This is a genomic window from Solirubrobacter deserti, from assembly GCF_027587175.1.
Lineage (GTDB): Bacteria > Actinomycetota > Thermoleophilia > Solirubrobacterales > Solirubrobacteraceae > Solirubrobacter > Solirubrobacter deserti.
In genome coordinates this window covers 53,824-107,963 of sequence record NZ_JAPCID010000007.1, presented here as the reverse complement: position 1 = coordinate 107,963, position 54,140 = coordinate 53,824, and the positions used below count along the sequence as shown (strand labels likewise).

60 protein-coding genes (2 of these 60 only partly in view) are annotated in these 54,140 nt (G+C 71.1%); 38 read left to right on the top strand and 22 right to left on the bottom strand.

Going from position 1 to position 54,140, the window contains the following annotated elements; all coding sequences use genetic code 11:
- The 3 genes in view from OJ962_RS05970 to tal are tightly spaced (each overlapping or abutting the next) and all read right to left on the bottom strand, a layout consistent with a single transcriptional unit that may run on beyond the window.
- Nucleotides 1-19 carry the 5' end (the start) of a J domain-containing protein gene (locus OJ962_RS05970; RefSeq protein ID WP_202956199.1) on the bottom strand. It extends 383 nt beyond the left edge of the window, so only the first 19 of its 402 coding nucleotides appear in the window; it begins with the start codon at nt 17-19; its stop codon lies beyond the left edge, outside the window.
- Nucleotides 19-441 carry a cupin domain-containing protein gene (locus OJ962_RS05965; RefSeq protein WP_202956198.1) on the bottom strand — a complete coding sequence of 141 codons (423 nt, stop codon included), beginning with the start codon at nt 439-441 and terminating at the stop codon, nt 19-21. The genes OJ962_RS05970 and OJ962_RS05965 overlap by 1 nt, the downstream gene beginning before the upstream one ends.
- A complete protein-coding gene (gene tal / locus OJ962_RS05960; RefSeq protein ID WP_202956197.1) occupies nt 438-1,538 on the bottom strand; it encodes a transaldolase in 1,101 nt (366 codons plus the stop codon). The genes OJ962_RS05965 and tal overlap by 4 nt, the downstream gene beginning before the upstream one ends.
- 22 nt (nt 1,539-1,560) lie before the next feature.
- Here tal and OJ962_RS05955 point away from each other — a divergent pair, with 22 nt between their 5' ends.
- The 3 genes from OJ962_RS05955 to OJ962_RS05945 are packed head-to-tail and all read left to right on the top strand — an operon-like array spanning nt 1,561 to nt 4,359.
- On the top strand, nt 1,561-3,006 hold the full coding sequence (locus tag OJ962_RS05955; RefSeq protein ID WP_202956196.1) for a sulfatase family protein: 1,446 nt from the start codon (nt 1,561-1,563) through the stop codon (nt 3,004-3,006).
- A 10-nt stretch (nt 3,007-3,016) separates the two neighbouring features.
- On the top strand, nt 3,017-3,964 hold the full coding sequence (locus tag OJ962_RS05950; protein WP_202956195.1) for an NADPH:quinone oxidoreductase family protein: 948 nt from the start codon (nt 3,017-3,019) through the stop codon (nt 3,962-3,964).
- Complete coding sequence (locus OJ962_RS05945) at nt 3,961-4,359, top strand: CBS domain-containing protein (RefSeq protein ID WP_202956194.1); 399 nt, start codon at nt 3,961-3,963, stop codon at nt 4,357-4,359. The genes OJ962_RS05950 and OJ962_RS05945 overlap by 4 nt, the downstream gene beginning before the upstream one ends.
- Here the strand turns inward: OJ962_RS05945 and OJ962_RS05940 are convergent.
- From OJ962_RS05940 to OJ962_RS05930, 3 genes are read right to left on the bottom strand one after another with little or no spacing between them, the layout of a single operon-like run.
- A complete protein-coding gene (locus tag OJ962_RS05940; RefSeq protein ID WP_202956193.1) occupies nt 4,347-5,297 on the bottom strand; it encodes a DUF892 family protein in 951 nt (316 codons plus the stop codon). The two genes, OJ962_RS05945 and OJ962_RS05940, sit on opposite strands and share 13 nt — an antisense overlap.
- A gap of 1 nt (nt 5,298) precedes the next feature.
- Nucleotides 5,299-5,472, bottom strand: a complete 174-nt coding sequence (locus OJ962_RS05935) for a hypothetical protein (protein ID WP_202956192.1) — start codon at nt 5,470-5,472, stop codon at nt 5,299-5,301.
- The gene (locus OJ962_RS05930) at nt 5,469-6,509 is read right to left on the bottom strand and encodes an AbrB family transcriptional regulator (protein WP_270006234.1); all 1,041 of its coding nucleotides are present in this window, start codon (nt 6,507-6,509) and stop codon (nt 5,469-5,471) included. Before OJ962_RS05930 ends, OJ962_RS05935 begins: the two co-directional genes overlap by 4 nt.
- 25 nt (nt 6,510-6,534) lie before the next feature.
- Here OJ962_RS05930 and OJ962_RS05925 point away from each other — a divergent pair, with 25 nt between their 5' ends.
- Nucleotides 6,535-8,127, top strand: a complete 1,593-nt coding sequence (locus OJ962_RS05925) for a thiamine pyrophosphate-binding protein (protein ID WP_202956190.1) — start codon at nt 6,535-6,537, stop codon at nt 8,125-8,127.
- Nucleotides 8,117-8,869 (top strand): cyclase family protein, encoded by a 753-nt coding sequence (locus tag OJ962_RS05920; protein WP_202956189.1) that lies wholly within the window; start codon nt 8,117-8,119, stop codon nt 8,867-8,869. The genes OJ962_RS05925 and OJ962_RS05920 overlap by 11 nt, the downstream gene beginning before the upstream one ends.
- Here the strand turns inward: OJ962_RS05920 and OJ962_RS05915 are convergent.
- The 3 genes from OJ962_RS05915 to OJ962_RS05905 are packed head-to-tail and all read right to left on the bottom strand — an operon-like array spanning nt 8,866 to nt 11,236.
- Nucleotides 8,866-9,597, bottom strand: a complete 732-nt coding sequence (locus OJ962_RS05915; RefSeq protein ID WP_270006245.1) for a tyrosine-protein phosphatase — start codon at nt 9,595-9,597, stop codon at nt 8,866-8,868. The two genes, OJ962_RS05920 and OJ962_RS05915, sit on opposite strands and share 4 nt — an antisense overlap.
- Nucleotides 9,581-10,813, bottom strand: coding sequence for a serine--tRNA ligase (gene serS / locus OJ962_RS05910; protein ID WP_202956188.1), 1,233 nt, complete (start codon nt 10,811-10,813; stop codon nt 9,581-9,583). The genes OJ962_RS05915 and serS overlap by 17 nt, the downstream gene beginning before the upstream one ends.
- Nucleotides 10,814-10,822: 9 nt before the next feature.
- Nucleotides 10,823-11,236, bottom strand: a complete 414-nt coding sequence (locus tag OJ962_RS05905) for a c-type cytochrome (RefSeq protein ID WP_202956187.1) — start codon at nt 11,234-11,236, stop codon at nt 10,823-10,825.
- Between the two features lie 51 nt (nt 11,237-11,287).
- Here OJ962_RS05905 and OJ962_RS05900 point away from each other — a divergent pair, with 51 nt between their 5' ends.
- The 18 genes from OJ962_RS05900 (at nt 11,288) to OJ962_RS05815 (ending at nt 28,988) form a co-directional block, all read left to right on the top strand.
- A complete protein-coding gene (locus tag OJ962_RS05900) occupies nt 11,288-11,635 on the top strand; it encodes a cupredoxin domain-containing protein (protein ID WP_202956186.1) in 348 nt (115 codons plus the stop codon).
- Nucleotides 11,632-12,102: a flavin reductase family protein gene (locus OJ962_RS05895; RefSeq protein ID WP_202956185.1), complete on the top strand. Its 471-nt coding sequence runs from the start codon at nt 11,632-11,634 to the stop codon at nt 12,100-12,102. The genes OJ962_RS05900 and OJ962_RS05895 overlap by 4 nt, the downstream gene beginning before the upstream one ends.
- Nucleotides 12,099-12,539 carry a hypothetical protein gene (locus OJ962_RS05890; RefSeq protein WP_202956184.1) on the top strand — a complete coding sequence of 147 codons (441 nt, stop codon included), beginning with the start codon at nt 12,099-12,101 and terminating at the stop codon, nt 12,537-12,539. Before OJ962_RS05895 ends, OJ962_RS05890 begins: the two co-directional genes overlap by 4 nt.
- Nucleotides 12,540-12,731: 192 nt before the next feature.
- Complete coding sequence (locus OJ962_RS05885; protein ID WP_202956183.1) at nt 12,732-13,094, top strand: NADH-quinone oxidoreductase subunit A; 363 nt, start codon at nt 12,732-12,734, stop codon at nt 13,092-13,094.
- Nucleotides 13,085-13,768, top strand: a complete 684-nt coding sequence (locus OJ962_RS05880; RefSeq protein WP_255526079.1) for an NADH-quinone oxidoreductase subunit B — start codon at nt 13,085-13,087, stop codon at nt 13,766-13,768. Before OJ962_RS05885 ends, OJ962_RS05880 begins: the two co-directional genes overlap by 10 nt.
- Nucleotides 13,761-14,270 (top strand): NADH-quinone oxidoreductase subunit C, encoded by a 510-nt coding sequence (locus tag OJ962_RS05875; RefSeq protein WP_202956182.1) that lies wholly within the window; start codon nt 13,761-13,763, stop codon nt 14,268-14,270. Before OJ962_RS05880 ends, OJ962_RS05875 begins: the two co-directional genes overlap by 8 nt.
- The gene (nuoD, locus tag OJ962_RS05870; protein WP_270006233.1) at nt 14,270-15,544 is read left to right on the top strand and encodes an NADH dehydrogenase (quinone) subunit D; all 1,275 of its coding nucleotides are present in this window, start codon (nt 14,270-14,272) and stop codon (nt 15,542-15,544) included. The genes OJ962_RS05875 and nuoD overlap by 1 nt, the downstream gene beginning before the upstream one ends.
- Nucleotides 15,544-16,173 (top strand): NADH-quinone oxidoreductase subunit NuoE family protein, encoded by a 630-nt coding sequence (locus OJ962_RS05865; RefSeq protein ID WP_202956181.1) that lies wholly within the window; start codon nt 15,544-15,546, stop codon nt 16,171-16,173. Before nuoD ends, OJ962_RS05865 begins: the two co-directional genes overlap by 1 nt.
- Nucleotides 16,174-17,526 (top strand): NADH-quinone oxidoreductase subunit NuoF, encoded by a 1,353-nt coding sequence (nuoF, locus tag OJ962_RS05860; protein ID WP_202956180.1) that lies wholly within the window; start codon nt 16,174-16,176, stop codon nt 17,524-17,526.
- Complete coding sequence (gene nuoG / locus OJ962_RS05855) at nt 17,527-20,124, top strand: NADH-quinone oxidoreductase subunit NuoG (RefSeq protein WP_202956179.1); 2,598 nt, start codon at nt 17,527-17,529, stop codon at nt 20,122-20,124.
- The gene (nuoH, locus tag OJ962_RS05850) at nt 20,121-21,152 is read left to right on the top strand and encodes an NADH-quinone oxidoreductase subunit NuoH (RefSeq protein ID WP_202956178.1); all 1,032 of its coding nucleotides are present in this window, start codon (nt 20,121-20,123) and stop codon (nt 21,150-21,152) included. Before nuoG ends, nuoH begins: the two co-directional genes overlap by 4 nt.
- Nucleotides 21,152-21,682, top strand: coding sequence for an NADH-quinone oxidoreductase subunit NuoI (nuoI, locus tag OJ962_RS05845; protein WP_202956177.1), 531 nt, complete (start codon nt 21,152-21,154; stop codon nt 21,680-21,682). The genes nuoH and nuoI overlap by 1 nt, the downstream gene beginning before the upstream one ends.
- Nucleotides 21,683-21,739: 57 nt before the next feature.
- On the top strand, nt 21,740-22,360 hold the full coding sequence (locus OJ962_RS05840; RefSeq protein WP_202956176.1) for an NADH-quinone oxidoreductase subunit J family protein: 621 nt from the start codon (nt 21,740-21,742) through the stop codon (nt 22,358-22,360).
- Entirely contained in the window at nt 22,360-22,659 is a 300-nt protein-coding gene (gene nuoK, locus OJ962_RS05835; RefSeq protein ID WP_121249705.1) for an NADH-quinone oxidoreductase subunit NuoK, read from the top strand. The genes OJ962_RS05840 and nuoK overlap by 1 nt, the downstream gene beginning before the upstream one ends.
- Nucleotides 22,656-24,665, top strand: a complete 2,010-nt coding sequence (gene nuoL, locus OJ962_RS05830; RefSeq protein WP_202956175.1) for an NADH-quinone oxidoreductase subunit L — start codon at nt 22,656-22,658, stop codon at nt 24,663-24,665. Before nuoK ends, nuoL begins: the two co-directional genes overlap by 4 nt.
- The gene (locus tag OJ962_RS05825) at nt 24,662-26,128 is read left to right on the top strand and encodes a complex I subunit 4 family protein (RefSeq protein ID WP_238932042.1); all 1,467 of its coding nucleotides are present in this window, start codon (nt 24,662-24,664) and stop codon (nt 26,126-26,128) included. The genes nuoL and OJ962_RS05825 overlap by 4 nt, the downstream gene beginning before the upstream one ends.
- A complete protein-coding gene (locus OJ962_RS05820) occupies nt 26,125-27,747 on the top strand; it encodes an NADH-quinone oxidoreductase subunit N (RefSeq protein ID WP_202956174.1) in 1,623 nt (540 codons plus the stop codon). Before OJ962_RS05825 ends, OJ962_RS05820 begins: the two co-directional genes overlap by 4 nt.
- 89 nt (nt 27,748-27,836) lie before the next feature.
- On the top strand, nt 27,837-28,988 hold the full coding sequence (locus tag OJ962_RS05815; RefSeq protein WP_202956173.1) for a hypothetical protein: 1,152 nt from the start codon (nt 27,837-27,839) through the stop codon (nt 28,986-28,988).
- On the opposite strand, the gene OJ962_RS05810 is transcribed toward OJ962_RS05815, so the two are convergent.
- Nucleotides 28,970-29,374: a VOC family protein gene (locus OJ962_RS05810; protein WP_202956172.1), complete on the bottom strand. Its 405-nt coding sequence runs from the start codon at nt 29,372-29,374 to the stop codon at nt 28,970-28,972. The genes OJ962_RS05815 and OJ962_RS05810 overlap by 19 nt on opposite strands.
- Nucleotides 29,375-29,413: 39 nt before the next feature.
- On the opposite strand from OJ962_RS05810, the gene OJ962_RS05805 reads away from it, so the two are divergent.
- The 3 genes from OJ962_RS05805 to OJ962_RS05795 are packed head-to-tail and all read left to right on the top strand — an operon-like array spanning nt 29,414 to nt 31,835.
- Nucleotides 29,414-30,991 carry an FAD-dependent thymidylate synthase gene (locus OJ962_RS05805; RefSeq protein ID WP_202956171.1) on the top strand — a complete coding sequence of 526 codons (1,578 nt, stop codon included), beginning with the start codon at nt 29,414-29,416 and terminating at the stop codon, nt 30,989-30,991.
- Nucleotides 30,988-31,359: a nuclear transport factor 2 family protein gene (locus OJ962_RS05800; protein ID WP_202956170.1), complete on the top strand. Its 372-nt coding sequence runs from the start codon at nt 30,988-30,990 to the stop codon at nt 31,357-31,359. The genes OJ962_RS05805 and OJ962_RS05800 overlap by 4 nt, the downstream gene beginning before the upstream one ends.
- A complete protein-coding gene (locus OJ962_RS05795; protein ID WP_202956169.1) occupies nt 31,317-31,835 on the top strand; it encodes a thermonuclease family protein in 519 nt (172 codons plus the stop codon). Before OJ962_RS05800 ends, OJ962_RS05795 begins: the two co-directional genes overlap by 43 nt.
- Nucleotides 31,836-31,892: 57 nt before the next feature.
- Here OJ962_RS05795 and OJ962_RS05790 read toward each other — a convergent pair whose 3' ends face one another.
- From OJ962_RS05790 to OJ962_RS05770, 5 genes are all read right to left on the bottom strand, one after another.
- Nucleotides 31,893-34,370, bottom strand: a complete 2,478-nt coding sequence (locus OJ962_RS05790; RefSeq protein WP_202956168.1) for a transglutaminase-like domain-containing protein — start codon at nt 34,368-34,370, stop codon at nt 31,893-31,895.
- 3 nt (nt 34,371-34,373) lie between these two features.
- Nucleotides 34,374-35,939, bottom strand: a complete 1,566-nt coding sequence (locus OJ962_RS05785) for an acyl-CoA synthetase (protein ID WP_202956167.1) — start codon at nt 35,937-35,939, stop codon at nt 34,374-34,376.
- 69 nt (nt 35,940-36,008) lie between these two features.
- Nucleotides 36,009-36,548 (bottom strand): hypothetical protein, encoded by a 540-nt coding sequence (locus tag OJ962_RS05780; RefSeq protein ID WP_270006232.1) that lies wholly within the window; start codon nt 36,546-36,548, stop codon nt 36,009-36,011.
- 90 nt (nt 36,549-36,638) lie between these two features.
- Entirely contained in the window at nt 36,639-37,511 is an 873-nt protein-coding gene (locus OJ962_RS05775; RefSeq protein ID WP_270006231.1) for a hypothetical protein, read from the bottom strand.
- Between the two features lie 16 nt (nt 37,512-37,527).
- Nucleotides 37,528-38,046 (bottom strand): hypothetical protein, encoded by a 519-nt coding sequence (locus tag OJ962_RS05770; RefSeq protein WP_202956164.1) that lies wholly within the window; start codon nt 38,044-38,046, stop codon nt 37,528-37,530.
- A 104-nt stretch (nt 38,047-38,150) separates the two neighbouring features.
- On the opposite strand from OJ962_RS05770, the gene OJ962_RS05765 reads away from it, so the two are divergent.
- Genes OJ962_RS05765 through OJ962_RS05750 form a run of 4 tightly spaced genes read left to right on the top strand, consistent with a single transcriptional unit; the run spans nt 38,151 to nt 42,042 of the window.
- The gene (locus tag OJ962_RS05765) at nt 38,151-39,329 is read left to right on the top strand and encodes a histidine kinase (protein WP_202956163.1); all 1,179 of its coding nucleotides are present in this window, start codon (nt 38,151-38,153) and stop codon (nt 39,327-39,329) included.
- A gap of 43 nt (nt 39,330-39,372) precedes the next feature.
- Complete coding sequence (locus OJ962_RS05760; protein WP_202956162.1) at nt 39,373-40,071, top strand: LytR/AlgR family response regulator transcription factor; 699 nt, start codon at nt 39,373-39,375, stop codon at nt 40,069-40,071.
- Between the two features lie 37 nt (nt 40,072-40,108).
- Nucleotides 40,109-40,414: a hypothetical protein gene (locus tag OJ962_RS05755; protein ID WP_202956161.1), complete on the top strand. Its 306-nt coding sequence runs from the start codon at nt 40,109-40,111 to the stop codon at nt 40,412-40,414.
- Nucleotides 40,411-42,042 (top strand): sodium/solute symporter, encoded by a 1,632-nt coding sequence (locus OJ962_RS05750; protein ID WP_202956160.1) that lies wholly within the window; start codon nt 40,411-40,413, stop codon nt 42,040-42,042. The genes OJ962_RS05755 and OJ962_RS05750 overlap by 4 nt, the downstream gene beginning before the upstream one ends.
- An 11-nt stretch (nt 42,043-42,053) precedes the next feature.
- Here the strand turns inward: OJ962_RS05750 and OJ962_RS05745 are convergent, their stop codons facing one another.
- The 6 genes from OJ962_RS05745 to OJ962_RS05720 form a co-directional block, all read right to left on the bottom strand.
- Nucleotides 42,054-43,613, bottom strand: coding sequence for a solute symporter family protein (locus tag OJ962_RS05745; protein WP_238932078.1), 1,560 nt, complete (start codon nt 43,611-43,613; stop codon nt 42,054-42,056).
- A gap of 41 nt (nt 43,614-43,654) precedes the next feature.
- Nucleotides 43,655-44,005, bottom strand: coding sequence for a DUF485 domain-containing protein (locus tag OJ962_RS05740; RefSeq protein WP_202956158.1), 351 nt, complete (start codon nt 44,003-44,005; stop codon nt 43,655-43,657).
- 129 nt (nt 44,006-44,134) lie between these two features.
- The gene (locus OJ962_RS05735) at nt 44,135-44,629 is read right to left on the bottom strand and encodes a hypothetical protein (protein ID WP_202956157.1); all 495 of its coding nucleotides are present in this window, start codon (nt 44,627-44,629) and stop codon (nt 44,135-44,137) included.
- 88 nt (nt 44,630-44,717) lie between these two features.
- Nucleotides 44,718-46,679 (bottom strand): acetate--CoA ligase, encoded by a 1,962-nt coding sequence (gene acs / locus OJ962_RS05730; protein WP_202956156.1) that lies wholly within the window; start codon nt 46,677-46,679, stop codon nt 44,718-44,720.
- Between the two features lie 23 nt (nt 46,680-46,702).
- Nucleotides 46,703-47,593, bottom strand: a complete 891-nt coding sequence (locus OJ962_RS05725) for a hypothetical protein (RefSeq protein ID WP_202956155.1) — start codon at nt 47,591-47,593, stop codon at nt 46,703-46,705.
- 13 nt (nt 47,594-47,606) lie between these two features.
- Complete coding sequence (locus tag OJ962_RS05720) at nt 47,607-47,792, bottom strand: hypothetical protein (RefSeq protein WP_202956154.1); 186 nt, start codon at nt 47,790-47,792, stop codon at nt 47,607-47,609.
- Nucleotides 47,793-47,819: 27 nt separating this feature from the next.
- On the opposite strand from OJ962_RS05720, the gene OJ962_RS05715 reads away from it, so the two are divergent.
- Nucleotides 47,820-48,257: a CBS domain-containing protein gene (locus OJ962_RS05715; RefSeq protein WP_202956153.1), complete on the top strand. Its 438-nt coding sequence runs from the start codon at nt 47,820-47,822 to the stop codon at nt 48,255-48,257.
- On the opposite strand, the gene OJ962_RS05710 is transcribed toward OJ962_RS05715, so the two are convergent.
- Complete coding sequence (locus tag OJ962_RS05710; RefSeq protein ID WP_202956152.1) at nt 48,208-48,930, bottom strand: glutamine amidotransferase-related protein; 723 nt, start codon at nt 48,928-48,930, stop codon at nt 48,208-48,210. The genes OJ962_RS05715 and OJ962_RS05710 overlap by 50 nt on opposite strands.
- 70 nt (nt 48,931-49,000) lie before the next feature.
- Between OJ962_RS05710 and OJ962_RS05705 the strand changes: the two genes are divergently transcribed.
- The 7 genes from OJ962_RS05705 to OJ962_RS05675 all read left to right on the top strand — a co-directional run.
- Nucleotides 49,001-49,945 carry a LysR family transcriptional regulator gene (locus tag OJ962_RS05705; protein ID WP_202956151.1) on the top strand — a complete coding sequence of 315 codons (945 nt, stop codon included), beginning with the start codon at nt 49,001-49,003 and terminating at the stop codon, nt 49,943-49,945.
- A gap of 66 nt (nt 49,946-50,011) precedes the next feature.
- Nucleotides 50,012-51,085 carry a lysylphosphatidylglycerol synthase transmembrane domain-containing protein gene (locus OJ962_RS05700; protein ID WP_202956150.1) on the top strand — a complete coding sequence of 358 codons (1,074 nt, stop codon included), beginning with the start codon at nt 50,012-50,014 and terminating at the stop codon, nt 51,083-51,085.
- 3 nt (nt 51,086-51,088) lie between these two features.
- On the top strand, nt 51,089-51,352 hold the full coding sequence (locus OJ962_RS05695) for a hypothetical protein (RefSeq protein WP_202956149.1): 264 nt from the start codon (nt 51,089-51,091) through the stop codon (nt 51,350-51,352).
- Nucleotides 51,353-51,476: 124 nt separating this feature from the next.
- Nucleotides 51,477-51,728 carry a hypothetical protein gene (locus OJ962_RS05690; protein ID WP_202956148.1) on the top strand — a complete coding sequence of 84 codons (252 nt, stop codon included), beginning with the start codon at nt 51,477-51,479 and terminating at the stop codon, nt 51,726-51,728.
- Nucleotides 51,725-52,648, top strand: coding sequence for an SGNH hydrolase domain-containing protein (locus tag OJ962_RS05685; RefSeq protein ID WP_202956147.1), 924 nt, complete (start codon nt 51,725-51,727; stop codon nt 52,646-52,648). The genes OJ962_RS05690 and OJ962_RS05685 overlap by 4 nt, the downstream gene beginning before the upstream one ends.
- Nucleotides 52,649-52,652: 4 nt before the next feature.
- Nucleotides 52,653-53,486 carry an SGNH hydrolase domain-containing protein gene (locus OJ962_RS05680; RefSeq protein ID WP_202956146.1) on the top strand — a complete coding sequence of 278 codons (834 nt, stop codon included), beginning with the start codon at nt 52,653-52,655 and terminating at the stop codon, nt 53,484-53,486.
- On the top strand, nt 53,464-54,140 hold the 5' portion of the coding sequence (locus tag OJ962_RS05675) for a hypothetical protein (protein WP_202956145.1). Its footprint extends 466 nt past the window's final position; 677 of the gene's 1,143 nt are visible here — the first part of the coding sequence; the start codon lies at nt 53,464-53,466; its stop codon lies beyond the right edge, outside the window. Before OJ962_RS05680 ends, OJ962_RS05675 begins: the two co-directional genes overlap by 23 nt.

Below are 54,140 nucleotides of genomic sequence, written 5' to 3'. Positions count from 1 at the left end.
GCGCCTCGTAGGGGTCCACTACCCCCTTTTCTGCGCGGCCTCCGGCGATGCCTCCCAGAAGTCGTCGATCTTCGTCGCGTCGCCGCGCCCGAGCTGCTTGGAGATCGCCCACAGCTCGACCGGCTCGTCGCCCTCGTTGCGGTGCGAGCGCGCGGTCTTCGGCGCGACGCGTACCACCGAGGGCGCGGACACGCGATGCACATCGTCACCCGCACGGAACGTCAAGGTCCCGCGCGCGACGATGTACAGCTCCTCGATCTCCTGGTGGAAGTGCCCCGTGCCCTGCTCGAAGTCCGAGTGCGGCGGGACGCGGATCAGCGTCACGGCCACCTGCTCGGCGTCCAGCGCGTCCGTCAACGGCCGGAACTCGCCCGGGACGTCGGTGCCGGCGTACACGTCCTGCGCGTCGTCGGCACCGACGATCGAGTAGCCGTCGCTCACGCGGCGATCTCCGCCCGCTTGGCCTCGATCCGGGCCAGCAGGTTCTCCATCGGGGTCACGAACGCGTCGATGCCGTCGCGCAGGAGCTTGTCGGTGACGTCCTCGAGGTCGATGCCCGCGTCGGCCAGCGCGGCGAGGTCCGCGCTCGGGTCCTCGGCACCGGTCGCGCCCGCCACGCCACCTTCGGCGCGCGCGGCCTCGAGCGTCGCCATCGGCATCGTGTTCACCGTGTTGGGAGCGACGAGGCCCCACACGTACAGCGTCGCCGGATAGGCGGGGTTCTTCACGCCGGTGGAGGCCCACAGCGGGCGCTGGACCGGCGCGCCGGCCTCGCGCAGCGCCGCGAAGCGCTCGCCCTCGAAGATGCGCTGGTAGGCGGCGTACGCCGCCCGCGCGTTGGCCAGCCCGGCGCGGCCCTGCAGCTCGGAGTTGCCGGCCGCCTCGAGGCGCTTGTCGACCTCGGTGTCCACGCGCGAGACGAAGAACGACGCGACGGAGTGGCGGTCCAGCGCAAGCCCTTCCGCCTGGCGCCGCTCGAGGCCCTTGATGTAGGCCTCCATGACCGCCTCGTAGGCCTCCACCGCGAACAGCAGCGTCACGTTGACGTTCAGGCCGTCGTAGATCGCCTGCTCGATCGCCGGGATCCCCGCCTCGGTGGCCGGGATCTTGATCATCAGGTTCGGGCGGTCGACCGCCTGCCAGTACTCCCGGGCCTGCGTGATCGTGCGCTCGGTGTCGTGCGCGAGGTCGGGGTCGACCTCCCAGGACACGTAGCCGTCGAAGCCGTCGGTGCGGTCATAGACGGGCCGCAGGACGTCACAGGCCGCCTGCACATCCTGCAACGCCAGCGCCCGGTAGGTCTCGCCGGCGCTCTTGCCCTCCGTGACCAGACGCTGGATGTCCTCGTCGTAGTCGGCGTGGCCGATCGACTTCTCGAAGATCGCGGGGTTGGAGGTCACGCCCTGCAGCGAGTCCTGCTCGACCATCCGCGCCAGCTCGCCGGTCTCGATCAGCCCGCGCGAGAGCTGGTCGAGCCAGATCGACGTGCCCGCCGCCGTCAGGGCGGCGAGACGCTCGTTCACTGCGGTTGCGCTCATGCCCCCTACGATGCCACGCCGGATGCTCGCCCGTCTTGTGCTCGCGCTCGCGCTCCTGGCGCTCGCCGTCCCGGCCCCCGCGCATGCGCAGCGCCCGAACATCGTCTTCGTCCTCGCCGACGACCTTTCCATGGACCTGGTCCAGTACATGCCGCGCGTGCAGGCGATGATGGCCGAGGGCGCGAGCTTCGAGCGCTTCGTCGCCACCAACTCGCTGTGCTGCCCGTCCCGGGCCTCGATCCTCACCGGCCGCTACTCGCACAGCACCGGCATCTTCCGCAACCAGCCGCCCGACGGCGGCTTCGAGGTCTTCACCCGCATGGAGGAGCGCAGCACGTTCGCGACCTCCCTGCAGGACGCGGGCTACCGCACGGCGATGATGGGCAAGTACCTCAACGGCTACCGGCCCGGCTCGCGGTTCGTCCCGCCGGGCTGGACGGAGTGGGTCGTCGCGGGTGAGGCGTACGAGAGCTTCAACTACAACCTGCTCGTCAAGGGCCTGGGCCCGCTGCCGCCGCAGACCGTCCGGCACGGCCGCCGGGCGAGCGACTACCTGACGGACGTGATCGCCCGCCGCGGCCGGCAGTTCATCGCCGAGTCGGTGCGCTCCGGCCGCCCGTTCCTGCTCAAGCTCGCGCCCTACATGCCGCACGCGCCGTTCACCCCGGCGCCGCGCGACCGCGACCGCTTCCCGGGCGTGAAGGCCCCACGCGGCCCGCTGTTCGACGCCGCGCCGCTGCCGGGCGCGCCGGACTGGCTGCCGCGCGACCCGCTCACCCCGGACGAGATCGCCCGCATCGACCGCGACTACCGCAAGCGCGTGCAGTCCGTGCAGGCGATCGACCGCATGCTCGGCGACCTGCGCGCGCAGCTGGTCGAGCTCGGGGTGGACGAGAACACGTACGTCGTCTTCGCCTCCGACAACGGCTTCCACATGGGCGAGCGGCGGCTGACGGCGGGCAAGCAGGGACCGTGGGACCACGACATCCGCGTGCCGCTGGTGGTCGTCGGGCCCGGCGTGACCGGTGGGCGGGTGATCGACAAGCTCGCCGCCAACGTCGACCTGCGGCCCACGTTCGAGGACCTCGCGGGCGTGCGCTCGCCCGCGCACGTCGAGGGCCGAAGCCTCGCGCCGCTGCTGCTGCAGGAGCCCGTGCTGAGCTGGCGGGACGCGACGCTGGTCGAGCACCACGGCCCGCCGCACGACGCGTCCGATCCCGACGCGCAGGACCGCCTCGCGGGCAAGCCGCCGAGCTACGCGGCGTTGCGCTTCGACGCGGCGCTGTACGTGCAGTACGACAACCCCAAGCGGGCGCCCGAGTACTACGAGCACGGGACCGATCCCCACGAGCAGCACAACCTGTGGCCGACGCTCCCCGAGGAGCAGCGTGAGCGCCTGGCGCGGCGGCTGGCGCAGCTGCGCGACTGCGGCGGGCCCGACTGCCGCATCCTGGATCAGGGTCCGTAGTCTCCGCTCCATGCGGGCGATCCAGATCGTCGAGCTCGGCGGCCCCGAGTCGCTGCAGCTCGCGGACATCGACGAGCCGGCGGGCGACGGCGTCGTGATCGACGTCCGCGCGTGCGGCGTCTCCTTCCCGGAGGTGCTGCAGTCGCGCGGGCAGTACCAGCTCAAGCCGGACCTGCCGTTCGTGCCGGGGAGCGAGGTCGCGGGCGTCGTACGCGCGGACGCGCACGGCTTCGCGGCGGGCGAGCGGGTGGCGGCGCTCAGCTGGCTCGGCGGGTTCGCGGAGACGGTCGTCGCGCAGCCGCAGATGACGTTCCGGCTGCCGGACGCGCTGAACTTCGCGCAGGGCGCCGGGCTGATCCTCAACTACCACACGGCGCACTTCTCGCTCGTGGACCGCGGGCGGCTGCGCGCGGGCGAGACGGTGCTCGTGCACGGCGCGGCAGGCGGCGTCGGGACGGCGTCGATCCAGGTGGCGAAGGGGTTGGGCGCCCGCGTGCTGGCCGTGGTGTCCAGCGACGCGAAGGCGGAGGTCGCGCGCACGGCCGGAGCGGACGAGGTGCTGCGCTCGGACGGTGCGTGGAAGGACGAGGCGAAGGCGCTCGGCGGCGTCGACCTCGTGCTCGACCCGGTCGGCGGCGACCGCTTCACCGACAGCCTGCGCACGCTGAACCCGGACGGGCGGCTGATCGTCGTCGGCTTCACGGGCGGCGCGATCCCCGAGGTGAAGGTCAACCGGCTGCTGCTGAACAACATCAGCGTCGTCGGCGCGGGCTGGGGCGCCTACATCTCCCAGCGCCCGGAGACGCTCGCGGAGACGGCGCGTGCGCTCGACGCGCTGATCGAGTCCGGCCACGTGCGCCCGCTCATCGGCGCCCGCTTCCCGCTTGCGGAGGCGAGCCGGGCGCTGCAGCTCATCGACGGCCGCGGCGCGACCGGTAAGGTGGTGCTGGAGCCATGAGCTCAACCGTCCACATCCCGTTCGAGGACGCCGGCCCGGCGGTGAAGGACGTGATGATGCTCGAGCCGCGGTCCGTCGGCCCGGACACGCCGATCGCGCAGATCCGCGAGACGTTCGACAGCCCGTCGGTGAAGTTGATGCTCGTCACCGACGGGGAGCGCTTCCTGGGCACCGTCACGCGCGACGATCTGCCCGCGGACGACGACGGCCCGATCGGCCCGCACGTGCGCGCCGACACGCCGTCGCTGAAGCCCGACGACCCGGTGGACAAGGCCCTCGAGCTCTTCAACGAGCGCGAGATGAGCCGCATCCCCGTCGTCACCGACGGGGACCGGCTCGAAGGCCTCGTGTGCCTGAACAAGAGCCACGAGGCCTTCTGCATCTACCCCCGCTGAAGTGACGCGTTCAGGGCGTCGTCGAACGTCCCGAAGATGAACTCAGCGGCGGCGCGCTCCTGCGGGAGGATCGTGTCCGCGACCATGGCGGTGTCGCCGTCCCCGGCCAGCCGGGCGGTGCGCGTGAGGTGCTCGTAGGCCCCGATCTCGAGGTGCTCGACGGCGTAGGCGAACATCGCGAGCTTGACCGGCGTGTCCGGGTTCGCGGCCCAGAACCCGCCCCAGTTGATGCCGCCGAGCTTGAGCGCGGCGTCCTTGAGCCGGCTCGGCGAGCTGTCGAGCTCACCCAGGCGGCGCTCGAGGAGCTCGCTGTGGCCCTGCGTCTCGGCGTGGTGGTTCTCCAGGACCGCCGCCAGCGACGTCCCCGCCGCGAGCTTCGGGCCGCGGTCGAGCAGGGCGTTGGACTGCGCCTCCAGCGCGTGCGCGTCGGCGAGGTAGTCGGTGATGTGCTCGCCGGCCTCACGGTCGCGCAGCGAGGCCGCGACGGTCCTGTCCCAGGACTCGCCGATGCGGATCGCCATCGCCTCCTCCTCGGCGCGGATCGTCCGCGCCACGGCCGCCGTCTCCTCGTCACCGGCGCGCTGCGCGACCCGCTCGAGCAGGTCGTAGGCGGCGAGCTCCATGTGCTCGTAGGAGTAGGCGTGGGTGGCGAGCTTGCCCGGCGTGTCGGGATTGAGCTGCGCGAACAGCACGAAGCCCTTGCCGCTGACGCGGCCGAGCAGGTCCTCCAGCTGGGACGGCGACGCGTCGTACGCGGCGAGGCGCTCGCGGATCAGCTCCTCGTGGCGCTCGGTCTCGGTGCAGTGCACTTCGAAGGCCGCGGCCACGTCGCGGTCGCCCGCGAGCTCCGGCGCCTTGCGCATCTGCGCCAGCGCCTGCACCTCCATGGCGTGGCAATCGGTGAGGTACTTGATGAGCTGCTCTTCGATCGGGCGCATGTCAATCGGCCTGCGGCGGCTCGTTCTCGGGCAACCCGGGCAGCGGCGCGTCGTCCTCGTCCATGTCGGCGGGCGGGCCCATCGGCTGGTCGTTCGTCTCGGGCGAGCCGTCCTCGGCGGGCGGCGGATCGTCGGGGATGTCGGGGTCCTCAGGCGTGATCGGGGTCTCGCTCATGCAGCGGGCCTACCCCGGCGGGCGAGCCGGCGCACAGCGAGCGGTGCGAGGACGACCGACACGATCACGCGCAGGCTCTGCACGGCGATGATGAACGTGATGTTCCCGCCCGAGCTGAACGCGACGGCGAGCACGGCGTAGATGCCGCCGGGGGTGGTGGCGAGGAAGGCGTCGCGCAGGCTGATGCCGGTCAGCAGGTGCAGGACGACGGCCAGCCCGAAGCAGGCGATCAGCAGCACGAAGACGCCGACGAGCACCGGCCCGAGCAGCCGCCCCATCTGGCGCACCGTGTCCGTCGTGAACCGCAGGCCGACCTGGAGGCCGATCAACGCGAACGCGAGCTCGCGCACGACGGGCGGGACGACGAAGTCCACGCCCGCGAGCGTCAGCGCGCCCGCGACGACCATCGGTCCCATCAGCGTGCCGGCGGGCACGCCGAGCCGCCGCGCGGCGAGCGCCGCCGTGGGCGCGACCGCGGCGGTGACGAGCCAGTCGGTGGGGCTCGCGAGGATGGCCTCGCTCGGTCCTCCGCCGCCGTCGCCACCACCCCACGCGGCCGCCAGCAAGGGTGTCAGCAGGACGGTGACGAGCACGCGCAGGTACTGCATGAACGCGACCAGCCGGTCGTCGGCGCCGAGCTCGTCGGACATGCCGACGATCCCGGAGGCGCCGCCCGCGATCATGCCGAGCTGAGCGGTCGGGCGGTCGAGCTCGGTCCGGCGCTCGAGCACGAGCCCGACGAGCATGCTGGCCACGAGCGTGCCCGCGCTCACGAGCGCCACCGGCAGCCACTCGCCGCCCACGGCCTGCAGCGCGTCCGGCTCCAGGTAGGCGCCCAGCGTGACGCCGAGCAACGCCTGCGCGGAGACGAAGCTGCCGCGCGGGAAGGTCACCTTCCCGGGCCGCGCGAGCGCGACGGCGAGCCCGACGAGCAGCGCGGCGAACAGCGTGGCCGAGCTGAGCCCGGCGAGGTCGAGCGCGAACGCGACCACCGCCGTGAGGGCGCCGAGCACGAGCAACGACGCCGCCATTCGCATCGCGTCAAACGCTAGCGTTCCGCCGATGCTCGTCTCCGAGGCCGTCGGCCGCACTGTTCACGCCCTCGGCGGCGAGGTCGTCTTCGGGCTGATGGGGAGCGGCAACCTCGCGGTGACGAACGCGATCGTGGCCGCCGGCGGGCGGTTCTTCTCCTCGCGCCACGAGACCGGTGCGGTGTGCATGGCGGACGGATACGCGCGGGTGAGCGGGCGCCTCGGGGTCGCGTCCGTGCACCAGGGGCCGGGCCTGACGAACGCGATCACCGGGCTCGCCGAGGCCGCGAAGAGCCGCACACCGGTGCTGCTCCTCGCCGCGGACACGCCGTCCGCCCAGCTGCGGTCGAACTTCCGGATCGACCAGGACGCGCTGGTCGCCTCCGTGGGCGCCGTGCCCGAGCGCGTGCACACGCCGCAGACCGCGGTCGCCGACACCGCCCGCGCCGTGCGCCGTGCCGTCCGGGAGCGCCGCACCGTCGTCCTCAACCTCCCGCTGGACGTGCAGGCGGCCGAGATCGACCTCGTGCCGCCGCCGCCCGCGCCGGAGCTCGCGTCGGTCGCACCCACCGACCTCGCCGCCGTCATCGAGGCGCTCAACGGAGCCCAGCGGCCCGCGATCATCGCCGGCCGCGGCGCGGTGCTCTCCGGCGCCGGGCCGGCGCTGCGCGCACTCGGCGAGCGGCTCGGCGCCGTGCTGGCCACGTCCGCGGTCGCCAACGGCCTGTTCACCGGCGACCCGCTCGACCTCGGCATCTCCGGCGGGTTCTCGACCCCGCTCGCGCAGCGCGAGCTGGCGGCCGCCGACGTCGTGATCGCGTTCGGCGCCGCGCTGAACGTGTGGACGACGCGGCACGGCAAGCTCGTCAACGGCACGGTGATCCAGGTCGATCGCGACGTGGAGGCGATCGGCGCGCACCGCCCGGTGGACCTCGGCGTCGTCGGCGACGCCCGCGCCGTCGCCGAAGCGCTGCTCCCCCACGTGACCGGACGCGGTCGCGAGCCGCTCCCCGAAGCGCGCCGCTGGCGGGACGAGCCCTACGAGGAGAGCCGCGACGCGCTGGACCCGCGGACGCTCACCATCGCGCTCGACGAGATCCTGCCGGCCGAGCGCACCGTGGTCGTGGACAGCGGCGCGTTCATGGGCTACCCCGCGATGTACCTGGGCGTCCCGGACGCGCACGGGTTCGTGTTCCCGCAGGCCTTCCAGTGCGTCGGCCTGGCGCTGGGCAACGCGATCGGCGCGGCCGTCGCGCGGCCGGACCGCATGACGGTGTGCGCCGTCGGCGACGGCGGGTTGCAGATGTCGCTGCCCGAGCTCGACACGCTCGGCCGGCTGGGCCTCGACATGGTCGTGATCGTCTACAACGACGACGCCTACGGCGCCGAGGTGCACCACTTCCGCCCGCTGGGCGTCCCGGTCGAGCTCGCCCAGTTCCCGCCGGTGGACTTCGCCGCGCTCGCCGAGGCGAGCATGTGCCAGGGCCTGACCGTACGCACCGAGGACGACCTCGAAGGCGTCAAGGCTTGGCTGCACGACCGCGACCGCCCGCTCGTCGTGGACGCCAAAGTCGATCCCAACATCTGTGCCGAATGGCTTGAGGAGGCATTTCGTGGCCACTGAAGAACTCGCCGCCGCGCTGGCGAGCGGCGCGACCCGCGTCGTCGATCTCACGCAGCCGTTGAGCGAGAGCACGCCCGTGCTGCAGCTCCCGCCGCCGTTCGCGAACACGCCCGGGCTGAGCCGCGAGACGATCAGCGAGTACGACGACGCCGGCCCCGCGTGGGCGTGGAAGACGCTCACCGTCGGCGAGCACGTCGGCACGCACTTCGACGCGCCGATCCACTGGGTCACGGGTCGCGACCTCGAGGACGTCGCGAGCGCACCTCCCGAGAAGCTCGTCGCGCCCTGCGCGGTGATCGACAAGTCCGCCGAGGCGAGCAGCGACCCCAACTACCTGCTCACGGTCGAGGACATCCAGGCGTGGGAGAACGAGCATGGCGCGCTGCCCGACGGCGGCTGGCTGTTCCTGCGCACGGGCTGGGATGCCCGCGCGCACGACCAGGCCGCGTTCCTCAACGGCGGCGAGACGCCCGGCCCGGACGTCGACGCCGCGCGCTACCTCGCCGAGCGGGCGCCGATCGTCGGCTTCGGCTGCGAGACCGTCGGCACCGACGCGGGCCTCGCCCACTCCTTCGACCCGGCGTTTCCCGTCCACCACCTGCTGCTCGGCGCCGGCAAGTACGGGCTCACCCAGCTCGCGAACCTGGCCGAGCTGCCGCCGCAGGGGGCGATCGCGGTGATCGCGCCCCTCAAGCTCGTCGGCGGCACCGGGTCGCCGACCCGCGTCTTCGCCCTCGCCTAACCCAGCAGCCGTGCGCGCAGCGGAGCGGGGTCGAAGCCCTGCTCCGCGAGCCAGCCCGCCGCGCCGCCGTGGTGCTCGTCGAGCGCGGCGAGGACCGACTCCATCACGTCGGCGCGCGGGGCGCGGGACGCGTCGGTGTAGGGCTCGAGGTCGGCGCGGTAGGTCTCGGAGGCGCGCAGGCGGGCCATGATCGGCGTGATGCGCTCAGCGGTGGCGACGTAGTCGGCGACGATCGCGTCCCGCTCGACGCCGACGGCGGACAGGGCGAGCGCGACGATCATGCCCGTGCGGTCCTTGCCCGCCGCGCAGTGCACCAGCACGGCGCCCGGCCCTTCGGCGATGTCGTTCAGCGCGGCGAGCACGGAGTCCGGCCGGTGGTCGAGGTAGCGCAGGTAGTAGTTCACGAACGGCAGCTCGTCGTCGGCGCCGAACACCACCTTGCCGCGCTCGGGCTGGTCGAAGTAGAGGTCGCGGTGCCGGATCTCCACGCGGCCGTCGGCCACGAGCGGGCCCGGGCCCTCGCGGTCGATCTCGTACGCCGTGCGCAGGTCGACGACGACGCCGACGCCGAGCTCGTCGACGAGCCGGACGATGTCCGCGGCGCTCAGGCCCTGCAGGTTGTCGCTGCGGATGAGCACGCCCGAGGCGGTGACGCCGCCGCCCTCGACGGGCAGCCCGCCGACGTCGCGGACGTTCGCCGCGCCCTCGAGGTCAACCCAGGCGCGCAGGGGCGCCCCAATCCTGCAGCACCTGCGGGATCTCGACCCCGCCGTCCTCGGTCTGGTGGTTCTCCATCAGCGCGATCAGCGCGCGGCTGACGGCCACCGCGGTCCCGTTGAGCGTGTGCACGTGGGCGGGCTTGCCGCCGCCGGGCCGGTAACGGATGTCCAGCCGGCGCGCCTGGAAGTCGGTCGTGTTCGAGGTCGAGGTCACCTCGCGGAACTTCTGCTGCGACGGCAGCCAGGCCTCGATGTCGTACTTCTTGGCGGCCGAGCTCCCGAGGTCGTCGACGGCGATGTTGACGACGCGGTACGGGATCTGCAGGCCCTGCCAGATCTCCTCCTCGATCGCGAGCAGGCGGTCGTGCTCCGCGGCGGAGTCCTGCGGCTCCACGAACGAGAACATCTCGACCTTGTCGAACTGGTGCACGCGGAAGATGCCGCGCGTGTCCTTGCCGGCGGCGCCCGCCTCGCGCCGGAAGCAGGGCGAGAAGCCCGCGTAGCGGCGCGGGACCTCGTCCATGATCTGGCCCGCGTGCAGCGACGCGAGCGCCACTTCCGACGTGCCCGACAGGTACAGCGGATCGTCGGCCAGGCGGTAGATCTGCTGCTCGGTGTCCGGCAGGAAGCCCGTGCCGAACAGCGCGTCCTCCTTGACCAGCACCGGCGGGATCACGGGCTCGAAGCCGTGCCCGCGCAGCTTCTCCAGCGTCCAGCGCACGAGCGCCAGCTCGAGGAACACGAGGTCGCCCTTCAGGTACGCGAACCGCGAGCCGGACGTCTTGGAGCCCGCCTCCATGTCGATCATGGCGCCGGCCAGCTCGAGGTGGTCCTTGCCGGACTCGGCGCGCTCGCCCCATTCGCGCAGTGCGGTGTCCTCGTCGGCCGCGGACGGGTCGGTGAGGTTCGGGAGCGAGGTGGCGAGCTGGTTGAGCTCCTCCTCGAGCCGGTCCTTCTCGGGCTCGAGCTCCTTCACCCTGGCGCTGACGGCCTGCATGGCCGCGATCGCCTCGGACGCGTCGGCGCCGGTGCGCTTGGCGTCGCCGATCGCCTTCGCGCCGGCGTTGCGCTCGGCCTGCGCGGCCTCCAGCTCCGGCCGGATGGCGTTCAGGCGCTCCCGGGCGGCCAAGGCGGCGCGCAGGCGGTCGTCGGAACCGTCCTTGCGGCGGGCGAGCGCGGCAATCGCCGGCTCGGGATCACGGCTGATCGCCCGCAGGTCCAGCATCGCCAGGTTCTACTCGGTGGCGGGGCAGTCCTGGCCGGAGCCGCCGCCGACGACCTCCGGCTTGGAATACTTCTCGAGGAACTCGGCGACCATCCGCGCATCCTCGCCGGTGATGATGTTCTGCGGCATCGGGCCGGACGAGAAGCCGCCGTTGCGGATTGCGTACAAGGCGCAGTTCACCGACACGTGGCGCTGGTCGAAGTTCGGCCCGTCCTTGTACTCACGGGTCCGGATGTTCGTCGTGGAGCCCTGCGTCCCCGCCACGCTGAGGGTGTGGCAGCCCGAGCAGTTCTCCTTGAAGATGTCCGCGGCCGCCGACTGATCGGAGGGAACGCTGATCCCCTCCTGGCCGCAAGCGGAGACACCGCCGGCGGTCGCGGCGAGAACGGTGGCGAGCAGCAGGGCGCGGCGGAACCTCTTCATCGGGTGCGACAGCATAGGGGAGAGATGCGTCTGCGGACTCTTACCCCACTCGTGCTCGTCGCGATCGCGCTCACCCTCGCCGGCTGCGGCGACGGCGGCGAGCCCGTCCGCGAGCGCGGCACGAGCTTCACCGTCGCGGTCGACGACTACCTGGTCCGCCCGCAGCAGCTGCGCGTCCCGAAAGGGAAGCGTCTCACCATGACCGTCATCAACCGCGGCCGCCTGGGACATTCGCTGCGAATCCGCGGCGCGAGCAGAAACATCCTCGCGTTCGACTTCACCCGGCCGGGCGCGTCGGAGACCCGCACCTTCAAGCCGGGGCCAGGCACCTACACGATCTACTGCGTGCTGGCCAACCACGAGGAGCTCGGCTTGAACGGGTCGCTGAAGGTCGGATGAAGGTCGTCGAGCCCCAGCGCTTCCGCGACGTGATGGGCCACTTCGCCACGGGCGTCACCGTGGTGACGGCGACCGGCCCCGACGGCCCGGTCGGCATGACGGCCAACGCCGTCTGCTCGCTCTCGCTGGACCCGCTGCTCGCGCTCGTGTGCTTCGACAACGGCGCGCGGACGCTGCGCGTGGTGCGCGAGCAGCGCCGTTTCGGCATCAACGTGCTGGCCGCCGGCCAGCAGGAGCTCGCCCGCCTGTTCGCCTCCAAGGTCGAGGAGTCCGAGAAGTTCGCGGGCGTGCAACACACCGTGCACGAGGGCATCCCGGTCATCGAGGGGACGCTCGCCTGGGTCGGATGCACGCTCGAGCAGCTGATTCCGGGCGGCGACCACACGATCGGGCTCGGCGCCGTGATCGCCGCCGAGAAGGCCGCCGAGCGCGACCCGCTGATCTGGTACCGGGGCGAGTACCGATGAGGGACATCCACGTCTGGGTCGGTGGCGCCACGGTGGGCGCGAACGCGATCGCGTGCGTGATCGGCGCGATCGCCTGGGCGTTCTGGGCCAACCCGAAGGCGTTCTGGTGGACGCTGCGCGCAGGCCAGGCGCTCGTGATCGTCTCCGCCGTGATCGGCTCCGTGCTCCTGCTCGAGGGCCGCGACCTCCCGCGGTTGCACCTCGTCTACGCGCTCACCCCGGTCGCCGTGAGCTTCCTCGCCGAGCAGCTGCGGATCGTGACCACCCCGACGTTCCTCGAGCAACGCGGGCTGGAAAGCGGCAAAGACGTGGCGAAGCTCCCGCAGATCGAGCAGCAGGCGCTCGTCAGCGCGATCCTCCGGCGCGAGCTGGCGATCATGGCCACGTCAGCCGGCGTCGTGGCCACGCTGGTGGCACGAGCGCAGCTCTGGTTCTGAGCCGGCCGGCGCCAGATTCGCCGTCGTATAGCTGACCGCTCAACGGGTTTGAGCGCGCTGACCCCCGCGACCCACCACGCACGCCACGGCCACACCCGTTAGATTTGGCTCTATTCCGACCATTCCGGTAGGTCTTTAGGTGCGCTTTGTAACTAAGTAACACCGGCGCACAAGGTGCTACAAATCCAAGACGTGATCCGCGCGTACCTGCCGGCGATCGTCTTCGTGGTCCTTGGCATCGGCCTGGGCGCTGTCTTCGCGTCGCTGAACAGCGTGCTCGGCCCCAAGCCGAAGCACGCGCGCCGGGCCACTGCCGAGCCCTATGAGAGCGGGCTGCCCTCCGAGGTCAAGAAGACGATGCGCTTCGGCATCTCCTTCTACCTCGTCGCGATGCTCTTCATCCTGTTCGACATCGAGACGATCTTCCTGTTCCCGGTGGCGATGCAGCTGAAGGCCTTCGGGACGTTCGCCCTGATCGAGATCTCGGTCTTCATCGTCCTGCTGTTCGTCGCCTTCATCTACGTGTGGCGCAGAGGTGCTCTGGAATGGAAATAGTTCGCCAGCAGCTGGGTAGCGGCGACAAGGGCGAGTTCCGCTCGCGCCAGCTCTCTGCCCGCCGCATGCTCAACAACGAGCTCGAAGGCCAGGAGCTCCAGGACTACGTCGAGGAGCGGCTGCTCACGACGACGCTCGAGAAGGCCGGCAACTGGGCCCGCGGCAACGCGTTCATGCCCGCCACGTTCGGCCTCGCGTGCTGCGCGATCGAGATGATGGCCATGGTCAGCCCGCGCTACGACGTCGCGCGCTTCGGCTTCGAGGCCTTCCGCGCCTCCCCGCGCCAGGCCGACCTGATGATCATCTCGGGCCGGGTCTCGATCAAGATGGCGCCGGTCGTGCGCCGTGTGTACGACCAGATGCTCGAGCCCAAGTGGGCGATCGCGATGGGCGCGTGCAGCTCGTCGACGGGCGTCTTCAACAACTACGCGATCGTGCCGGCCGACAAGTTCCTGCCGGTGGACCTCCACATCCCGGGCTGCCCGCCCCGGCCGGAGTCGCTGATGTACGGGATCCTCAAGCTCCGCAACATGATCCTGGCCAAGCCCGACCAGGGCTGGCGCACCCGCTACGGCGGCAAGGGCACCGAGGAGTTCGACCCGGAGGAGATCGCGGTCGACCCCAACGCGGTCAACGTCGCGGGCGCCCTCGGCAGGACGGGCACCAGTGCCTGACGCCACCGGCCTGGAGCTGATCGCCCAGGAACTGCGCGAGCGCGACGCGGACTCGGTGCTGGACACCAACCACTTCCGCGACAAGGCCGCGATCACCGTCACCGCGGGCTCGATCCGCGAGACGCTGGAGTGGCTGCGCACGAAGGGCTTCAACTTCCTCGCGTCCGTGCACGGCGTGGACTACTTCCCCGAGGAGCCGCGGCTCGGCGTCCACTACGAGATGCTGGACATGCACGAGGTGGACCGCCTCACCGTCAAGGTGCGCGTCCCGCTCGACGAGCCGCACGTCCCCTCCGTCACCGACGCGTGGCCGACCGCGAACCATCAGGAGCGCGAGGTCTACGACATGTTCGGCGTGATCTTCGACGACCATCCGGACCTGCGCCGCATCCTGATGCCCGAGGACTACGAGGGCTTCCCCCAGCGCCGCGACTTCCCGATGGGCGGCGAGGCGATCCTCTTCACCCACAACGAGCCGCGTCTTCCCGGGTGGTGGCAGTAGTGAGCGACGTCACGCAGCAGCGCTCCGGCGCACAGTCCGCGATCCCCGGTGCGACCTACCGGGAGATGGAGCAGTCCTACGACGTCTCCTACGTCGAGCATCCCGAGCACGAGGAGCTGCTGACCCTCAACTTCGGGCCGCACCACCCCGCCACGCACGGCGTGCTGCGCCTGATCTCGACGCTCGAGGGCGAGATCGTCCGGGACATCAAGCCGGTCATCGGCTACGTCCACACGGGCATCGAGAAGAACTGCGAGGACAAGGCGTACTGGAAGGTCATCCCGCTCGTCGAGCGGATGGACTACCTGTCGTACTACTTCAACGCGATGGCCTACTGCGGCGCCGTGGAGACGCTGCTGGACATCGACGTCCCGCCGCGCGCGCAGTACCTGCGCGTCGCGCACCTCGAGCTCAACCGGATCGCGTCCCACCTGCTGTGGCTCGCCACCGGCGGCCTGGACCTCGGCGCGATGTCCGTCTTCTTCTACGGCTGGCGCGACCGCGACACCATCCTCGACCTGTTCGAGATGTCGTCGGGCCAGCGCATGCACCCGCGCTACTTCCAGGTCGGCGGCGTCGCCGAGGACATCCCGCCCGGCTGGGTCCGCAACGTCAAGAAGTTCACGTCGATCTTCCCGAAGCGCCTGGACCAGTACGCCGAGCTGATCGACAACAACCAGCTGCTGCTCTCGCGCCTGCGCGGCACCAACATCGTCGACAAGGACACGCTGCTGCAGTACGGCGTGACGGGTCCGCTGCTGCGCGCCGCCGGCAACCCGTGGGACCTGCGCAAGGCGCACCCCTACTCGAGCTACGACCACTTCGACTTCAAGATCCCGATCGGCACGGTCGGCGACAACTACGACCGCTACCGCATCCGCATGGCCGAGATGCGCGAGTCGGTCCGGATCATCGACCAGGCCGTCGACGGGCTCCCCGAGGGCGACTACATCACCAGCGACCGCAAGTACGCGCTGCCGCCGCGGCACGAGCTGGCGACGTCGATGGAGGCCCTGATCCACCACTTCAAGCTGGTGACCGAGGGCTTCCGCGTCCCGCCGGGCGAGGCCTACTACCCGATCGAGTCCCCGCGCGGCGAGCTCGGCTGCTTCGTGCGCTCCGACGGCTCCTCCAAGCCGGCACGCGTGCACATGCGCGACCCCTCGTTCGTGAACCTGCAGGCGTTCAAGCCGATGGTCGAAGGCACCTACGTCGCCGACCTGATCGCCTGCCTGGCGATGCTGGACCCGATCCTCGGAGGCATCGATCGCTGATGGCCATCGATCCGAGCAAGATCAAGCGCTACTCGCACGGCTCGCGCGTCCCGGGCTGGGACGAGGCCGCGGACCTGAGCAAGGACCCGTCGGTCGTCCCCGATCCCGCGACCACGTACGTCCCGGACCACGTGCGCGAGGCGATCGAGACGCTCATGGCCAAGTACCCGGACGTGCGCAGCGCCGCCATCCCGGCGATGTTCATCGTCCAGCGCGAGCACGGCTGGCTGTCGCCCACGGCGATGGAGCAGGCCGCGTGCGTGCTGCGCCTGACGCCCGCCTACATGGTCAGCGTCGCGTCCTTCTACGACATGTTCGAGCTCACCCCCAAGGGCAAGCACGACGTGTACGTCTGCACCAACATCTCGTGCTCGCTGCTGGGCGCCGACGGCGTCTACGCGCGGATGAAGGACGAGATGGAGGGCGACCCGGACTTCAACGTGCGCGCGTTCGAGTGCCTGGGCGCGTGCGACATCGCGCCGATGGCGTCCGTCGACGGGGTCTACGTGGGCCCGCTGACCGAGGACGACTGCGCGCAGATCAAGGCAGACATCAAGGAAGGCCGCGAAGTCCTTCCGGACAAGCAGTTGGCCAAGCGCAAGGCCGCCTCCAAGCACTGGAACCGATAAATGCCCGCGAACATCGACACGATCCTCTTCAAGGACATCGACGAGCCCGGCCTCAACACCCGTGAGGTCTACGAGCGCCGCGGTGGCTACGAGATGCTGCGCAAGGCCCTGAAGATGGAGCCCAGCGCCGTCCTGGACGAGATGCTCGCGTCGGGCGTGCGTGGCCGCGGCGGCGCCGGCTTCGCGATGGGCCGCAAGATGTCCTTCATCCCCAAGGGGACGATGGACAAGTACCTCGTCTGCAACGCCGACGAGTCCGAGCCCGGGACCTTCAAGGACCGCGAGCTGATGCAGAAGAACCCGCATCTGCTCATCGAGGGCATCATCATCGGCGCTTACTGCATCGGCGCCTCGAAGTCCTTCATCTTCATCCGCGGCGAGTACGACTACGTCGCGGACATCCTCGACGCGGCGGTGGCCGAGGCCCGCGCGGCCGGCTACCTGGGCGAGAACATCCTGGGCTCCGATCACACGATCGACCTGGTCGTGCACCGCGGCGCCGGCGCCTACATCTGCGGCGAGGAGACCGCGCTGCTCGACTCGCTCGAGGGCAAGCGCGGCAACCCGCGCCTGAAGCCCCCGTTCCCGGCCGTCCAGGGCCTCTACCAGGGCCCGACGCTGATCAACAACGTCGAGACGCTGATGAACGTCCCGGTGATCCTGAACATGGGCGGCGCCGAGTACGCGAAGATCGGCACCGAGACCTCCACGGGCACGAAGATGATCTCGATCTCCGGGCAGATCAAGTACCCGGGCAACTACGAGATCGAGCTCGGGATGAAGACCCGGGACATCCTCTTCGACCTCGGCGGCGGCCCGCTCGAGGGCCGCACGTTCAAGGCGTGGTTCCCGGGCGGCTCGTCCTCCCCGGTGATGCCGCTCACCGAGGAAGTGCTCGAGATGCCGTACGACTTCGACTCGATCGCCAAGGCCGGCTCGATGCTCGGCTCGGGCGCGATCATCGTCTTCGACGACTCCACCTCGATCGTTGACGTCTGTTACAAGACGGCGCACTTCTACCGCCACGAGTCCTGCGGCAAGTGCTCGCCCTGCCGCGAGGGCTGCAACTGGACGGAGAAGATGCTCGTCCGGATCAAGAACGGCGACGCGACCCCGATGGACCTCGACATCATCGAGTCCGTCTGCAACCAGATCATGGGCAACTGCCTGTGCGTGCTCGGCGACGCCATGGCGATGCCGGTCTCGTCGATGATCAAGCACTTCCGGCCGGAGTTCGAGGCCTACATCGAGGCCAAGCGCGAGGAGGCGGGCTTCGGCGTCGCCATCCCGCAGACCAACCGCGGCGCGCACGCCGGCCCCGGCCCGCTCCTGCAACCCGCCCAGGCGGCATAGATGCCTCGCCCCGTAGTCAAAGAGATCACCTTCACCCTCGACGGGCGCGAGATCACCGCGCCCGAGGGGATGATCCTGGTGGACGCCGCCGGCAAGTACGGCGACACCGAGATCCCCGTCTTCTGTTACGAGCCCAAGCTCGGCCAGCCCGTCGGCGCGTGCCGCATGTGCCTGGTCGAGATCGAGGGCATCCCGAAGCTCCAGACGGGCTGCTCCACCCCGATCCGTGACGGCATGGTCGTCCACACGCAGACGCAGCGCGTGCACGACGCGCAGCGCGCGGTGGTCGAGTTCCTGCTGATCAACCACCCGCTCGACTGCCCCGTCTGCGACAAGGGCGGCGAGTGCCCCCTGCAGGACATCACCTACGGGTGGGGTCCCGGGACGTCCCGCTTCATCGAGCCCAAGCGCCACTTCAAGAAGCCGCTCGAGCTCAGCCCGCTGATCGCGATCGACCGCGAGCGCTGCATCCTCTGCTACCGCTGCGTGCGCTACTCGCAGGAGGTCGCCGAGGACTACCAGCTCGTGCTCCAGCAGCGCGGCGCCGCGTCCTACGTCTCGACGTTCGACGGGCACCCGTACGTCGCGCCGTTCTCCGGCAACATCATCGAGCTGTGCCCGGTGGGCGCGCTCACGTCACGGGCCTACCGCTTCCGCGCGCGCCCGTGGGACATCGAGGGCGCCGGCACCGTGTGCGCGGGCTGCACCGCCCAGTGCAACGTCGAGCTGACCGTCCGCGACGAGCGCGTGTTGCGCGTGCTCAGCCGCGACCACTCCGAGGTCGACGACGGCTGGCTGTGCGACAAGGGCCGCTTCAGCTACCAGGCCGTGCACGCCGAGGAGCGCATCACGCAGCCGCTCGTGCGCGAGGGCGCCGAGCTGCATCCCGCTTCGTGGGAGAAGGCGATCGAGGCCGCCGCGGCCGCGCTCAAGAAGGCGGGCGACCGTGCCGCCGCGCTCGCGGGCGGCACGACGACCAACGAAGAGGCGTTCCTGCTCTCCGGCCTGCTGCGCGACAAGCTCGGCTCCAGCCATCTGGCCACCGGAGTCGGCGGCGAGCAGCCGCTGGACGTCGTGCGCGCGCTCGCCGACCCGAAGCTGCAGGCGACCGTGCCGGACCTCGAGTTCGCGCACACCGTCCTGCTCGTCGACTGCGATCCGATCGACGAGGCGCCCGTGTGGGACCTGCGCATCCGCAAGGGAGTGCGCCGCCACGGCACCAAGCTCGTCGTCGCGTCCGCGCGGCCGACCGCGCTCGATCAGAACGCCGCCGCCACGCTGCGCTTCGCGCCGGGTGGCGCCGAGGGCTTCCTCGTCGCGCTCGACGCGGCCCTCAGCGGCGACGCCGGCAACCTCGGCGGCGCGGCCTCCGCGGCCGGCACGAACGCGACCGCGATCCAGGAGTTCGCCGACGCGCTGCGCGCCGGCGGCGAGGAGGTCGTGATCGTGTACGGCGACCGCGCGCTCCGTGGCTCCGCCGGCCGGGCGCTGCTGAACATCGCCTCCCGCCTGAACCTCGCGAACGTCGCCAACGCGGGCCTGCTCGAGCTGCCCTCGACGCCGAACGGCCGCGGCCTGCGCGAGGTCGGCTTCGCCGCCGGTCACGGCCCGGGCTTCTCCACGATCTCCGCACCCGGCCACGGCGCCGAGGCGATCGCCTCCGGCCTCGCTTCCGGCGACCTGCACACGGTCTGGCTGCACCACGTCGACCCGCTGCGCAACTACCCGAACCGCCCCGCGTGGGAGAAGGCCCTGGGCACGGCCCAGACCGTGATCGCGGTCGAGTCCCAGCTGACGGACACGGTGCGCGAGTACGCGGACGTCGTCTTCCCAGCCGAGGCCTACCCCGAGAAGGAAGGCACGATCACGCATCCGGACGGGCGCGTGCAGCGCCTGCGCCAGGCGATCGGCCACCCGCGCGCCGCGAGCGACGTGCCCGGCTCGGGCGTGCGCGCCCTGTGGCAGGTCATCTCGGACGTCGCGCGTGAGCTGGGCCACAGCGCCGGCACCGCGATCGCGGGCGCCGTCGTGTCCAAGCGCGTGTTCGAAGCCGTGCCGTTCTACAACGGCATGACGCTCGACGGCATCGGCGGCCGCGGCCTGCGCTGGCAGGAGCACGCGACGTTCGAGGTCGAGCAGTCGGACCCGTTCGTGCTGGCGGTCCCCGCGTCCCTGCCGGCCAAGGGCGAGAGCGAGCTGCGGCTCGGCACCTTCCGCCCGCTGTGGGCGCACAAGGACGTCGACCTGTCGCCCGCGCTGCAGTTCATCCGCGCCAAGCAGGTCGTCGAGCTGTCCAAGGCCGACGCCGACGCGCGCGGCATCGGCGAGGGCGACCGCGTCGAGATCGGCAACGGGACCCGCATCCCGGGCACCGCGCGCATCCGCGCCGCGATCCCGGCCGGCAGCGTGTTCGTCGCCGAGGGCATCGCCGAGCACAACGCGAACGTGCTCACGCACGGCATCGTCGAGGTGCACCGCGTCGGCCCGGGCTCGACGGACGCGACGTCGATCCCGATCCAGTCGACCCCCGCTGTCGAGGGCCGGGCCGAGATGCCGCCCTCCGCCGGCCTGCCGATTCCGCCCCGGGAAGTCACATGAGCGCGCCTCTCTACGCCGAGATCGGCTACTTCGAGCCGTGGTGGATGCAGATCGCCAAGGCACTGGCGATCTTCCTCGTCGTCTTCAACATGGTGCCGATGGCGCTGCTGGCCGACCGCAAGCTGCTCGGCCGCTTCCAGCACCGCTACGGCCCGACGCGCGTCGGCCCGTTCGGCCTGCTGCAGGCCGTGGCGGACATCGGCAAGCTGCTGTTCAAGCAGCAGTTCGTCCCGCGCGACTCGCGCAAGTGGCTGTTCATCGCGGCGCCGATCATCTCGATGGTCACCGCGGCGGCGACGCTCGCGATCATCCCGTTCTCGGACACCGTCGACATCTTCGGCGTCAAGACCGGCCTCTACGGGGTCGACCCGTCGATCGGCATCCTCTTCGCCTTCGCCTTCGGCGGCATCGCCTTCTACGGCCTGATGCTCGGCGGCTGGTCGTCGAACTCGAAGTACTCGTTCCTCGGCTCGATGCGCGCCGCCGCCCAGCTGATCTCCTACGAGATCGCCCAGGGCCTCTCGATCATCGGCGTGATCATGATGGTCGGCTCGCTGTCACTGGTGGACATCGTCACGTGGCAGGAGCAGAACGTCTGGCTGTTCATCCCGCAGTTCGTCGGCTGGCTCGTGTTCCTGGTCGCCGGCTTCGCCGAGACCAACCGCCCGCCGTTCGATCTCGCCGAGGGTGAGGCCGAGCTCGTCGGCGGTTACTTCACCGAGTACAGCGGCGGCCGCTTCGCGGCGTTCTTCGCCGCCGAGTACCTGAACATGGTCGTCGTCTCGCTGCTGTTCACGACGATCTTCTTCGGCGGCTGGGACGTGCCGTTCTGGGATCAGCCCAATTGGATCGAGCCGATCGTCGTGCTCGCGAAGATGTGGGTCTTCATCTTCTTCTTCATCTGGGTGCGCGCGACGCTCCCCCGCCTGCGCTACGACCAGCTGATGTCGTTCGGCTGGAAGATCCTGCTGCCGCTCGCGACGCTCAATGCCCTTGTCACTGCAGTTCTCGTGGTGGTGCTCGACTGATGCCCTATGACCCCGGCGACGACGTCGTCGTCATCCATCAGCCCCGTGAGGGCGCGGCCAGCGGGACCTTCCGCGCATTCGCCGCGACCCTGAAGGGCTTGAAGATGACCTTCTCCCGCGCGGTGGAAGGTACGACGACGATCGGCTATCCCGAGGAGAAGACGCCGGTGTACCCGCGCTTCCGCGGCCGGCACAAGCTCCACCGTTTCGAGGACACGGGCCTCGAGAAGTGCGTCGGCTGCTCGCTGTGCGCGGCGGCCTGCCCCGCGGACTGCATCCGCGTCGTGGCGGCCGAGAACACGCCGGAGAACCGCGTCAGCGCCGGTGAGCGCTACGCCGCCGTCTACGAGATCAACCTCTCGCGCTGCATCTTCTGCGGCTACTGCGAGATCGCGTGCCCGTTCGACGCGATCACGCTCGGCCACGACTACGAGATGGCGGACTACAACCGGTCCGACCTGATCTTCACCAAGGAGATGCTGCTCGCCGAGCCGCTCGAGCGCACTCCCTTGCGGACACCAGATGAGTAAGGCGATGCAGCCCCTCCACCCCACCCCGATCATCCGACCTTACGCGGCGGGCTAAGCGTGGCTGAGTTCTTCTTCTTCCTCGCTGCCATCGGCGCCGTGGGCGGCGCCGCGGGCACGGTGATGCTGCGCGACGCCTTCTACAGCGTGCTCGCGCTCGTCACCCACCTGATCTTCCTGGCGATGCTGTTCCTGCTGCTGCGCGCGGAGTTCGTCGCGGCCGCGCAGGTGATCGTCTACGCGGGCGCCGTGATGGTGCTCTACGTCTTCGTCGTCGGCTACGTCGGCGGCTTGGAGGCCGGTCTTGCCGGCCGCTCGGGTCCGGCCCTGCGGGTCATCTCCGTGCTGTTCGCCGCCGCGCTGTTCGTCGAGCTGACGATCGCGCTGGTCGGCACGGGCCTGGAGGCCATCAACACCGAGGGCGCGGGCTATCGCGCGCCGTTCGGTGAGCCCTCCGAGGTCGGCCGCCTGTTCCTGACCGACTACCTGGTGGCCTTCGAGGTCGCGTCGCTGCTGCTGCTGGTCGCGGCCGTCGGCGCCGTGATCCTCGCGCGCCGGCGCTCCGGGCTCGGCGACGCGAACGAGATCTCCGTCACCGACTTCCTCAAGCGCGACGAGCTGACCAAGGGCCAGGGCGAGACGGGCGAGATGATCGAAGCCGGCGGGCCCCGGGGCATCTGATGGATCTGATCTGGTACCTGATCGTCTCGGCGCTGATCTTCTGCATCGGCGCCGGAGGCGTCCTCACCCGCCGCAACCCGCTCGTGGTCCTGCTGTGCCTGGAGCTGATGCTGAACGCCGCGAACCTGGCGCTGGTCGCCTTCGCGCGCGCGCACGGGGACATGGGCGGGCAGATCTTCGCGCTGATGGTCATGGTCGTCGCGGCCTGCGAGGTCGCCGTCGGCCTCGGCCTGGTCGTCGCGATCTACCGGCGCCGCCTGCCGATCGACGTGGATGAGCTGCGGGAGCTTCAAGGATGAGCGTGACAACCCTCGGATGGCTCGTCCTCCTGACGCCCCTCGCGGGCTCGGTGCTGATCGGCCTCACCTTCAAGGCGCTGCCCCAGCGCGTGCACGGCGCACTCGGGACCGCGGCCATCGGCCTCGCCTTCGTCTTCGCCGTGCTGATGTTCTTCGGCCTGCAGGACCGCGGTGAGGAGGAGCGCCAGCTCGTCTCCGTCGCCTGGGACTACGCGAACACGGTGGGCGTGGACGCCCAGCTCGCGATCCTGATCGACCCGCTGTCGGTCCTGATGTGCCTGGTGGTGACGGGCGTCTCGACGCTGATCCACCTCTACTCGTTCTCGTACATGGGCGGCGACCGCGGCTACACGCGCTTCTTCGCCTACCTGAACTTCTTCGTGTTCAGCATGCTGTTGCTGGTCCTGGCGGCGAACTTCTTCCTGCTGATCGTGGGTTGGGCGTTCGTCGGCGCGGCCTCGTACATGCTGATCTCGTTCTGGTACCGGCGCACGACCGCGACGGCCGCCGGCATCAAGGCGTTCGTGATCAACGTGGCCGGCGACGTCGGCCTCGTGCTCGGCGCCTACTTCATCTTCCAGGGCACCAACTCGCTGGACTTCCTGACGAGCTTCGAGCGCGTCGGCGAGGCGTTCACCGAGAACCAGACCGAGCTCGTCGCGGGCTGCATCCTGCTGCTGGTCGGCGCGTTCGCCAAGTCCGCGCAGGTGCCGTTCCACACCTGGCTCCCGGACGCCATGGAGGGCCCGACGCCGGTCTCCTCCCTGATCCACGCGGCGACCATGGTCACCGCGGGCGTCTACCTGATCGCCCGCCTGCACCCGCTGTTCGAGCACGCGCCGGACGCCGCGATGGTCGGCTCGATCATCGGCTGCGCGACGCTGCTGATCGCGGCCACGATCGGCCTGGTCGTGACCGACCTCAAGCGCGTCATCGCCTACTCGACGATGTCGCAGATCGGCTACATGATCATGGCCGTGTCCTCCGCGGTCTACGCGGCGGGCATGTTCCACCTGATGACGCACGCCTTCTTCAAGGCGCTGCTCTTCATGGCGGCCGGCTCGGTGATCTCCGCGATGGGCGGCAACCAGGACCTGGACCGCATGAGCGGCTTCCGCAAGGTGATGCCGTTCACGTTCGCGTGCATGGTCATCGGCGGCCTCGCGCTGTCGGGCATCCCGCCGTTCTCGGGCTTCTTCTCCAAGGACGAGATCCTGGCCTACATGATCGACCGCGGCGGGGTCTACCTCGTGATGGCGATCCTCGGCTACGTCGGCGCGCTGATGACGGCCTTCTACACGTTCCGGATGATCTTCCGCGCGTTCTTCGGGAAGATGTCGCCGGAGGCCGAGGAGCTCTCGCACGGCCACCTCTACCACGCGCCCGAGCCGACCAACCCGGCCAACGGCGAGGTCGAGGACACCGAGGTCGGCTTCCCCGGCCCGGAGCACCACATCGCCGAGCGCGCGGGCGGCATGAAGATCGCCATGGGCGGCCTGGCCGTGCTCGCGATCGTCGGCGGCTTCGTGCAGATCCCGGGCGTGACGTCCGCGCTCCACGACTTCCTGCACCCGACGTTCCATGACTCGGAGCTGTTCGAGGAGATCCACCCGTCGCACACGGCCGAGTGGATCGGGCTGGCGATCGGCGCGCTGATCGGCGCCGCCGGCATCTTCGCCGCCTGGACCATCTACGGCAAGGGCGGCAACGCGGCGAGCTTCCAGGCCCGCTTGAAGCCGGTCCACACGTTCTTCGTCAACAAGTGGTTCTTCGACGAGGCCATCGACTTCCTGATCGTCCGCCCCGCCGCCTGGATGGGCCGGTTCGCGAACTCGACGTTCGAGCGGCTGTTCGTCAACGGAGCGCTGGTCGGCGGCTCGTCGGGCGCGATCCGCGCGCTGTCGGCCGCGGTGCGCAGCATCCAGTCCGGTTACCTGCGCTACTACGCCGCGCTGCTGCTGATCGGGTTCAGCGGCCTGGGCGCCTACTTCCTGATCTCCGCATGACCATCCACCTGAGCATCCTCGTCTTCTTCCCCGCGCTGATGGGGCTCGTGTCGGCGTTCTCGCCGCGGAGCCTCGCGCCGAAGATCCTGCTGGTCGGGACGCTGATCCCGCTGGCGTACACGATCTACATGATCACGGACTTCGACGCCGGCGCCGGGCTGCAGTACGTCACCGACGACGCCTGGATCACCGAGCTGGGCATCCGCTACAAGCTCGGCATCGACGGCCTGAACCTGTGGCTGATCGCGCTGACCTGCGTCGTCGCGTTCGCCTCCGCCGTCTGGCTGTCGGTCCGGACGCCCGAGCGCGCCGGGCTCTTCTGCTTCCACTTCGCGCTCGGCCAGACGGCCGTGCTCGGCGCGTTCGTGGCGCAGGACCTCGCGCTCTTCGTCCTGTTCTTCGACCTGATGCTGGTGCCTTTCTACTTCATCGTCGGCCAGTGGGGTTCGGGCGACCGTGCCGCGGCGGCGCTGAAGATGGTCATCTACACGCTCGTCGGCTCGCTGCTGATGCTCGCCGCGGCGGTCGCCACGGCGGTGCTGTCGAACCCGGGCGGCGAGCTGTCGTTCGTGCTCACCGACCTGCAGGCCAACCTGCTGTCGGAGTCCCAGCAGAAGTGGCTGTTCGTGGCCTTCGCGCTCGCGTTCCTGATCAAGATGCCGGCGTTCCCGTTCCAGGGCTGGATGCCGGACGCGTACCGCTCGATGCCGCTGCCGGCGCTGGCGTTCTTCTCCGGCGTGGTGTCCAAGGTCGCGGCCTACGGCTTCCTGAAGCTCGTGCTGCCGCTGTTCCCGGCGGCGACCAACGACTGGAACGTGATCCTGCTGATCCTGGCCGTGATCTCGATCCTGTACGGCTCGATCCAGGCCTTCACGCAGACCAACGCGCGCCTGATCCTCGGCTACTCGTCGATCGCCCAGCTCGGGTTCATCACGCTCGGCATCTTCGCCATCGACGCGTCCGGCCAGGGCGCTCAGGGCGCGCTGCTGCAGTCGATCAACCACGGGCTGGTGGTCGCGCCGCTGTTCTTCGTCGTGGCGCTGCTCGCCGAGCGCGCCGAGGGCTCGGAGGACATCCGCGACTACGGCGGGATCGCGTTCCGTGCACCGGTCTTGGCGGCGTTGTTCCTGATCGTGGCGCTGGCGACGCTCGCGATGCCGGGGTCCGCGAACTTCGCGGGCGAGTTCCTGATCCTGCTCGGCGCCTTCTCGTCGGTGCAGGCGCTCGCCTTCCTGGCCTCGATCGGCGTGATCCTGGCCTCGGTCTACGCGCTGCGCATGTACATCCGCTCGATGCACAACCGGGTCGGCCCGAAGGTGACCTCGTTCGAGATGACGCTGCGCGACGGCCTGGTGCTCGTGCCGCTGGTGCTCGCGATCATCGCCTTCGCGCTGTACCCGCAGCTCGCGCTGGACGCGGGTGAGGCGACGGTTCGTTCGACGGTGGAAGCGGTGTTGCGATGACCGGCTTGCTGGCCCAGGCGACCACGAAGGGTCCGCCGATCAACTGGGAGGCGCTGTCTCCCTTCATCGCGCTCGTCGCGGGCGGCTGCATCGTGCTCCTGGTGGGGCTCGCGCGCAGCGCGTTCATCCGCCGCCAGGTCGTTCCGGTGTTGACCCTGCTGACGCTCGGCGCCACCGCCGGCCTCGGCGTCTGGCAGTGGGACATCAACGAGGGGATCGTCGCCAACGCGATGGTCGTCGACAATTTGACGCTCGCGCTGACCATGATCTTCGTCGCGGGCGGGATCGCGGCCGTGTTCCTGAGCTGGCGCTCGATCGCCTCCGCCGAGGCGGGCGAGGGCGAGTACTACGCGCTGATGCTGATGTCGATCCTCGGCATGCTCGTGCTGGTGGCGGCGAACGACCTGGTCGTGCTGTTCATCGGCTTCGAGCTGCTGTCGATCCCGCTGTACGTGCTGTGCGCGACGCACATGCGGCGCGAGCAGTCGCTCGAGTCGGGCCTGAAGTACCTGATCATCGGCTCGGTCGGCTCCGCGACGCTGCTGTACGGCCTGGCGATGCTCTACGGCGCCGCCGGCGGCACCAACTACGGCGACATCGCCGCGGTCGCGGCCGAGATGGCCGACGACACGCTGTTCATGGTCGGCATCGGCCTGGTGCTCGCGGGCCTGGCGTTCAAGGCCTCGGTCGCGCCGTTCCACCAGTGGACGCCGGACGTCTACGAGGGCGCGCCGACCCCGGTCACCGGCTTCATGGCCGTCGCCACCAAGGCCGCGGCCTTCGGCGTGATCATCCGCCTGTTCGTCGGGCCGCTGATCGACGCGACGACCACGTGGGCTCCCGCGTTTGCGACCTTGGCCGTGATCACGATCATCGTCGGCAACGTCGGCGCGCTCGGCCAGTCGTCGCTGAAGCGCATGCTGGCCTACTCGTCGGTCGCGCAGGCGGGCTACATGATCGCGGGCGTCGTGGTCACGACCCAGCTCGGCATCGCCGCCACCGTCTTCTACCTGGCGATCTACGTCGTCATGAACCTCGCCGCGTTCGCGGTCATCACCGCGCGCGAGCGGGAGACCGGGCTCGGCGACGACATCTCCTCGCTGTACGGGTTGGGCCGCGACCGCCCCTTCCTGGCGTGGCCGATGACGATCGCCATGCTCGCGCTCGCGGGCTTCCCGGTGACGGCGGGCTTCTTCGGCAAGATCTACCTGATCAACGCGGCCGTCAACAACGGCTACGGCTGGCTCGGCGTCGTGATCGTGGTCGGCTCGGCGATCTCGCTGGCGTACTACCTGCGCGTGGTCGCCGCCGTGTGGATGCGCGAGGCACCCGCGGCCTCCACGTCGCTCTCCGCCGTGCCGATCATGGCCGGCGGGTCGCCCGAGGGGGACGAGGCCGCGTACGCCGCGGGCCGCGAGCCCGGTGCCGACGTCGGCCGTGTCGTGTCCGAGGACTTCGGCGAGCCCTCGATCATCACGAGCGGGCCGCGGATCTCCCAGCCCGAGGTCATCTTCGTCGCGGTCTTCTGCGCGCTCGTCACGATCGCGTTCGGCGTCTACCCCGAGCCGCTGATGGACGTCGCCCGCGACGCGGGCGAGGCGCTCCAGTCGCTGCGGTGAGTTCGCGCCGAAACACCCTCGCTTCGTGAAATCTTCGCCCCCGGCTGATCCCCGGGGGCGAACTTCTTCCGGGGCCGCCTCTATCGGTCGTGCGCTCCACCGCCGGCCAGGCCACCATCGAGTACGTCGCCGCGATCGCCCTCATCGCGGCGCTGCTCGTCGTCGCCGCGCCGGCGGTGGGCGCGCCGTCCGTCGCCGCGGCCGTCGTCGCGCAGATGGAGCGCGCGCTCTGCATCGCGGGGCTGGACATCTGCGACGCGCGGATGGCCCGCGACGCGGGGCTCGCCCCGTGCCCGCTCAAGACGGACGTCACGGGGCACGAGGCGACGGGGACCGCGTTCAGCATCGAGCTCGGGCACCGGCTCACGCTGACCGTCACGCCGAACTCCGACGGCACGGTGACCGTGGTGCGGTCCGCCAGCGGCACCGCCGGAGGCTCCGGCGGCGTGGGGTACGACGTCGCGGTGGGCCCTGTCGCGTTCCAGCTCGGCGGCAACGCCGGCTTGACCGCCCGCGTCCAGGCCGCGCGGGCGTGGGTGTTCCCGGACCAGGCGGCCGCGGACGAGTTCCTCCGCCACGCCGTGGTCAACGGCTTCCGGTGGGAGCGCTTTCCTCCCGCGTGGAACTCGATCGAGGGCGGCGAGGAGGTCAGCGCCGCGCTCGGCCTCGCGTTCGGCGGCAAGGAACAGGCCGACCTGATCGGCGTCGCCGCGTCGGGCCAGGCCGCGCTCGGAGCGCGGATCGCGCCTGGCCGGGTGGTCACGGTCTACGGCCGCGTGGCCACCGACGGCCCGGAGCTGCAGCTGCCGCTCACCCCGTCCACGGGGTTGGGCAAGCACGAGTGGCTCGCCGAGGTGACGTTCGGGCCGGACGGCCCGCGCGAGCTCGCGTTCCGGCACGCCGCGGCGTCCGAGCTGGACAGCCGCGTCACGGAGACCGTGTCGCGGCTCGACCTGCGCGACCCGGCGAACCGGGCGGTCGCCGCTCCGCTGCTGGCCATGAAGTGGCCGTGGCGCGATCGCGCGGCGCTCGCGGCGGCGGCCGAGCGGATCTCCACGCACGGCACGATCGAACGCACCGTCTCTTCGGTCGAGGACGACACGCGCGGCATCTCCGGGTCGGTCAAGGGCGGCTGGAAGTTCGGCGGCAGCGTCAAGCGCATCAAGGTCCACCGCTCGTTGGTCTCGGCCTCCGCGCGGGCGGGCGGGTTCGAGCGACAGCGCTACGACTGCGTCAAGTGATGCGCGACGTCCCAGGTCCACAGCTCGACGACGTTGCCGTCGGGGTCGTCGACGTAGGCCGCCCTCGAATGCGGCCGCGTACCGAACTCGTGCTCGAGGACGTCGAGGCCCTGTTGGCGCAGGTGCGCTACGGCGTCCTCGTAGTCGTCGGCTGCGATGTGCATGGCGAAGTGGACATGGATGCCGCCGCGGCCCTTCGCCAGGCCGACCTGCGGGCGCCAGAGGCCGATCCGGGTGCGGTCGCCGGCCATCACCCAGATCGCCTCGCGGTCCGGCCAGCGGTCCACCACCGGCAGGCCGAGGATGCCGTTGTAGAAGGCCTCGGCGGCCTCGAGATCGACCACCTCGAGCACGAGCTCGCTAACACCGGTAACTGGGATGCCCATCGGTCCGATTCTGCCGTGTTGCCCGCTAGTGTCGAAGCCGTGGAGTCCTTCACCGCTGACGAACGCGCGCGCCTCGCCCCGTACTTCTCGAACGTCGACGGGCCGGTGTTCGCGCTCGTCGATCTGCCGGAGACCGTGAAGGCGGCCATGTTCGCCCGCTACTCGCGCTATCCGGGGACGCTGCGGCGGCTGTTCCTGGACGAGTTCGCGGACACGTTGCCGGCGGGCCGCGGTGGCGGCGAGGACGTCGAGGGCGCGCGGGCGGCGGAGCTGTTCGAGCGGATCTTCGTCGGCTACGGGGACGACTCGGTCGCGCAGCTGGGCGGGGCGCACCTGGCGGTCGAGTGGTGCTCGAACGTGCTCACCAAGGTGCTGCAACGGCCGCGGATCGCGGGCTACCTGGAGCAGTCCACGCGCTACATCGCCTACGACGCGCCGATGCCCGGCGGCGGCTACCGCTACTACCGCGAAGCGTCGCTGGGGGCGGAGTACGCGGCGTCGATGGACTTCCTGTTCGACGCCTACGCCGAGGCGCTGCCGCGCGTGAGCGCGTGGGTGGACGAGTCCTACCCGACGTCGTCCGGGGAGTCCGAGGCCGCGCGCCGGCGGGCCGTGAAGGCCAAGGCGCTCGATCTGCTGCGCGGGCTGCTGCCCGCGGCGTCACTGTCGCACATGGGCATCTATGCCAGCGGCCAGATGTACGAGCAGCTGATCCTGCACCTGCTCGCGCATCCGTTGCCGGAGGCGCGGCTGTGCGGGCAGCGGATGCTGGAGGCCGTCAAGTCGGTCATCCCGAGCTTCGTCTCGCGCGTGGAGCGCGAGGGCCGCGGGGACGTGTGGGTCGACTACCTCAGTGGCCGGCGCACCGCCGAGCGCACGTGGGTGCAGCGGCTCGGTCTGGACCGTGACGAGGCGGCCGAGGAGCGCTCGTCCGTGCGGCTCGTGCACGTGGACGGCACCGAGGACCAGCTGCTCGCCGCGCTGCTGTTCGAGGCCGCCGGCGTCCCGGAGGAGCGCACGCTCGCCGCCGTCGCGGACCTGGACAGCGAGGCGCGCGCGGCGATGCTCAGCGACCTCGTCGGCGAGCGCGCGAACCGCCGTCACCGCCCGGGCCGCGGGTTCGAGGCGCTACGCTACCGCTTCGAGATCGTCTCCGACTACGGCGCGTTCCGCGACCTCCAGCGCCACCGCATGCTCACCGTGCAGTGGCAGGGCCTCACGCCGGACCTCGGCGCCGAGGTGCCCGAGGAGGTCGTCGCCGCCGGGTGCGGAGACCTGTACGAGCGCGCGCTGGACCGCTCCCGCGCCGAGTACGCGCGCCTGCACGAGGCCGGCCTCACGGACGCGGCGCCGTACGCGCTCTGCCTCGGCTACCGCATCCGCTACGTGCTGGACCTCAATGCCCGCGAGGCGATGCACCTGTGCGAGCTGCGCAGCGCCCGCGAGGGCCACTCGAGCTACCGCGCCGTCGCCCAGGCGATGCACACCGCGATCGCCGACGTCCACCCCGCCGTGGCCGCCACGATGAAGCACGTCGACCATTCGACCGAGCCCCGCCTCGAGCGCATCCTGGCGGAGATCCGCGGCGAGTCCCGCCGCGCGCAGCTCACGGCGTGAGCGCGGCCGAAGAGGTCCTGGCCGCCGCGGCGCGGCGGTCCGAGGCGCTCGTGGCGCGCGACCCGGTCGTCCTGCGCGAGCTGCACCACCCCGATCTGCGCTGGACGACGCACCGCGGCGACGTGCGCGACCGCACCGCGTACATCGCCGGCAACACGGAGGGCGACCTCGTGTGGCGGGCGCAGCACCTGCTCGAGGTCGAGGTGCTCGTGCACGGCGACACCGCGGTGCTCGTCGGCGTCGTCCACGACGAGTTCGAGCGCGCGGGCGAGCCGGGCACGCTGGACATGCCGCTCACGCTGACCTGGGTGCGCGAGGAGGGGACGTGGCGCGTGCTCGCGGCGCACGCTGGGCCGCCGCGGTCCTAGCGCTGGCCGGCGCGGGCTGCGCCGACGTCTCCGTCACCACCGAGCCCGACCGCACCGAGCGCCGGGGCCGTGTGACGCGCGTCGTCGACGGAGACACGGTCAAGCTCGGCGGCGAGACGGTCCGGCTGCTCGGCATCGACACGCCCGAGAGCCGCCGGCCGCAGACGCCCGTCGAGTGCGGCTCCAAGAAGGCGGCCACGGCCCTTCGCCGGCTCGTGGAGGGCCGCACGGTCACGCTCGTGCGCGACCCGACCCAGGACGCCACCGACCGGTTCGGCCGTACGCTCGCCTATGTGAGCGTCGCCGGGAAGGACGCCGGCGAGGCGATGGTCGCGTCCGGCTGGGCGAAGCCGTACGTGTACGGGGACGTCGAGTTCGCGCGGGCGGGTCGATACCGCTCGGCGGCGGCCGACGCGCGGGCGCGGGGCGCGGGCGTGTACGGCGCGTGCAACGGCGACTTCCACCGCGCCGCCTAGTCGCCGAGCGGTCGGTTGGTCAACCTCTGGTTGACCAATTGAGCACTCGATGCCGGTTCAGGCGCGCACGGAGGCGTCGACCTCCAGGGTGCGCGACCGCGGCGAGGACCAGCCGCGCTCGACGCGCGGCGGCATCGCCCACAGCGCGCGCAGCCGGCCGCCGAAGCCCAGGCCCTGCGCCAGAGCGCGCCGCAGCGCGCGGCGCCCCGACCGCGAGGGCCGTTCCGGAACCGGCGCGTAGCGCCCCGAAGCGAGCGCCCGCAGGTATGAAGCCACCTCCGGCGAGGACGATCCCAGCCGGCGCTCGAGCTCGCGCAACGTGGTACCCGTGGACACGGGCCGGCCGACGCGGCGCAACGCGTCCTCGACCTCGGCGATCGCGCGGTCCATCGGGGTCGCCCCGCGCGGGCGGCGGATGAACAGGACCACGGCCAGCACGAGGGCGATCGCCGCGATCACGAGGCCGACCCACAGCAGCCAGCGCCAGCTGCCGCCCTCGTCGTCCGCGGCGGTGGTGTCGCCCGTGCCCGTCTGGAGGTCCGGGCGCACCGCCTGCGGGTTCGTCCCGTCGGCGCCCGGGGCGGTGCTGTTGCCACCGCTGTCGGGCGTCGCCTGCGCCGCGGCCGGCGGGGCCGTGATCGAGCCGGCGACGCGCGAGCGGGCGGGCGTCGCGGCCGGCGTCGGATCGACCGTCACCCAGCCGATCTCGTCGAACCAGACCTCGACCCACGCGTGGGCGTCGGTGTCGCGGACGATCCACGCCTGCTTGGACTCCGAGTAGCCGCCCGGCGAGAAGCCCGTCGCGACGCGCGCGGCGATCCCGCCCATGCGCAACATCAGCGCCATCGCGCCCGCGTAGTGCTGGCAGTAGCCGAGGAACGACTCGTTGATGAAGTAGTCCAGCGGCTCCTTCCCCGGCGGCGTGGTCGGCGGGCGCTCCTCGTAGCGGAACTCGGGCTGGTGCAGGTAGGCGTCGACGGCGCGGATGAAGTCCAGCGACGTGTCGGACTCGGACTTGAGCCGCTGCACGAGCTGCCACGTGCGCTCGTACCTCGAGCGCTCCATGACCTCGTCGATCGAGCGCTCGATCCGTCCCCCGCGCCGCGGGTAGGTCGCGTAGGAGGGCTCCATCGAGCCGAACGGCGCGAAGTACACGCGCGCCTCGCCGATCCTGCCGCCGAACGCGCCTTCCTGCACGATCTCCTGCCCGGTCTGCAACGGCACCGTGATGGTGCGCGAGCCGTCCTGGCGCTCGGCCCGGCCGGTCGTCGCCTCCTCGAGCCGGTCCCCGACCGGGTTGGGCACGTACACGCGTGCGCGGTAGGAGTCGTTGCGGCGCAACCCGTTCGGCGCGTCCCAGGTGCCGGGCGAGAAGCCAGGCCGAACCAGGTCAGAGTTGTCGCTGACCTCCGTGATCGTGCCCGCGCCGATCACGTCCGTCGTCTGCACGCGCTTGACCGACACCTCGATCTCGCTCGACCACGCCGGGCGGTCATCCCACTCCTCGGGCACGTCGGCTTCCCACGGCTCGTCGAAGAACGCGGTGTCCTGCACGTCCTCGCGCACCTGCCAGGCGTCGCCGTTGAAGGTGTCCAGGTTGCGGGCCTTCCAGTACAGCGGGTCACCGGAGACGATCCGCATCACCTCAGTGCCTTCGCGCGGCCACGTGATCGGCCCGTAGCTCTGGGCCCACGAGAAGCGCACGGGATCGGCGGGCCCGAGGCTCTCGGCGAAGGCGCGGTAGTCGAACCACGGCTGGCCGCGGTCGGCCGTCGCGGCCACCGGCAGCGCGCCCACGAGTGCGAGCAGGAGCAGCCCCGCCACGCCCAGGCCCGGCCGCAGCGGCAGCCGCTCCAGCCACAAGAAGCACACGGCGAGGGCGGCGATGATCAGCCCCAGCAGCACCGGGCGGGTGCCGCCGATCGAGATGATCGGCGACGCGACCACGACGATCATCACGGCCAGCGCGACGAACGGATAGCCGCGCTCGGGCACCTTCAGCGGCACGCGCTCGCTCGAGCGCATCGCCACACGGGGCCAGAACGTGAGCAGTCCCGCGAGGATCAGCAGCTGCGCGCCGAGCAGCTCGAGCACGATCCGCGGCCACGGGTCGGCGCTCGCGTACGGCAGCCGCACGGTGCCGAGCGCCTGCAGCCCGCTGGCGAGGCCCGAGACCAGCTCGTCCCAGTGGCGCGGACGCAGCAGGCGCAGCTCCGGACCGGCCAACAGGTAGCCGGCGAACAGCGCCGCGAGCACGATGAAGAGCAGCGCAGCCGCGCGCGTGCGCGGCCCGAGGCGCCAGTGCCGGCGCGGCGGCGCGCTCACCAGCAGCACGGCCAGCGCCGCCCCGACGGCCGCGAGCACCCACAGCAGCACGCGCCCCGTGGACAGGCCCTGCACGAGGCGCTGCCACTCCAGCGCGCCGACCGTGCTCAGCGCCGCCAGCCCGAAGAGCCGCGCGCCCCACTGCGGCAACAGCACGCGGTTGGCCGGGCGCGACCGGTCGCGCCGCCCTGCAACGACCGCCGTGGCCACGGGCTAGGCGTTCCCCTCCAGCTCGCGCTGGCGCAGCTCGATGCGCCGGATCTTGCCGGTCAGGGTCTTCGGGAGGTCGTCGACGAACTCGATCCTCCGAGGGTACGCGTAGGCGGACAGGCGATTACGCACATGAGCCTGGATCTCGGCCACGAGCTCGTCGGAGCCGTCGTGCCCCTCGGCCAGCACGATGAACGCCTTGACCACGCTGCCCCGCCGCTCGTCGGGCGAGGCGACGGCCGCCGCCTCCTTCACCGCGGGGTGCTCCAAGCAGGCGCTTTCGACCTCGAACGGGCCGATCCGATACCCGGCCGCGATGATCACGTCGTCCGCGCGGCCCTCGTACCAGACGTAGCCGTCCTCGTCGAAGCGGGCGGCGTCCTTGGTGTGGAACCACTCGCCGCCGAACGTCTCGCGCGCGGCCTCCTCGTTGCGCCAGTAGCCGAGCGGATAGTGCGGATTCGAGCGCGCGCGCAGGCAGATCTCGCCGCGCTCGCCCTGCGGCACCGGGTGCTCGTCCTGGTCGAGGATCTGCACGTCCCAGCCGGGCATCGGCTTGCCCATCGAGCCCTCGCGCACCTCCATGAACGGGAAGTTGGCGCACAGGGGGTAGGACTCGGTGAGCCCGTAATAGTCGAGCACGGTCACCCCGTACTGCTCGCGGAACCAGCGGATGGCCTCGGGGTTGAGCGGCTCGCCGGCGCTGCACACGATCCGGAACTTCTGCGGATACCGGGTCCCGGCGTCGCCGATCGACATCATCGAGCGCATCGCGGTCGGCGTCGTGAAGACGTTCGAGACCTCGTGGCGGGAGAGGAAGTCGAGCTGCTTGTGCGGATCGAAGCCGCCCTCGCGCTGGTAGACGAGTTGCACCGCGCCGAGCCGCCACGGCCCGAGCAGCGGCGCGATGCCCGCCGCCCACGCCCACTCCCCCATGCCGTGAAAGCGCTCGCCGTCCTGCACGTCGTGGCAGTAGATGAACTCCTCGTGCGCGAGCAGGTACCGGTGCGCGTGGATGATGCCCTTGGCCAGCCCCGTCGTGCCGCTCGTGTAGTAGAGCTGCGCCGGATCGTCGGCCAGCGTGTCCTCGGGCTCGAACTCCGGCTCGCCGCCGGCGAACACCGCATCGTCCAGCACCAGCACGTGCTCGACGAGCGCCGGGTCGACGCGGTCCTTGTTCGCCTCGTTGGTGACGAGGACCTTGGCCTGGGAGTCGCTGACGCGGTGGCGGATCCCGTCATCCCCGTAGAGCACCGACATCGACAGCAGGATCGCGCCGCACTTCCACGTGCCGAAGAACGCCGCCGCGGTCTCGGGCGTCGGCGGCAGCAGCATCGCCACGCGGTCGCCCTTCTGCACCCCGTGCGCCCGCAGCACGTGCGCGAACCGGTTGGAGCGCTCCTGCAGCTCGCCCCAGAGCACCTCGCGGACCGTCCCGTCGAAGTGCTCGTGGATCATCGCCGGCTTGTCGGCCGGGTGCTTGTCGCACACGTCCTGCGCGATGTTGTACCGCTCCGGCACGTGCCACGCGTGGCTCGCGACAGCTTCCTCGTAGGACTGCGGCGACACGGCTCCTCCCTCGGTCTCGCGACGGCCAGAAAGAGGATAGGCGCCGACCGTGGGGCCGGCGCCTTCCGCTCAGAGCACCTGGGGATAGGCCTTGAGCTTGAGCGTCAGCGTGATCGAGTCGTCGCCGTCCATGTAGTTCTTGGCGTAGAGCGTGACGGTGTGGCTGTCGTAGGCGTCGAACCAGATCGAATAGGGCAGCTGGATGTAGTCCTTCATGATCGGCGCGGCGCAGTTCTGGCCCTCATAGAGCTCGAGCCGCAGCTTCTTGAGCCGGATCTGGTGGTCCGCCGCCGCGGTGACGGTCGAGTAGACGGCGCCGCGGACCTCGTCGCCCGTGCAACGGGAGAAGGACTGCAGCTTGTAGGTCGGGAGGGAGCCGACGGGTCCGAACACGGTGCCGTAGAGGTCGTGGATCTGGACCTCGTCGGCGCCCCACTCGTCGTCGACGATCTTCATCGACGAGCCGGGCATGGCGACGAGCTTGAGGGTCTCACCATCGCTCCAGTACGGGAACTGCCACGGGGTCTGCGCGTTCGCGGACGAGGAGAGACCGGCGAACGCGGTGATGGTCAGCGCGACGAGCAGCAATCGGGAGAGGGTCGTGCTCATGCCGGCGATGCTCGCGGCCGTCGTCGGCGCCGGCATCAGGCACCTCACTGATCCGTGCCCTTGTCCCCGGGCGCCGACCGCGCGACGAACTCAGAAGTCCGCGCGCTGCGGCACGCCGGCCCCGTCGAGCCAGTAGCGGGTGGTGAGGTCGGTCGCGGGCTCGGCGCCTTCCAGCGTCCGCCGCCGGCCGTCGGAGACGGAGAACACGCCGCCAGGGTGCAGCAGATGGCGCGGCGTCAGCGCGGTCACCTCCGGCGAGTCCGAGACCCGGCGCTGCTTCGTGCCGCGGCACGCCCACGTCGCCCCGGCCGCGCGGCTCACCACCAGGTTGCCGTCGCGCAGGATCAGCCGTGCGCCGCGCCGCGGCGCGCAGCGCCCGACCGTGCGGGCGAGCGGACGTGGCCGCGGCGGATCGCCCGCGGGCAGCGTGAAGACCCGCGTGCGCGCCACCGTCGTCCCCTCCGTCCAGTACAGCCGCGCTCCGGCTCCCGCGGGGTGCGAGGCCGGCTCCGCACTCAGCCGCTCGACGGGTCGCCGGTCGCTGAAGTGCGCGGTGACGCCCTCGTCGGAGGCGAAGACCAGCATGCCCGGCAACGCGACCACGTCCGCCTCCTCGTTGCCGACCGTGACCGAGTCACCGGTCCGCAGGTCGGTCAGCGTGTCCTCGCGCACGTCGGGCGACTCGGCGAACGACGCGTGCATCGTCGTCCACAGCCAGCGCCGCCCGACGATCCCGCTGACGTAGGAGGACTCGTCGGTGCCCATACCGTCGTTGACACGCACCCCGACCTGCCGCTCACGCCGCGTGGCGCGATGGCAGGCGAGGAGCTTGGAGCCGCGCGCGTAGACCTGGACCTCGGGCGTCTCGTACTCGGCCCGCGCGGGCTTGACGCCACAGGCGGCGTCGGCCCGCGTGGGGACGAGCAGGACGAACGCGATCAGGACCCACGGAGCGCGGCGCATCGCGCGCCGCATGCTCTCAGACCCCGACGCCCTTGAGCGCCTCGAACGTGATCCAGGCGCCGGCCCAGTCGCCGCCCTCGTCCGTGTTGTCGACGTGCAGGTACTTGGTCGCCATGTCGCCCGGCTGCATGTTGAACGTGATCGGCGCGCTGACGCCGTCGAGGTCGTCGCTGTTGCAGCTCGCGCCCTCATACATCACCAGCTGGGCGGTGACCTTCATGGTGCGGTCGTTGACCCAGGTCTGGCCGGTCACGACGACGTGCACCCGCACCTCGTCGCCGGCGCAGTAGGCCGGGGACGCCTTGAAGCTCAGGCTCGTCGGCGAGAGCTTGCCGAACACCCGACCGTCGAACTTGTACTGCTTGTACTCATGGTTGCCGCTGCCCTCGTGGTCGGTGATGCCGATGTGGCCGAGGTACGCGCGGACCTTGGCGTGCTCGTTGCCCCACGACGCGGCCGAGGCGGACGTCGTGAGCCCCGCGAAGGCGGCGACGGTCAGGGCGGTCAGGAGCAGCCGGGAAAGTGTCGTTCTCATGGGACGCATGCTCGTGGCCCGCGATGCGCGGCGCATCGGTGATCGCCCCCTGATCTTTGCGGGTGTGGGCTCCCGCACGGGTCGGGTGCGGATAGCTTTCGTCCGTGGACGTTCTCCTGGGCGTGCTGCTGGGCGTCGTGCTCAGCGCCTCGGTGTTCGCGGTCAGCCGGCTGCTCGCGCCGCGACGGGTGCTGGCGCCGGGCGAGGAGGGCGTGCGCGCGGCGCTGCACGCCGCGGCGGCGACCCTCCCACACCTGCGCAAAGGGCTCACGCGCGAGTCGGCCGGCAAGGCGATCGGCCACCTGCACGCGCTCACCCAGGCCGCAGGCGTGCTGATCGACGACGGCGAGACCGTCCTCGCGGCCGACGGCCTCCCGGCGGAAACGCGACATGTGTCGCTAAAGAGGGACTGTCCCTCTTTAGGAAACGCGCTCGATTGGCTGCCGGACTCGAGCCGGGTGGAGGTGCACAGCGGGCCGGCGCCGTTCGGGAACACGGTGGTCGCGCCGCTGATGGTCGGCGGCGAGCGGATCGGCCGGCTGGCGGCGTTCTACGGGCCGGAGCGGCGGCTGCGGCCGGAGGACACGCGGGTGGTGAGCGAGGTCGCGGCACTCGTGTCCGCGCAGGTCGAGCTGTCCGTGCTGGCCGAGCAGGAGGAGCGGCTCGCGCAGGCCGAGCTGCGGGCGCTGCGCGCGCAGATCTCGCCGCACTTCATCTACAACGCGCTCGCGGCCGTGGCGAACAGCATCCACACCAAGCCGGAGGAGGCGCGCGAGCTGCTGACCGAGTTCGCGGAGTTCACGCGCTACGCGTTCCGCGGCAACCGCTCCTACGTGACGCTGGCCGACGAGCTGCACTACGTCGAGAAGTACCTGCGGCTCGAGCAGGCGCGCTTCGGCGACCGGCTGGACGTGCGCGTGTCGGTCGCGCCCGAGGTGCTCACCGCGGTCGTGCCCGTGCTGAGCATGCAGCCCTTGGTGGAGAACGCGGTCCGGCACGGCGTGGAGAAGGCGGTCGGACCGTGCCGCGTGGAGATCCTCGGCGCGGACCTCGACACCGACGTGGAGCTGACCGTCCGCGACGGCGGCGCCGGCATGGACGCCGAGGCGGCGGACGCCGCGCTGCACGGCCGCGCGGGCGGGATCGGGCTCGCGAACGTGCACGCGCGGCTGCAGTCGACGTTCGGGCCCGAGTACGGTCTGGAGGTGGAGTCGACGCCCGGACAGGGGACCGTCGTGAAGATGCTCGTGCCGAAGTTCCGCGCCGGGGTGCGCGCGGCGTGACGGCGCGCGGCGAAGCCGCGGGGCCGCCGGAGGCGGGCGGCCCGTGAAGATCCTGGCCGTCGACGACGAGCGGCCCGCGCTCGACGACCTCGCCCGCGTCCTGCGCGCGCAGCCGTCGGTCTCCGAGGTGGACACGGCCGAGTCCGGTGAGGAGGCGCTGCACGCGCTCGCCGGCGGCGAGCACTACGACGCCGTCTTCCTCGACGTGCGCATGCCGGGACTCGACGGCGTCGAGCTCGCCCGCGTGCTGCGGCGCTTCGCGGCGCCGCCGGCGCTGATCTTCGTCTCGGCGTACGAGTCCGCTGCGGTCGAGGCGTTCGAGCTGCGCGCGCTCGACTACCTGCTCAAGCCGGTGTCCAAGGCGCGCGTGGCCGAGGCGCTCGGGCGGATCGAGGCGAAGCCGGAGGACACGACGCAGACGCTCGCGGTCGACGCGCCCGGCGGCGGCACACGCCTCGTCCAGCGCGCGGACATCCTCTACCTGCAGGCCCACGGGGACTACGTGCGCGTCGTCACCGCCGACGCCCGCCACCTCGTCCGCGGCACGCTGAACGAGATCGAGCGTCGCTGGGCGCCGCACGGCTTTCACCGCGTGCACCGGCGCTACCTCGTCAACCTCTCGCGCGTGACCGAGGTCCGGCCGCAGCTCAACGGCACCGCCGTGCTGATCCTGGCCGACGGCGGCGAGCTCCCGATCGCCCGCCGCGAGGTGGCCGAGCTGCGCCGGCGGTTGCGCTCGTGAGCGTGCCGTCAGGGAATCCCTCGGAACGGGTGGTCCTGTGAGCCGGCTCCCCTCCGAAGACCTCTCCGAGGCGACCGCCCACGCCGCGGTCTATCTGCGCCGCCTGCGCCGCGAGCAGCTGCGGCTCGCGCTTCTGAGCCTCGTCGCGTTCGGCGGTGCGATCGGCGCGCTGCCGCTGATCCTCTACCTGCTGCCCGGCCTGCACGACACCCAGGTGCTCGGCGTCCCGGTGCCGATCTGGCTCGTGGTCGTCCCGCCGTTCCCACTGTTCTTCTTCATCGGCTGGCTCGAACAGCGTCGCGCCGACGGGCTCGACGAAGCGTTCCGCGACCTCGTCGAATGACGCTCTCGATCATCGCCGTGATCGCGGTGACGGGCGCAGCGCTCGGCATCGGCACCTACGGCGTCAAGCTCGCCCGCACCACGTCGGACCTGTTCGTCGCGTCGCGCGCCGTCTCGCCGTGGTGGAACGCGGCCGCGATTTCCGGCGAGTACCTGAGCGCGGCGAGCTTCCTGGGCGTCTCCGGGCTGATGCTGAAGTTCGGAGCCAGCGCGTTGTGGCTCCCGGTCGGCTTCACCGCGGGCTACCTGACGCTGCTGCTGTTCGTGGCCGCGCCGCTGCGGCGGTTCGGCTCCTACACGATCCCCGACTTCGCCGAGGCCCGCCTGCCCGCGCCGTACATGCGCCTGCTCGCCGCCGGCATCGTGCTGCTGATCAGCGGCTGCTACCTGGTGCCGCAGCTCAAGGGCGCGGGGGTGACGCTGCGCGCCATCACCGACGCGCCGTACTGGGTCGGCGTCGCGCTCGTGAGCCTGATCGTCGCGCTCAACGTCAGCCTCGGCGGCATGCGCGGCGTCACCTACGTGCAGGCCTTCCAGTACTGGGTGAAGGTGTTCGCGATCGCGTTCCCGGCGCTGCTGCTGCTGATCCACCTCGGCGGCCTCCCCGCTCGCGCGGCGCTGTTCGGCGAGGAGATCCCCCGCGCGGACCGCGCCATGGTGATCGAGCTCGACGCGCCGCGGCCCGTCACGTTCCCCGACACCGGCGAGACGCGGGTCGTGAGCCGTGTGGAGCTGGCGCGCGGCGACGCGTTCCCCGTGGCCGAGGGCATCGACGCCCAGACCGGCGACGAGTGGTCGCGCCCCGTCGCGGAGTCCGGCCGCGGCTCGCCGATCCTCATCTACAGCCTGCTGCTCGCCACCTTCCTGGGCACGATGGGGCTACCGCACATCCTCGTCCGCTTCTACACCAACCCGGACGGGAGCGCCGCGCGCCGGACCACGGTGCGCGTGCTCGGCCTGCTCGGCGTCTTCTACCTGTTCCCCGCCGTCTACGGCCTGCTCGGCCGCGCGTTCACGCCCGAGCTCTACGTCACCGGCGACACCGACTCCGTGGTCCTGCGCGTCCCGGCCGCCGCGTGGCCCGGCCCGATGGGCGACATCCTGGCCGCGATCGTCGCCGCCGGCGCATTCGCGGCGTTCATGAGCACCGCCTCCGGCCTGCTGGTGAGCATCGCCGGCACGGTCTCCCACGACGTCGTGCCCGGGAAGGCGCGCAAGCGACGCACGCGCTTTCGCATCGTCAGCGTGGTCGGCATGCTGCCGCCCGCGCTGCTCGCGCTCGCCACGCCGAACGTGGACATCAGCGTGCTCGTCGGCTGGGCCTTCGCGCTCGCGGCGAGCACGTTCTGCCCGCTGCTGCTGCTCGGCGTCTGGTGGCCGCGCCTGACGGCGTCCGGCGCCGCGGCGGGCATGCTCGCCGGCGCGACGGTCGCGACCGGCATGATCGCCGCAGGGCTGATCGGCGACGTGTCGCAGGAAACGGCCGCGGGCGCCATCCTCACCCAGCCCGCGGCCGTCTCCGTGCCGATCGCGTTCGCGGCGATGATCGTGATCTCGCTGCGCAGGCCGCCCCAGAACGTGAGCGCCGTGATGGCGGCGCTGCACGTTCCGGAGCCGGTGTCCCCCTGACCCTATGCCTGTTAGGCGACCTTCTCCAAGGCTCGCTCGGAGCCCAGGCCCGTCTCCGCGCGCACGAACAGCTCGTCGTAGCTGCTGTGCTCGGACGGCTTGCCGCTGCTGAGGATCGTGCCGAGGAAGCAGCCGAGGAACCCGAGCGGGATCGAGATGATGCCCGGGTTGTTGAGCGTCCAGCCGATCGGCGAGCCCGTGACGGTGTCCGCGCCGGGCCACACCTTGGGGCTCACGATGACGAGGAAGATCGAGCTGACCACGCCCGTCACCACGCCCACGATCGCGCCCGTCGTGTTGAAGCGCCGCCAGCTCAGCGCGAGCAGCAGCGCCGGGAAGTTCGCGCTCGCGGCCACCGCGAACGCCAGACCCACCATGAACGAGACGTTCAGGCCGGAGCCGCCGATGACGGCGATGATGATCGCGATCACGCCGATGGCGAACGCGGCGATCCGCGCCACGAGCACCTCTTCGTGCTCGGAGTCCTTGCCCTTGCGGACGATCGAGGACCAGATGTCGTGGCTGAACGCCGCCGAGGCGCTGAGCACGAGGCCCGCGACCACCGCGAGGATCGTCGCGAACGCGACGCCGGCGATGAACGCGAGGAACAGTGAGCCGCCGAACGTGCCCTCGCCGCCGCCGAGGAACTCGGCCAGGATCGGGGCCGCGAGGTTGCCGCCGGTGCCCGCGGCCTCCACGCCGCCCTCGCCCAGGAAGGCGCGCGCGCCGAAGCCGATGAACGTCGTCAGCAGGTAGAAGAAGCCGATGATGAACATCGCCCAGACCACGGACGAGCGCGCGGCCTTGGCGTTGGGCACGGTGAAGAACCGCATCAGGATGTGCGGCAGGCCGGCGGTGCCGAGCACGAGCGCGAGGCCCAGGGACACGGTGTCCAGCGGCTTCGGCAGGTAGGTGCCGGGCGCCAGCGAGAAGGTCGAGTCCGGCCCCTTGTTCGCGTCCGCGCGGTTGAACAGCTCCACCGGGTTGAAGCCGACCTTCGCGAGCACGAACACCGACATCATGAAGATGCCCGCCATCAGCAGGACGGCCTTGACGATCTGCACCCACGTGGTGGCGACCATGCCGCCGAAGATCACGTAGCAGAGCATGAAGACGCCGGTCAGGATCACCGCGAGCGAGAAGTTGATGCCGACGAGCTTCTCGATCAGCACGCCCGCGCCGACCATCTGCGCGATCAGGTAGAAGGTGACGACCGCGAACGTGCCGAGCGCGGCGGCGGCGCGCGCCGGGGTCTCGTTCAGGCGGAACGACAGCACGTCGGCGATCGTGTACTTGCCCGCGTTGCGCATCCGCTCGGCCAGCAGGAACATGACCGTGAGGAACGCGACGAGGAAGCCGATCGAGTACAGGAACCCGTCGAAGCCGTACAGGAAGATCAGGCCGGCGATGCCCAGGAACGACGCGGCCGACAGGTAGTCGCCCGAGATCGCGAGCCCGTTCTGGCGGCCGGTGATCTGCCGGCCGGCAGCGTAGAAGCCGACCGCGCTGGACGCCTTCTTGGACGCCCAGAACGTGATGCCGAGCGTGATGGCGAGGATGATCGCCGCCATCACCAGCGCTTCGACGTTGACCTCAGCGAAGAGGGACACCATCAGGCCTTCACCCCGGTTCCCTCGTCCTTACGCACGAAGCGCGCGTCCTCGGCCTCCGCGGCCGCCTCGACGACCTTGTCCGCGAGCGGGTCGAACTCGTTCTCGGACTTGCGCAGGTACCAGATGCCCAGCACGAAGACCATCAGGAACTGGGTCAGCGCGAGGCAGTAGCCGACGGTCAGCCCCTGGTAGACCGACTCGCCCATGAAGTCGCTCGCGTACCCCGCGAGCAGGATGAAGCCCATGTAGTACGCGAGGAAGAAGATCGTCGCGGGTACGACGAAGCTCTTCCGGCGCTTGACGAGCTCTCTGAACTCGTCCGAGCGCTCGATGCGTTCCCAGTCCGGCATCGCGTCTCTCTCCTCCTTGCAGCGATTTGGAGGAGCCTTGCGCGACCGCGCAAGTATCGAAACGCGCAATCGACGGACGGTGGTTGTGGCGCGACGAACGGTCGCGCCACCACGACGGACGGATTCCCCCTACGCGGGCACCGCCCGCAGCCGGAACAGCGTGTGCCCACCGTCGGCGGCGTCCTCGTGGTCGTTGATCGCGTTCAGGTACACGCCGATCGTCTGGCCCATCTTGATGTTGAACGTGTACAGCTCGGACTGGCCGTCGAAGTCGGTCGTCGCGCAGCTCGCCCCCTCGTACAGGTCGATGTGGGCGGTGACCGTCGCCTCGGTGGACGTCTTCCAGCGATACCCGGTGATGATGAGCTCGGCGCGCACTTCACCGCCGTAGCAGCGCGAGTACTTGTAGTTGAAGGTGCTGTTGCCGGACCCGAGGACGCCGACGGTGATGCCGCCGAGGCTCCACGTCTTGGATTCCTTGCTCCAGACGTCCTCGTCGGTGACCGAGAACCAGCCACCGCCGTCGATGACGAGCCCCATCGGGGCGTTGGCGGCCGAGGCGGTGCCCGCCCCGGCCAGGGTGAGGATCAGCGCAGCCAGCAGGCTGAGGAAGAGTCGGTTCATGGCGCCATCATCGGCGCCGCCGGGCGCCGTGACATCGGCACCCGGCCCCGAACCTATCCCTGAAGTTCTCGGGTGCGGGTGCCCGCACCTAGCCTTCGCCGGAGGCGTCGCGCTCCTTGATCTTGCCCTCCAGCTGCGCCATCACGTCCGGGTCGCGCAGCGTCGTGACGTCGCCGAGCTCGCGGCCCTCGGCGATGTCGCGCAGCAGGCGGCGCATGATCTTGCCCGAGCGGGTCTTGGGAAGGTCGCCGGCCCAGATGATGCGCTTGGGGCGGGCGAACTTGCCGATGCGGGCGGCGACGCGCTCGCGGATCTCGCCGATCAGCGCGTCGTCGCCGTCGTCGTCGGCGCCCTCGAGCGTCACGAACGCCGTGATGGCCTGGCCGGTGTCCTCGTCGGCCTGGCCGATGACGGCGGCCTCGGCGACCTTCGGGTGCGAGACGATCGCGGACTCGACCTCGGCGGTGGAGAGCCGGTGGCCGCTCACGTTCACGACGTCGTCGATGCGCCCGATGATCCAGAAGTAGCCGTCTTCGTCCTTGCGGGCGGCGTCGCCGACGAGGTACGTATCCTTCCCGAACTTCGAGAAGTACGTCTCGACGAAGCGGTCGTCCTCCTTGTAGAGGGTCCGCAGCATCGAAGGCCAGGGCCGCTTGAGGATCAGGTAGCCCTGCCCCTCGTCGACGTCCTTGCCCTCCTCGTCGACGACCGCGGCCTCGATGCCGGGCAGCGGGCGGCCGGCCGAGCCGGGCTTGGTGTCCAGCAGGCCCGGCAGCGTGGTGATCATGATCGAGCCCGTCTCGGTCTGCCACCAGGTGTCGACGATCGGCGCCTTGCCGCCGCCGATCACCTTCCAGTACCAGAGCCAGGCCTTGGGGTTGATCGGCTCGCCCACGGTGCCGAGCAGGCGCAGGCTCGAGAGGTCGTGCTTCTCAGGGTGCTCGGCGCCCCACTTCATGCACGCGCGGATCGCGGTCGGCGCGCAGTACATGATCGTCACCTTGTAGCGCTCGACGATCTCCCACCAGATGTCCTTGGCGGGGTAGTCCGGCGCGCCCTCCCACATCACCGACGTCGCGCCGTTGGCCAGCGGTCCGTAGATGATGTAGCTGTGGCCGGTGACCCAGCCGACGTCGGCTGCGCACCAGTAGATGTCCTCGTCCGGCTTGAGGTCGAAGACGGCCTTGTGCGTGTAGGCGACGCCGGTGAGGTAGCCGCCCGTCGTGTGCAGGATGCCCTTCGGCTTGGCGGTCGAGCCGGACGTGTAGAGGATGTAGAGCGGGTCCTCGGCGTCCATCGGCTCCGGCGTGTGCTCGGCCGCGGCGTTCTCGAGGAGCTGCGCGTAGGAGTGGTCGCGCCCGTCCTTCATCGGCGCGCCGTTGCCCGTCTTCTCGACGACGACGATCCGGTCCACGAGGTCGCCGATGACCTCATCGACCGTCTCCTTGATCGGCGCGGTCTTGCCCTTGCGGCGCGCGCCGTCGACCGTGATCAGCGTCTTGGCCTCGGAGAACTCGATCCGCTCCTTGACCGACTCGGCGCTGAAGCCGCCGAAGACCACGTTGTGGATCGCGCCGATGCGCGCGCACGCGAGCATCGCGACCGCGACCTCGGGGATCATCGGCAGATAGATCGCGACCACGTCGCCCTTCGCGACGCCCAGGTCGGTCAGCGCGTTGGCGAACTTCTGGACGTCCCGGTGCAGGTCGGCGTAGGTGATGTCGACCTCTTCGCCCTCCTCACCGCGCCAGTGGTAGGCGACGCGGTTGCCGTGGCCGGCCTCGACGTGGCGGTCGACGCAGTTGTAGGCGACGTTGAGCTTGCCGCCCACGAACCACTTCGCGAACGGCGGGTTCGACCAGTCCAGCACCTGGTCCCACTTGGTGTCCCAGTGCAGCGCCCCGGCGCGCTCGGCCCAGAACGCCTCGTAGTCCTCGGCCTGGTCGTAGATCGCAGCGTCGGAGACGACGGCCTGCTCCTTGAAGCCGTCCGGTGGCGAGAACGTCTCCTGGTCCAGCAGCTCCTCGAGTTGGTCCTCGAGCGTCGCCATGCGATCTCCTCCCCTGGTGTGTCTTAGGAACGCTTCTTTCGCTTGCTGCGGCCCGCGCTGGGCGCCTTGGGCGCCTGCGCCGGAGCCGGCTGCGGCGCCGCATGGCCGAGCCGCTCGGCGCGGGCCTGCGCGAGCTCGGCCGCGGTCGGCCACGGCTCCGCCTTACCCGTTCTCCACGCGGGCGGATCTCCTCCCGGCCAGCGGCCGAGGAACAACACGCCGAGACCGGCGACCCAGAAGACCTGCACGACCGGCAGCGGATAGATGACGAACATCGCGCCGGCGACGATCCCGAGGTAGCCGAAGAGCTTGGTGAGCAGCCCGACGCGCATCGCGTTGAGCGAGATGATCACGAGCCCGACGGCCAGCAGCAGCGAGCCGATGCTGAACATGATCTGGCCGAACTGCTGGAAGCTGTTCTGCGGCCGGGTCGCCTCCTCGACCGTGCGCGTGCCGTCCATGAACTCGTTGGTGAGCACGACGACCGAGCCCTGCACGATCAGCGTCCCGAGGCCGAGGACGACGCCGCCGATGATCGGGACGTAGACGAGGAAGCGCTTGAACTCGGCTGCCCGGCCGCGCACGGCGACGCCGAGGAAGCCGGCGACCCAGGCCATGCCGATGAAGCCGACGAGCCCGCCGATGCCGATGCCGAGCACGAGCAGCTGGTTGTCCTGCAGGTACTGGAACTCGGCGACCCGCAGTGACTCGAGCTCGGCGACCCGGCCGGGCTGCGCGCCGCGCACGATCGCGTCCAGGCCGCTGATGCGCGGCCCGTCGGCGCGCAGCACCTCACCCGAGATGAAGTAGACGAGCAGGCCGAGCGTTCCGAGCAGCGCCGCGATGGCGGCACGCGTACGGTGGCGCCTCTCCCACGAGAGCGTCTTTTCAGGATCCAGCGTTGCGGCGGCCACGTCCGCTGACACTCTAGTCGCGCATGCTCGGGGGAAGCCCGACTCGGCGCGCCGGCTCCGGGCCGAGTTGATCGCGGCCGGCGATCCGGGACGCCTTGTCACCCGCGTACAGGACGACGTTGAGCGCGGGCGCCGCGAGCTTGATCAGCGCCTCGATGCGGCGGGTGTTGCGGAGCTGTGCCGCGCTTCTGTAGGCCACGATCGCGCAAGGGTACACTCGCCGCCGATGCTGGTCGGCGAGGTGATGACGGAGTCGGTGGTGACGGCGAACCCTGACGCGCCCGTGCGCGAGATCGCGGAGCTCATGCGCGAGCGCAACGTGGGCTCCGTCGTGCTCGTGCGCGACGGCGGCGCGCCCGTCGGGTTCATCACGGACCGCGACATCGCGCTGTCGGTCGTGGCCGAGGGCCGCACGGGAGAGGACCGCGCGGCCGAGCACGCCTCCTCGCCCGTGATCAAGGCCGAGCCCGACATGGAGGTCGAGGAGGCCAGCCAGCGGATGATCCGCCACGCCGTGCGGCGGCTCGTCGTGGTCAGCGGCGGCTCCGTGGTCGGCGTCGTCACGCTCGACGACCTGTCCTCGCGCGGGCTGGAGCCGGAGCTGTCGGCGCGCGTCACACGAGCTGCGCTGCCCGAGTATCTGTTCCACGCTCGCGGCGGCTGACGACCGCCTCCGCGAACGCGCGGATCACCGGGTGCGCGCGGCTGCCGTCGCCCGCGAGCTCCGGCTGGAAGAGGGTGCCCAGGAAGAACGGGCGGCCCGGGAGCTCCAGCGCGCGCGGCGCGCCGTCCTCGTCGTGGGCCCCGAACACGACGCCGGCGGACTCGAGCCGCGTGACGAACTCGGGCGCGATCCCGTACGAGCAGTGGTAGCGCTCCAGGCGCTGGTCGACGCCCGCGATCTTCGCGATCAGCGTGCCGGGCGTGTAGCGGATCACCCCCTCGTGGCCGACGAGCGAGCACTCCAGCGGCACGATGACGTCGGTGCCGGTCGAGCCGTACTCGGCGTGGTTGGCCTCGGGGAGGTTCGCCAGCTCACGGGCGAGGTGGATGATCGCGTGCTGGAAGCCGCCGCACGTGCCCAGGAACGGGATCCCATTCGCGCGCGCGGTGCCGACGGCGTCGATGACCTTCTCGCGGTCGGTGTAGGGGCTGCCGGGCACGACCCAGATGCCGTCGAAGCGGTCCAGGTCCTCGGCCTCGGTGGACGGAATCCAATACGGGTCGAGCACGATCCCGTCGCGACGGCGGAGCGTGTCGATCAGCAGCGGGATTCGTCCGTGGGCGCGAACGGTGGGCGAGCGGTCTCCGACGAGGGCGATGGTGGCGGCGGGCATGCGGTGCATCGTCGCGTCTGGTCGAGTTCACGTCCAACGATGATTCCTGCGAGTACGATCAGCTTCGCTTATGGACCCGCGGTTCTTGAGGACGTTCGTGCGCGTCGTGCGGCTCGGCTCGTTCAGCGCCGCGGCGGCCGAGCTCGGCTACACGCAGTCCGCCGTCTCCCAGCACATCGCGGTGCTCGAGGGCGACGTCGGCGTGCCGCTGCTCACGCGCCGGCCGGTCGGCGTGACCGAGGCGGGCGCGCGGCTGCTCGAGCACGCGGAGCCGATCCTGCTGCGGCTAGACGCGGCCCGCGCGGACGTCGCGCGCGTGGCGAGCGGGCCGCCGTCGCGGCTGCGGATCGGCGCGACGCCCCTGGCCGCGACCTTCGCCGCAGAGCTCGTCGCGCCCGCGCTGGCCGTGACCGTCCGCGTGGGCGCGCGGGACGAGATCGCCCGCGCGGTGGCCGTCGGCGAGCTCGACGCGGGCGTCGTCGACGGGGTCGCCGCGCCCAACGACCCGCTGCGCCTCCCGGAGACGGGCGCCCGCGTGGCACGGGTCAAAGAGGAACCGCTGGCCGTCGCCGCGCCACTCAACCACCCGCTGGCGGCCCTCAGCGAGTCGCCACGCGGTTCCAGCCGGGCGCGCGCGACCCCCGTCCTCGCGGAACATCCCCCTTTTTCGGCGAAGCCGGTTCCGCGAGACGGGGGTCGCGCGCGGCCGGCCACCACGGCGCCCCGCCAAACCGGACGCGGCGTCCGCCTCGAGGACCTCGTCGACGCCCGCTGGATCGACGCGCCGGCGATCTGCGCGCCGCTCGCCGACCTCGCCTCGCTCGCGCGCACCGAGGGCTTCCGCCCCGCGCTGCACTACGACGGCGCCGATCTCGCCGGCCTGCTCGCGCTCGTCGCGGCCGGACACGGCCTCGCGCTGCTCCCCACCCGGGCGCTGCACGGCGTGGCCGCGCTGCCGGTCATCGCGCCCGCCCTGACGCATCGCACCGAGTGGTTGACCGACACCTACGGGTAACCCGAACCTAAAGAGGGGTGCCTGCCTGCCTGGGAAACGGACCGCCTCGGCGCGACCATTCCGTGTATGGCCGCGACCACCGCCGAGCGCCCGCCGATCGGGCGCGTCTCCCCTCGGCAGATCGTCGTGCTCGTCCTCGCGAGCGCGCTGATGGTCGTCGGCCTCGTGGTGATCGCTCCCGCGCTGGCCGATCTCCCCGATGTCTGGTCCAAGCTCTCCACCGGACATCTCGGCTGGCTCACGTTCGCGCTGATCCTGGAGGCGCTGTCCTTCGTCGGCTACGCGATCCTGTTCCGCGCGGTCTCGATCGACCGCGACGGCAACGGCACACGGATCGGGTTCCGCGCGAGCACCGAGATCGCCCTCGCCGGCCACGCCGCGACGCGCCTGTTCGCGTCCGCGGGCGCCGGCGGCATCGCGCTCACGGCCTGGGCGCTGCGGAAGTCGGGCATGGAAGCCCGGGACGTCGCCGCCCGCATGACCACGTTCATGGTGCTGCTGTACATGGTCTACATGGGCGCGCTGCTGTTCGGCGGGCTCGGCATGTACGTCGGCCTGATTCCCGGAGGCGGCTCGTTCTCGCTGACGATCGTCCCCGCGATCTTCGGCGGCGCGGTGATCGCGTTGGTCGCGAGCGCGCAGCTCGTCCAGCCGGGCGAGAGCCGTCTGCGGCGCTGGCTGGCGCCGGTCGGCCAGGGCGTGCGCGACGCGCGCCGCCTGATCGCGTCCGGCAACGCCGGCCTGCTCGGCTCGCTGATGAAGTGGGGCTTCGACATCGCCTGCCTGTGGGCGTGCTTTGAGGCCTTCGGCGCCTCCCCCGCGTTCGGCGCGCTCGTGCTGGGCTACTTCATCGGCATGCTCGCCAACACGCTCCCGCTGCCGGGCGGCGTCGGCGGCGTGGACGGCGGCATGATCGGCGCCTTCATCGCGTTCGGGGTGGACCCGGGCACCGCGATCGTCGCCGTGCTCGCGTACCGCTTCTTCTCCTTCTGGCTGCCGATCGCGCCGGGCGCGGTCGCCTTCGCGACCCTGCGCCGCACGGTCGCCCGTTGGGAGGCCGAGGACGCCGGCGAGCGGGAGCCGGAGCGCCGCAAGCGCGAGCGCGCGCACCGCGGCGCGCTCTGCCACCAGTACAGTTGAGCCATGGAAGGCTTTGGCGGGTTCTTCAACGACCCAGACTTTCAGCGTCGAATGCAGGAGATGGCCGAGCAGATGCAGTCGGCTCAGACGCTGGCGTGGGCGGACAACGCGATCAAGCTCGCGGTCGACATGACCGTCGCAGCCATCAACCGCGTCAACATCCAGGGCACCACCGAGCAACAGGCTCAGCAGATCCGGTCGGTGATGGCGACCGTCTTCCCCGAGGCGGTCACGCTCGTGCGCGAAGCCCGTCAGGGTTTGCAATAGGGTTTCGCGGGCGCGCGGAGGTGAGCGCGCCCGGCTCGCGGGAAGGGCCTGAGGCCCATCGCTCGACGGATCACCGTGCACGTTCGCGATCGACTCGTGGCGCGCGGCGCTGCACGATGCGGGGATGTGGGGCCGCGGCAGCACGGTACGGCTGCTGCTCGCGCGCGGCGCGGACTCGCACGCCGGCTCCATCCACGGCCCGCCGCTCGGCTGGACGGCGTGGGGCTCGCGGGAGCTCCGCGGCGCCCCTGAGAGGCTCGACGGCTACCTGGAGGCGACAACCGCACTACTCGAGGCGGGGGCCCGCGTTACAGACGCCATGATCGAGCTGGCGGCCGACGAGGTCGCTGTGCGGCTGGAGGAGGCCGCCCGATGAAGGTCTGGGTCGTCGCGCTCGCGGCGCTTGCGGTGCTGGCCGCGTTCACCCCGCCGGCGGGCGCGGCGCCGAGCTGCTTCGGCGCCGCGGCGCGCGACCCGATGCTGCCGTGCGTGAACCCGTCGCTGCGCCTGAAGGTCACCCCGCACCCGCGCAACGCGCCGCTCGTGCGCGGCGCGCCGTGCACCAAGCTCGTGCCGGAGGGGCTCGTCGTGCCGTGCGAGTTCGGCGTGCTGAGCCCGAACGCCCGCGCCCACTTCGCGCTGTTCGGCGACAGCCACGCCGCGCACTGGCGCCCGACGCTCGCGGAACTCGCACGCGGGCTGCAGTGGCACGGCTACCAGCTCTCGCGCAACAGCTGCTCGCTGACGACGGTGCCGCTCGCGCAGCCCGAGCCGTTCTTCTCCGAGTGCGCGGCGTGGAAGCAGCAGGTCGTGGAGTGGCTGGACCGGCACCCCGAGGTCACGACGGTCTTCCTGGCGACCAAGACGCCCGGCCCGCGGGACTACGCGCCGGGGCCGATGCCGGCGTTCGAGGCGCAGGTCGCCGGGCACGTGCGGGCCTGGTCGTGGCTGCCGGCGTCCGTCACGCGCGTGTTCGTGATCCGCGACAACCCGTCCGCGCAGGTGAGCACGATGCGCTGCGTGCAGCGGGCGCTCAACCGCCGCCGCACGCCCGGCACCCACTGCGCGATCCCGCGCGCGACGGCGCTGCCGCCGGACCCCGTCGAGGTCGCGATCACGCAGGCGGACCCGTCGCGGTTCCGGCTCGTGGACCTCACCCCGCACTTCTGCGATGAGCGCAACTGCTATCCGGTCGTGGGTGGCGTCCTGGTACACAAGGATCTCAACCACCTCACGCGGCACTTCGCGGAGACGCTCGGGCCGTTCCTGCTGCGTGCGGTCGTCGGCTTCGCTTAGCGTGGTGGCGCTCGCGCTCGCGTTCGCCGGCTGCGGTGAGCAGCCCGCGCCGCCGCGCGCGACCCCGGCCCCGACCGCCGAGGGCTGCGCCGGCGCCGCGGCGCTCGCCAACGGCTGCCCCGAGCCCGACACCGTCGAGCGCAGCGGCGCCCGCGGCGCGCCGTGCGAGCGCGCGCAGCCGCTCGGCCTGGTCGAGCCGTGCGCCTTCGGCCGCGGGGACGAGACGTTCGCGCTGGTCGGTGACAGCCACGCGAACGCGCTGCGCTCGGCGTTCGCGGTCGCGGCCGAGCGGCTCGGCCGGCGCGGCTACGCGATCACCCGCAACGGCTGTCCGTTCGTCGCAGACGGCCGCCCGCTGCCGGAGCCGGCGTTCTCGGAATGCGCGACCTGGAAGCAGCAGGTGCCGCAGTGGCTCGCAGCCCACCCCGAGGTCAGGACCGTGTTCATCATCGGCTTGCCCCGCAACGCCGCCTCGCAGGACCCGGCGAACTGGCTCGCCGCCTGGGACCGCCTCCCGCCCACGGTGAAGCTCGTCGTGCTCCGCGACACGCCCGAGTTGCGCGAGGACACGCTGGCGTGCGTGAACGCCGCCACGGAGAAGCCGGGGTCGAGCTGCGCCGTCCCCCGCGACACCGCCCTGGCGCCCGACCCGGCGGTGGCCGCGGCCGGGCAGCGCCAAGCGCCCGTGATCGACCTGAGCCGTTACTTCTGCGACCAGCACCGGTGCTTTCCTGTCATCGGCGGTGTTCTTGCCTATCACGACCTCACGCACGTCACCCCGACGTTCGCCGCGACCCTGGGACCCTTCCTCACAGATGAACTTCAAGCGCTCGATTAGCCTCCTCATCGCGTTCTTCGCGCTGTGCGCGCCCGCGCACGCCTCGCGCACGATGGACATCGGCCTGCAGGACGACTTCGTCTTCCTCGGCGACAGCAGCGCCACCTTCACCCGCGAGGCGGCGATGGTGCGCGCCAAGGAGCTCGGCGTGACCAAGCTCCGCGCGAACATGATCTGGTCGCGCGTGCTCGCCAGCGGCCAGGCCAACCAGCGCTCCAAGCCTTCGCGCGTGCGCTACGAGCTCGGCGACTTCGACTTCCTGGTCGCGCTGGCCAAGCAGCACGACATGCGGCTGGAGTTCACGCTCACCGGTCCGGCGCCGCGTTGGGCGACGGCGGACCGCCGCGGGCCGTCCACGCGCGGGCCGTCGGCGAAGGAGTACGCGCGCTTTGCCTCCTTCGTCGCGCAGCGCTACCGCGGTGACGTCGAGCGCTACAGCATCTGGAACGAGCCGAACTGGCACTCGTGGCTGAGCCCGGCGCGGACGGCCGCCAAGCAGTACCGGGCGCTGTACCGCGGCGCCTACTCGGCGATCAAGCGCGCCGACTCGCGCGCGCAGGTCTCGTTCGGCGAGCTCGCCCCGCAGGCCCGACCGGGGGCGGCGTACGCGCCGCTGCGGTTCATGCGCGACGTGCTGTGCGTCGACACCCGCTG

What these genes read in the sequence shown, in the direction of transcription:
- tal (WP_202956197.1), bottom strand. Translation starts at nt 1,538, where the DNA reads ATGAGCGCAACCGCAGTGAACGAGCGTCTCGCCGCCCTGACGGCGGCG.
- OJ962_RS05955 (WP_202956196.1), top strand. Translation starts at nt 1,561, where the DNA reads ATGCTCGCCCGTCTTGTGCTCGCGCTCGCGCTCCTGGCGCTCGCCGTC.
- OJ962_RS05950 (WP_202956195.1), top strand. Translation starts at nt 3,017, where the DNA reads ATGCGGGCGATCCAGATCGTCGAGCTCGGCGGCCCCGAGTCGCTGCAG.
- OJ962_RS05945 (WP_202956194.1), top strand. Translation starts at nt 3,961, where the DNA reads ATGAGCTCAACCGTCCACATCCCGTTCGAGGACGCCGGCCCGGCGGTG.
- OJ962_RS05940 (WP_202956193.1), bottom strand. Translation starts at nt 5,297, where the DNA reads ATGCGCCCGATCGAAGAGCAGCTCATCAAGTACCTCACCGATTGCCAC.
- OJ962_RS05935 (WP_202956192.1), bottom strand. Translation starts at nt 5,472, where the DNA reads ATGAGCGAGACCCCGATCACGCCTGAGGACCCCGACATCCCCGACGAT.
- OJ962_RS05930 (WP_270006234.1), bottom strand. Translation starts at nt 6,509, where the DNA reads ATGCGAATGGCGGCGTCGTTGCTCGTGCTCGGCGCCCTCACGGCGGTG.
- OJ962_RS05925 (WP_202956190.1), top strand. Translation starts at nt 6,535, where the DNA reads ATGCTCGTCTCCGAGGCCGTCGGCCGCACTGTTCACGCCCTCGGCGGC.
- serS (WP_202956188.1), bottom strand. Translation starts at nt 10,813, where the DNA reads ATGCTGGACCTGCGGGCGATCAGCCGTGATCCCGAGCCGGCGATTGCC.
- OJ962_RS05905 (WP_202956187.1), bottom strand. Translation starts at nt 11,236, where the DNA reads ATGAAGAGGTTCCGCCGCGCCCTGCTGCTCGCCACCGTTCTCGCCGCG.
- OJ962_RS05895 (WP_202956185.1), top strand. Translation starts at nt 11,632, where the DNA reads ATGAAGGTCGTCGAGCCCCAGCGCTTCCGCGACGTGATGGGCCACTTC.
- OJ962_RS05890 (WP_202956184.1), top strand. Translation starts at nt 12,099, where the DNA reads ATGAGGGACATCCACGTCTGGGTCGGTGGCGCCACGGTGGGCGCGAAC.
- OJ962_RS05880 (WP_255526079.1), top strand. Translation starts at nt 13,085, where the DNA reads ATGGAAATAGTTCGCCAGCAGCTGGGTAGCGGCGACAAGGGCGAGTTC.
- OJ962_RS05865 (WP_202956181.1), top strand. Translation starts at nt 15,544, where the DNA reads ATGGCCATCGATCCGAGCAAGATCAAGCGCTACTCGCACGGCTCGCGC.
- nuoF (WP_202956180.1), top strand. Translation starts at nt 16,174, where the DNA reads ATGCCCGCGAACATCGACACGATCCTCTTCAAGGACATCGACGAGCCC.
- nuoG (WP_202956179.1), top strand. Translation starts at nt 17,527, where the DNA reads ATGCCTCGCCCCGTAGTCAAAGAGATCACCTTCACCCTCGACGGGCGC.
- nuoH (WP_202956178.1), top strand. Translation starts at nt 20,121, where the DNA reads ATGAGCGCGCCTCTCTACGCCGAGATCGGCTACTTCGAGCCGTGGTGG.
- nuoI (WP_202956177.1), top strand. Translation starts at nt 21,152, where the DNA reads ATGCCCTATGACCCCGGCGACGACGTCGTCGTCATCCATCAGCCCCGT.
- nuoK (WP_121249705.1), top strand. Translation starts at nt 22,360, where the DNA reads ATGGATCTGATCTGGTACCTGATCGTCTCGGCGCTGATCTTCTGCATC.
- nuoL (WP_202956175.1), top strand. Translation starts at nt 22,656, where the DNA reads ATGAGCGTGACAACCCTCGGATGGCTCGTCCTCCTGACGCCCCTCGCG.
- OJ962_RS05825 (WP_238932042.1), top strand. Translation starts at nt 24,662, where the DNA reads ATGACCATCCACCTGAGCATCCTCGTCTTCTTCCCCGCGCTGATGGGG.
- OJ962_RS05820 (WP_202956174.1), top strand. Translation starts at nt 26,125, where the DNA reads ATGACCGGCTTGCTGGCCCAGGCGACCACGAAGGGTCCGCCGATCAAC.
- OJ962_RS05810 (WP_202956172.1), bottom strand. Translation starts at nt 29,374, where the DNA reads ATGGGCATCCCAGTTACCGGTGTTAGCGAGCTCGTGCTCGAGGTGGTC.
- OJ962_RS05780 (WP_270006232.1), bottom strand. Translation starts at nt 36,548, where the DNA reads ATGAGCACGACCCTCTCCCGATTGCTGCTCGTCGCGCTGACCATCACC.
- OJ962_RS05775 (WP_270006231.1), bottom strand. Translation starts at nt 37,511, where the DNA reads ATGCGCCGCGCTCCGTGGGTCCTGATCGCGTTCGTCCTGCTCGTCCCC.
- OJ962_RS05770 (WP_202956164.1), bottom strand. Translation starts at nt 38,046, where the DNA reads ATGAGAACGACACTTTCCCGGCTGCTCCTGACCGCCCTGACCGTCGCC.
- OJ962_RS05750 (WP_202956160.1), top strand. Translation starts at nt 40,411, where the DNA reads ATGACGCTCTCGATCATCGCCGTGATCGCGGTGACGGGCGCAGCGCTC.
- OJ962_RS05745 (WP_238932078.1), bottom strand. Translation starts at nt 43,613, where the DNA reads ATGGCGGCGATCATCCTCGCCATCACGCTCGGCATCACGTTCTGGGCG.
- OJ962_RS05740 (WP_202956158.1), bottom strand. Translation starts at nt 44,005, where the DNA reads ATGCCGGACTGGGAACGCATCGAGCGCTCGGACGAGTTCAGAGAGCTC.
- OJ962_RS05735 (WP_202956157.1), bottom strand. Translation starts at nt 44,629, where the DNA reads ATGAACCGACTCTTCCTCAGCCTGCTGGCTGCGCTGATCCTCACCCTG.
- acs (WP_202956156.1), bottom strand. Translation starts at nt 46,679, where the DNA reads ATGGCGACGCTCGAGGACCAACTCGAGGAGCTGCTGGACCAGGAGACG.
- OJ962_RS05715 (WP_202956153.1), top strand. Translation starts at nt 47,820, where the DNA reads ATGCTGGTCGGCGAGGTGATGACGGAGTCGGTGGTGACGGCGAACCCT.
- OJ962_RS05710 (WP_202956152.1), bottom strand. Translation starts at nt 48,930, where the DNA reads ATGCCCGCCGCCACCATCGCCCTCGTCGGAGACCGCTCGCCCACCGTT.
- OJ962_RS05705 (WP_202956151.1), top strand. Translation starts at nt 49,001, where the DNA reads ATGGACCCGCGGTTCTTGAGGACGTTCGTGCGCGTCGTGCGGCTCGGC.
- OJ962_RS05700 (WP_202956150.1), top strand. Translation starts at nt 50,012, where the DNA reads ATGGCCGCGACCACCGCCGAGCGCCCGCCGATCGGGCGCGTCTCCCCT.
- OJ962_RS05695 (WP_202956149.1), top strand. Translation starts at nt 51,089, where the DNA reads ATGGAAGGCTTTGGCGGGTTCTTCAACGACCCAGACTTTCAGCGTCGA.
- OJ962_RS05690 (WP_202956148.1), top strand. Translation starts at nt 51,477, where the DNA reads ATGTGGGGCCGCGGCAGCACGGTACGGCTGCTGCTCGCGCGCGGCGCG.
- OJ962_RS05685 (WP_202956147.1), top strand. Translation starts at nt 51,725, where the DNA reads ATGAAGGTCTGGGTCGTCGCGCTCGCGGCGCTTGCGGTGCTGGCCGCG.